The organism is Vibrio sp. SS-MA-C1-2 (assembly GCF_021513135.1).
In the GTDB taxonomy this organism is placed as follows: Bacteria; Pseudomonadota; Gammaproteobacteria; order Enterobacterales; family Vibrionaceae.
The window spans coordinates 346,030-403,700 of record NZ_CP090980.1 but is presented as its reverse complement, the minus strand read 5'-3'; the positions used below and the strand labels follow the sequence as shown (position 1 = coordinate 403,700).

General features: G+C 38.0%; 49 protein-coding genes (2 of these 49 only partly in view). 34 read left to right on the top strand and 15 right to left on the bottom strand.

Going from position 1 to position 57,671, the window contains the following annotated elements; all coding sequences use genetic code 11:
- Positions 1–21, bottom strand: the 5' portion of a protein-coding gene (locus L0B53_RS01815) for a TSUP family transporter (RefSeq protein ID WP_235059604.1). 774 nt of this gene lie to the left of the window's left edge; only the first 21 of its 795 coding nucleotides appear in the window; it begins with the start codon at positions 19–21; its stop codon lies beyond the left edge, outside the window.
- A gap of 483 nt (positions 22–504) precedes the next feature.
- Between L0B53_RS01815 and L0B53_RS01810 the strand changes: the two genes are divergently transcribed.
- Together L0B53_RS01810 and L0B53_RS01805 are read left to right on the top strand one after the other, a co-directional pair.
- Positions 505–789 carry a hypothetical protein gene (locus L0B53_RS01810; RefSeq protein ID WP_235059603.1) on the top strand — a complete coding sequence of 95 codons (285 nt, stop codon included), beginning with the start codon at positions 505–507 and terminating at the stop codon, positions 787–789.
- Between the two features lie 477 nt (positions 790–1,266).
- Positions 1,267–2,256 (top strand): substrate-binding domain-containing protein, encoded by a 990-nt coding sequence (locus L0B53_RS01805; RefSeq protein WP_235059602.1) that lies wholly within the window; start codon positions 1,267–1,269, stop codon positions 2,254–2,256.
- A 151-nt stretch (positions 2,257–2,407) separates the two neighbouring features.
- Here L0B53_RS01805 and galM read toward each other — a convergent pair whose 3' ends face one another.
- The 6 genes from galM to L0B53_RS01775 all read right to left on the bottom strand — a co-directional run bounded on the left by galM (position 2,408) and on the right by L0B53_RS01775 (position 13,422).
- Positions 2,408–3,466: a galactose-1-epimerase gene (gene galM, locus L0B53_RS01800; RefSeq protein WP_235059601.1), complete on the bottom strand. Its 1,059-nt coding sequence runs from the start codon at positions 3,464–3,466 to the stop codon at positions 2,408–2,410.
- A gap of 10 nt (positions 3,467–3,476) precedes the next feature.
- Positions 3,477–4,637 carry a galactokinase gene (gene galK, locus L0B53_RS01795; protein ID WP_235059600.1) on the bottom strand — a complete coding sequence of 387 codons (1,161 nt, stop codon included), beginning with the start codon at positions 4,635–4,637 and terminating at the stop codon, positions 3,477–3,479.
- A gap of 111 nt (positions 4,638–4,748) precedes the next feature.
- Positions 4,749–5,801, bottom strand: coding sequence for a UDP-glucose--hexose-1-phosphate uridylyltransferase (locus L0B53_RS01790; protein WP_235059599.1), 1,053 nt, complete (start codon positions 5,799–5,801; stop codon positions 4,749–4,751).
- A gap of 164 nt (positions 5,802–5,965) precedes the next feature.
- Positions 5,966–6,976: a UDP-glucose 4-epimerase GalE gene (gene galE, locus L0B53_RS01785; RefSeq protein ID WP_235059598.1), complete on the bottom strand. Its 1,011-nt coding sequence runs from the start codon at positions 6,974–6,976 to the stop codon at positions 5,966–5,968.
- 624 nt (positions 6,977–7,600) lie between these two features.
- Positions 7,601–9,124 (bottom strand): phosphomannomutase, encoded by a 1,524-nt coding sequence (locus L0B53_RS01780; RefSeq protein ID WP_235059597.1) that lies wholly within the window; start codon positions 9,122–9,124, stop codon positions 7,601–7,603.
- Between the two features lie 1,208 nt (positions 9,125–10,332).
- Positions 10,333–13,422 carry a beta-galactosidase gene (locus tag L0B53_RS01775; protein WP_235059596.1) on the bottom strand — a complete coding sequence of 1,030 codons (3,090 nt, stop codon included), beginning with the start codon at positions 13,420–13,422 and terminating at the stop codon, positions 10,333–10,335.
- A 740-nt stretch (positions 13,423–14,162) separates the two neighbouring features.
- On the opposite strand from L0B53_RS01775, the gene L0B53_RS01770 reads away from it, so the two are divergent.
- On the top strand, positions 14,163–15,878 hold the full coding sequence (locus L0B53_RS01770; RefSeq protein WP_235059595.1) for an NAD-dependent malic enzyme: 1,716 nt from the start codon (positions 14,163–14,165) through the stop codon (positions 15,876–15,878).
- A 78-nt stretch (positions 15,879–15,956) separates the two neighbouring features.
- On the opposite strand, the gene L0B53_RS01765 is transcribed toward L0B53_RS01770, so the two are convergent.
- Complete coding sequence (locus L0B53_RS01765; RefSeq protein WP_235059594.1) at positions 15,957–17,375, bottom strand: O-antigen ligase; 1,419 nt, start codon at positions 17,373–17,375, stop codon at positions 15,957–15,959.
- Positions 17,376–17,709: 334 nt separating this feature from the next.
- On the opposite strand from L0B53_RS01765, the gene L0B53_RS01760 reads away from it, so the two are divergent.
- The 15 genes from L0B53_RS01760 to L0B53_RS01690 all read left to right on the top strand — a co-directional run bounded on the left by L0B53_RS01760 (position 17,710) and on the right by L0B53_RS01690 (position 31,040).
- On the top strand, positions 17,710–17,913 hold the full coding sequence (locus L0B53_RS01760; protein WP_235059593.1) for a Flp family type IVb pilin: 204 nt from the start codon (positions 17,710–17,712) through the stop codon (positions 17,911–17,913).
- The gene (locus L0B53_RS01755) at positions 17,913–18,341 is read left to right on the top strand and encodes a prepilin peptidase (protein WP_260115533.1); all 429 of its coding nucleotides are present in this window, start codon (positions 17,913–17,915) and stop codon (positions 18,339–18,341) included. The genes L0B53_RS01760 and L0B53_RS01755 overlap by 1 nt, the downstream gene beginning before the upstream one ends.
- A 105-nt stretch (positions 18,342–18,446) precedes the next feature.
- On the top strand, positions 18,447–19,328 hold the full coding sequence (locus L0B53_RS01750; protein WP_235059592.1) for an RcpC/CpaB family pilus assembly protein: 882 nt from the start codon (positions 18,447–18,449) through the stop codon (positions 19,326–19,328).
- On the top strand, positions 19,328–20,674 hold the full coding sequence (locus L0B53_RS01745; protein WP_235059591.1) for a type II and III secretion system protein family protein: 1,347 nt from the start codon (positions 19,328–19,330) through the stop codon (positions 20,672–20,674). The genes L0B53_RS01750 and L0B53_RS01745 overlap by 1 nt, the downstream gene beginning before the upstream one ends.
- The gene (locus L0B53_RS01740) at positions 20,667–21,140 is read left to right on the top strand and encodes a hypothetical protein (protein ID WP_235059590.1); all 474 of its coding nucleotides are present in this window, start codon (positions 20,667–20,669) and stop codon (positions 21,138–21,140) included. The genes L0B53_RS01745 and L0B53_RS01740 overlap by 8 nt, the downstream gene beginning before the upstream one ends.
- 12 nt (positions 21,141–21,152) lie before the next feature.
- Positions 21,153–22,403 (top strand): hypothetical protein, encoded by a 1,251-nt coding sequence (locus tag L0B53_RS01735; RefSeq protein ID WP_235059589.1) that lies wholly within the window; start codon positions 21,153–21,155, stop codon positions 22,401–22,403.
- Positions 22,400–23,680 carry a CpaF family protein gene (locus L0B53_RS01730; RefSeq protein WP_235059588.1) on the top strand — a complete coding sequence of 427 codons (1,281 nt, stop codon included), beginning with the start codon at positions 22,400–22,402 and terminating at the stop codon, positions 23,678–23,680. Before L0B53_RS01735 ends, L0B53_RS01730 begins: the two co-directional genes overlap by 4 nt.
- Positions 23,677–24,588 carry a type II secretion system F family protein gene (locus L0B53_RS01725; RefSeq protein WP_235059587.1) on the top strand — a complete coding sequence of 304 codons (912 nt, stop codon included), beginning with the start codon at positions 23,677–23,679 and terminating at the stop codon, positions 24,586–24,588. The genes L0B53_RS01730 and L0B53_RS01725 overlap by 4 nt, the downstream gene beginning before the upstream one ends.
- 9 nt (positions 24,589–24,597) lie before the next feature.
- Entirely contained in the window at positions 24,598–25,428 is an 831-nt protein-coding gene (locus L0B53_RS01720) for a type II secretion system F family protein (protein WP_409202804.1), read from the top strand.
- Positions 25,429–25,433: 5 nt separating this feature from the next.
- Positions 25,434–26,642, top strand: a complete 1,209-nt coding sequence (locus tag L0B53_RS01715; RefSeq protein WP_235059585.1) for an SPOR domain-containing protein — start codon at positions 25,434–25,436, stop codon at positions 26,640–26,642.
- Positions 26,639–27,160, top strand: coding sequence for a TadE/TadG family type IV pilus assembly protein (locus L0B53_RS01710; RefSeq protein ID WP_235059584.1), 522 nt, complete (start codon positions 26,639–26,641; stop codon positions 27,158–27,160). The genes L0B53_RS01715 and L0B53_RS01710 overlap by 4 nt, the downstream gene beginning before the upstream one ends.
- Entirely contained in the window at positions 27,144–27,680 is a 537-nt protein-coding gene (gene tadF, locus L0B53_RS01705; RefSeq protein ID WP_235059583.1) for a tight adherence pilus pseudopilin TadF, read from the top strand. Before L0B53_RS01710 ends, tadF begins: the two co-directional genes overlap by 17 nt.
- Position 27,681: 1 nt before the next feature.
- Positions 27,682–29,250 (top strand): TadE/TadG family type IV pilus assembly protein, encoded by a 1,569-nt coding sequence (locus tag L0B53_RS01700; RefSeq protein WP_235059582.1) that lies wholly within the window; start codon positions 27,682–27,684, stop codon positions 29,248–29,250.
- A gap of 21 nt (positions 29,251–29,271) precedes the next feature.
- The gene (locus L0B53_RS01695) at positions 29,272–29,904 is read left to right on the top strand and encodes an OmpA family protein (RefSeq protein ID WP_235059581.1); all 633 of its coding nucleotides are present in this window, start codon (positions 29,272–29,274) and stop codon (positions 29,902–29,904) included.
- Positions 29,905–30,116: 212 nt separating this feature from the next.
- A complete protein-coding gene (locus L0B53_RS01690; protein WP_235059580.1) occupies positions 30,117–31,040 on the top strand; it encodes a LysR family transcriptional regulator in 924 nt (307 codons plus the stop codon).
- Positions 31,041–31,069: 29 nt separating this feature from the next.
- Here L0B53_RS01690 and L0B53_RS01685 read toward each other — a convergent pair whose 3' ends face one another.
- Positions 31,070–31,753 carry an HAD-IA family hydrolase gene (locus L0B53_RS01685; protein ID WP_235059579.1) on the bottom strand — a complete coding sequence of 228 codons (684 nt, stop codon included), beginning with the start codon at positions 31,751–31,753 and terminating at the stop codon, positions 31,070–31,072.
- A 259-nt stretch (positions 31,754–32,012) separates the two neighbouring features.
- On the opposite strand from L0B53_RS01685, the gene L0B53_RS01680 reads away from it, so the two are divergent.
- The 5 genes from L0B53_RS01680 (at position 32,013) to modC (ending at position 35,850) form a co-directional block, all read left to right on the top strand.
- Positions 32,013–32,735: a DUF3581 family protein gene (locus tag L0B53_RS01680; RefSeq protein ID WP_235059578.1), complete on the top strand. Its 723-nt coding sequence runs from the start codon at positions 32,013–32,015 to the stop codon at positions 32,733–32,735.
- Between the two features lie 111 nt (positions 32,736–32,846).
- Complete coding sequence (locus L0B53_RS01675) at positions 32,847–33,038, top strand: restriction endonuclease subunit S (RefSeq protein WP_235059577.1); 192 nt, start codon at positions 32,847–32,849, stop codon at positions 33,036–33,038.
- 225 nt (positions 33,039–33,263) lie between these two features.
- The gene (gene modA / locus L0B53_RS01670) at positions 33,264–34,040 is read left to right on the top strand and encodes a molybdate ABC transporter substrate-binding protein (RefSeq protein ID WP_235059576.1); all 777 of its coding nucleotides are present in this window, start codon (positions 33,264–33,266) and stop codon (positions 34,038–34,040) included.
- On the top strand, positions 34,037–34,726 hold the full coding sequence (gene modB, locus L0B53_RS01665; RefSeq protein WP_235059575.1) for a molybdate ABC transporter permease subunit: 690 nt from the start codon (positions 34,037–34,039) through the stop codon (positions 34,724–34,726). Before modA ends, modB begins: the two co-directional genes overlap by 4 nt.
- Before the next feature lie 50 nt (positions 34,727–34,776).
- A complete protein-coding gene (gene modC / locus L0B53_RS01660; protein WP_235059574.1) occupies positions 34,777–35,850 on the top strand; it encodes a molybdenum ABC transporter ATP-binding protein ModC in 1,074 nt (357 codons plus the stop codon).
- Between the two features lie 109 nt (positions 35,851–35,959).
- On the opposite strand, the gene malT is transcribed toward modC, so the two are convergent.
- Positions 35,960–38,671: an HTH-type transcriptional regulator MalT gene (malT, locus tag L0B53_RS01655; protein WP_235059573.1), complete on the bottom strand. Its 2,712-nt coding sequence runs from the start codon at positions 38,669–38,671 to the stop codon at positions 35,960–35,962.
- A gap of 743 nt (positions 38,672–39,414) precedes the next feature.
- On the opposite strand from malT, the gene L0B53_RS01650 reads away from it, so the two are divergent.
- The 4 genes from L0B53_RS01650 (at position 39,415) to glgB (ending at position 47,193) form a co-directional block, all read left to right on the top strand.
- Positions 39,415–39,744: a hypothetical protein gene (locus tag L0B53_RS01650; protein ID WP_235059572.1), complete on the top strand. Its 330-nt coding sequence runs from the start codon at positions 39,415–39,417 to the stop codon at positions 39,742–39,744.
- Between the two features lie 425 nt (positions 39,745–40,169).
- On the top strand, positions 40,170–42,632 hold the full coding sequence (locus L0B53_RS01645; protein ID WP_235059571.1) for a glycogen/starch/alpha-glucan phosphorylase: 2,463 nt from the start codon (positions 40,170–40,172) through the stop codon (positions 42,630–42,632).
- Positions 42,633–42,761: 129 nt separating this feature from the next.
- Positions 42,762–44,942 carry a 4-alpha-glucanotransferase gene (malQ, locus tag L0B53_RS01640; RefSeq protein WP_235059570.1) on the top strand — a complete coding sequence of 727 codons (2,181 nt, stop codon included), beginning with the start codon at positions 42,762–42,764 and terminating at the stop codon, positions 44,940–44,942.
- Positions 44,943–44,988: 46 nt separating this feature from the next.
- Positions 44,989–47,193 carry a 1,4-alpha-glucan branching protein GlgB gene (gene glgB / locus L0B53_RS01635; protein ID WP_235059569.1) on the top strand — a complete coding sequence of 735 codons (2,205 nt, stop codon included), beginning with the start codon at positions 44,989–44,991 and terminating at the stop codon, positions 47,191–47,193.
- 73 nt (positions 47,194–47,266) lie between these two features.
- Here the strand turns inward: glgB and L0B53_RS01630 are convergent, their stop codons facing one another.
- The gene (locus tag L0B53_RS01630) at positions 47,267–47,689 is read right to left on the bottom strand and encodes an AAA family ATPase (protein ID WP_235059568.1); all 423 of its coding nucleotides are present in this window, start codon (positions 47,687–47,689) and stop codon (positions 47,267–47,269) included.
- A 263-nt stretch (positions 47,690–47,952) separates the two neighbouring features.
- On the opposite strand from L0B53_RS01630, the gene L0B53_RS01625 reads away from it, so the two are divergent.
- The 3 genes from L0B53_RS01625 to L0B53_RS01615 all read left to right on the top strand — a co-directional run bounded on the left by L0B53_RS01625 (position 47,953) and on the right by L0B53_RS01615 (position 51,503).
- Positions 47,953–48,774, top strand: coding sequence for a carboxylesterase (locus L0B53_RS01625; protein ID WP_235059567.1), 822 nt, complete (start codon positions 47,953–47,955; stop codon positions 48,772–48,774).
- A gap of 363 nt (positions 48,775–49,137) precedes the next feature.
- Positions 49,138–50,742, top strand: a complete 1,605-nt coding sequence (locus L0B53_RS01620; RefSeq protein ID WP_235059566.1) for a cation:proton antiporter family protein — start codon at positions 49,138–49,140, stop codon at positions 50,740–50,742.
- Positions 50,742–51,503 carry a Sir2 family NAD-dependent protein deacetylase gene (locus L0B53_RS01615; protein WP_235059565.1) on the top strand — a complete coding sequence of 254 codons (762 nt, stop codon included), beginning with the start codon at positions 50,742–50,744 and terminating at the stop codon, positions 51,501–51,503. Before L0B53_RS01620 ends, L0B53_RS01615 begins: the two co-directional genes overlap by 1 nt.
- Positions 51,504–51,800: 297 nt before the next feature.
- Here L0B53_RS01615 and L0B53_RS01610 read toward each other — a convergent pair whose 3' ends face one another.
- Positions 51,801–52,202 carry a phosphate-starvation-inducible protein PsiE gene (locus L0B53_RS01610; protein WP_235059564.1) on the bottom strand — a complete coding sequence of 134 codons (402 nt, stop codon included), beginning with the start codon at positions 52,200–52,202 and terminating at the stop codon, positions 51,801–51,803.
- 333 nt (positions 52,203–52,535) lie between these two features.
- On the opposite strand from L0B53_RS01610, the gene L0B53_RS01605 reads away from it, so the two are divergent.
- On the top strand, positions 52,536–53,033 hold the full coding sequence (locus tag L0B53_RS01605) for a protein disulfide oxidoreductase (RefSeq protein WP_235059563.1): 498 nt from the start codon (positions 52,536–52,538) through the stop codon (positions 53,031–53,033).
- A 255-nt stretch (positions 53,034–53,288) separates the two neighbouring features.
- Here the strand turns inward: L0B53_RS01605 and L0B53_RS01600 are convergent, their stop codons facing one another.
- Together L0B53_RS01600 and L0B53_RS01595 are read right to left on the bottom strand one after the other, a co-directional pair.
- The gene (locus L0B53_RS01600) at positions 53,289–53,474 is read right to left on the bottom strand and encodes a hypothetical protein (RefSeq protein ID WP_235059562.1); all 186 of its coding nucleotides are present in this window, start codon (positions 53,472–53,474) and stop codon (positions 53,289–53,291) included.
- A gap of 344 nt (positions 53,475–53,818) precedes the next feature.
- Positions 53,819–54,001: a hypothetical protein gene (locus tag L0B53_RS01595; protein WP_235059561.1), complete on the bottom strand. Its 183-nt coding sequence runs from the start codon at positions 53,999–54,001 to the stop codon at positions 53,819–53,821.
- Positions 54,002–54,249: 248 nt separating this feature from the next.
- Here L0B53_RS01595 and L0B53_RS01590 point away from each other — a divergent pair, with 248 nt between their 5' ends.
- A complete protein-coding gene (locus L0B53_RS01590) occupies positions 54,250–54,843 on the top strand; it encodes a DUF1131 family protein (protein WP_235059560.1) in 594 nt (197 codons plus the stop codon).
- A 117-nt stretch (positions 54,844–54,960) separates the two neighbouring features.
- Here L0B53_RS01590 and L0B53_RS01585 read toward each other — a convergent pair whose 3' ends face one another.
- Positions 54,961–56,328 carry an L-serine ammonia-lyase gene (locus tag L0B53_RS01585; RefSeq protein WP_235059559.1) on the bottom strand — a complete coding sequence of 456 codons (1,368 nt, stop codon included), beginning with the start codon at positions 56,326–56,328 and terminating at the stop codon, positions 54,961–54,963.
- Positions 56,329–56,544: 216 nt separating this feature from the next.
- On the opposite strand from L0B53_RS01585, the gene L0B53_RS01580 reads away from it, so the two are divergent.
- Entirely contained in the window at positions 56,545–56,814 is a 270-nt protein-coding gene (locus L0B53_RS01580) for a DUF2960 domain-containing protein (protein ID WP_235059558.1), read from the top strand.
- Between the two features lie 374 nt (positions 56,815–57,188).
- Positions 57,189–57,671, top strand: the start of a protein-coding gene (locus L0B53_RS01575; protein ID WP_235059557.1) for a porin. It continues 576 nt past the right edge of the window; the window shows 483 of its 1,059 coding nt (coding positions 1–483); its start codon is at positions 57,189–57,191; its stop codon lies beyond the right edge, outside the window.

The window sequence follows — 57,671 nt, the reverse complement described above, 5'->3', positions numbered from 1 at the left end:
AGTAGAAAGTTCGAGTTCCATTGCGAATTATAGTTATTTGAATTTGGGTTTAATGTAACAAATTCCTAGCTAGAACAATAGTCAATTTATCTGATTCTATCCCCTTCATACTTGAAGTTGCTCGGTTATTGGCTACGTTCATTCGTCCAATAATATAGTACACCTATACTCATGAGGCCTCATTCACTTGCCGCCTACTAGTCACTCTAATTATTTTAGGTATATTTATTACCTCGCTGTTTCTGTTGTTTTCAGCTATCATTGGCATAGATCAAATAATTTACAAAAAACTGATTTATTATTTGGCAATCACCGAATATAATAGTATAAGTATCATTAATATTTTCAATACCGTCTATTTGAGTTACATGACCTCTATCTCTTCTTATGTAGTATCTCTTATTTCTCGGTAAAAAGCCCTTTATTAACATTTAAACTAAAATCATATTTTCCGATATTTATCACTATTTAAATAGATTTTATTACCTTGTGGATTACAAAACTATGAATGATTTCGCTAAAGCAGAAAAAGCTTTTGCTGCCGCTCTAAACCAAGTCGAGTCAGGAACAAAAGCGGCTCAACGTACAGATTATCGTGAATTATTAATTGAATTTGCTGATGAAGTACCAGGGCGTCAAAAAGCCGTAATTAAAAGAATGCCGTTAGAAAAAGTAAATAATCTAATTGCTGTTCTTAATGAATTTAAAGAAGAAGCTCGTCAACAACGTATTATTGAAATTGCAAATATGATGTCTGAAGATGGGATTGACCCGGCTGAACTAGTATAAAGAAGTATTGATTCAGTTGATTAATTATAAGATAAATCTTACTGAGTGATTCATACTTACAATTGTTATTATTGGGCTTTATTGTCAGAAGGCTATTATTTTATATTAGCCTTCTTCAATTCTTTATGGTTCAACTAATAATACGTACTATGAAATATACGTAATATGAATTCTATATTCAATAATATAGATGTATTATAAAACAGATGATGCAATAATTTTTTACAGTGTTGATTAACAACATTATCTAAACCTCCTTGTTACCCTCTCCATTTTATGGATTAAATGAGACGGTTCATCTCATGTTAACGCTTTGTATTTTAAATTCTTTTCTGATTTTATCTTAACGTGTTTTATGATTAAAATAAAAGCCGTATCTTGGTCACAATTATAAATAATCCCCCTTATATATTGCCTAAATCACAGGTAAGATAGATCTATTCTATGTGAAACTGATTTGATTATAAGGGAGATGAAATGGCAACAATTAAAGATGTAGCAAGAGAGGCTGAAGTTTCCGTCGCTACCGTATCACGTGTCATTAATAACTCTCCAAAAGCGAGTGAAAACTCTGTTCAAGTCGTTAAAGAAGCAATGCAAAAGCTAGGATATCGCCCAAATGCGAATGCTCGTGCTTTAGTTAATAAAAGCACCAATACGGTTGGTATTCTAGTTGGTGATGTTTCAGATCCTTTCTTTGGCACTTTAATTAAAGGTGTAGATAATATTGCTCGTCAATATGGAAAACATATTTTAATTGGTAACGGTGATCATAATAGTGAAGATGAAAGAAAAGCGATTGAAGAACTTATTAATAATCGTTGTGATTCTTTAATTATTCACTCTAAAGGTCTTTCTGATTTAGAGCTGATTAACTATGCCAAAGAGGTCAAAGGTCTGGTTGTCATTAACCGTTATATTCCAGAAATTGCGGCTCGTTGTATTTCATTAGATAATTATCGCGGCGCGTATTTGGCGACTGAATTTTTAATTCGTAATGGTCATCAACATATCGGTTGTATCTCTTCGTCTCAAAAAATTGAAGATGCTAGCCAACGAGTAGATGGTTATCGCCAAGCATTAATTGATAATAATATTGAGATAAATGAAGACTATTTAGAATTTGTTGAGCCAAATAGTGAAGGTGGGGAATTAGCGGTTACTCATCTTCTAGCAAAAAATTTACCTGTAACTGCGATTGTTGCTTATAACGATTATATGGCAGCTGGTGCGATGTCAGTACTTGATGATAATGGAATTAATGTCCCCGCTGATATTGCGATTGTCGGTTTTGATGATGGATTAATCGCGCGTTATGTTCGACCAAAGCTCACAACGATTCGTTATCCTATCCAACAAATGGCAGAACAAGCGACTAAACTCTCTATTGCTTTGGCAAAAGATGAAATCATGCCTGAAAGTGTGGTCAAGTTTTCTCCAACGCTGGTTAAGAGAATGTCTGTTTAATCCTCTTTTATTTTAAATAAACTAATGATTCAGAAACAATGCCAGACTTAATATCTTCACAATCATCAGATTTTTGGAACATATAAAAAAAGCCTTAACGTCATTGTTAAGGCTTTTTTATTTTAACGCAGAATATGAGTGAAACTAAACTTTATTCATAAATAAACTGATAACAAGTGCTGTGTTTATAATGAACATTAGGCTCAATGATTGGATTTTGTTTTGGCCATTCAGGGTGATTAGGTGAGTCAGGTAGGAACTGAGTCTCTAAGGCAAAACCTGAGTAGTCGTTGTATTCACCACCGTGACGATTCGGTGTTCCTGCTAACCAATTTCCGGTATACAGTTGGATTGCAGGTTTCGTGGTAAAGAGTGATAACACCACTTTTTTATCCGGACTAACCATGGTTGCAGCACGTTCACCAACTTGGCATTGATCGTTAAGGAGGAATGAGTGATCATATCCTTTTGCCATGGTTTGTTGTTCATCAGCTAAGAAATCTTGGTTAAGCTTCTTTTCTTGACGGAAGTCGAAACTGGTTCCCTCTACAGACGCTAACTCTCCTAATGGAATCCCAACTTCATTGGTTGGCAGGTATTGATCGGCTTCAATTTTCAAAATACTATCTAAGCAATCAACGTTAGATTCTGCACCCATTAAATTAAAATAACCGTGGTTAGTTAAATTAACGACGGTGGTTTTATCTGTGATCGCGCGATAGTTGATGACAACTTGATTATCATCACTCAGTTGATAAGTGACTTCGACATTCAAATTACCTGGGAAACCTTGCTCGCCATCTTTAGAATCTAAGCTAAATGTGACTGAGTGATCATCTTGTTTTGCGACTAACCAACGTTTTTTATCAAATCCGATAACGCCACCATGAAGCGTGTTACCTGCTTGATTGGTTTCAAGTTGGTAATCTTGACCTTCAATAGTAACTTTACCCTTTGCGATACGGTTAGCGTAACGACCGACAGTTGCACCTAAATAGACGCTCTGTTTGTTGAAGTCAGCCATTGAGTTGACACCAAGTAGCACTTCTCTTGGTGCATCTTCGAGAGGGAGTAGACAGCTAAGCCATGTTGCGCCAATATCCATGACAGTCATCGACATGCCATGGATATTGGTTAATGTAATAACATTGGCAGGCTGACCATCGAAGGCCAGCTCGGCTGTCATCGACTCGATTAACGAGTTAGACATACATGTTACCTTATAATGCTTCGATTAAACTTGCGCCATCTTTTGCTTGGCACACATAGATAGTCTCTTTTAGCCCGGTCTTTTCTTGGTACTGAGCTTCAATTGCCGCTTTAACTTGCTCAACCAGTGCTGGTGGCATGATAGCAACAACACAGCCACCGAAACCACCGCCAGTCATGCGTACGCCGCCTTGCTCACCGATCTCAGCTTTAACGATATCAACGATAGTATCGATTTCAGGAACAGTAATTTCGAAGTCATCGCGCATCGAGGCATGAGATTCAGCCATTAGCTTACCCATTAATGCTAAATCACTGTTACGAAGTGCTTGAGCAGCAGCAACAGTACGGTCATTTTCTGTAATAACGTGGCGAGCTCGCATTGCAACAACAGGATCTAAATCCGCAACTTTTGCATTGAACTGTTCAATAGTGACATCACGTAGCGCTTTAACACCAAAGATAGAGGCAGCTTCTTCACATTGTGCGCGACGTGTATTGTATTCACTATCAACAAGACCGCGTTTTTTGTTTGAGTTGATGATAACAACCGACATATCTTCAGGCATTGAAACCGCTTGAGTTTCAAGGCTACGACAATCGATCAGTAGTGCGTGGCCTTTTTGACCTTCAGCAGAGATAAGCTGATCCATGATGCCACAGTTGCAACCGACAAATTCATTTTCTGCTTGTTGACCGTTGAGTGCGATTTCTGCTTGAGAGATCTCTAAGTTATATAGCTCTTTGAATGTTTGACCGATAACTACTTCTAATGCTGCTGAAGATGATAGACCTGCACCTTGAGGTACGTTACCGCTAACAGAAATATCAACACCACCAAATTTAAAACCACGGCCTAGTAGACACTTAACCACACCACGGATGTAGTTTGCCCACATGCAGTTCTCTTCAAAGGTGATCTCTTCCGTTAAGTCAAACTGGTTAATTTCATTATCATAATCAACTGAGATGATACGCACGATATTGTCGTCACGTTTAGCAGCAGCAACAACGGCTTGATAATCAATAGCACAAGGAAGAACAAAACCATCATTGTAGTCTGTATGCTCACCAATTAGGTTCACACGACCTGGAGCTTGAATAATATGGCTTGGTTGGTAATCAAATAGCTCTGTAAATGAAGTTTTTACTGCTTGAATAAGTGTTGTCATCTGGATAATTCTCTATAAATTTAATCTATGTCATCATCTAACTGGAAATCGCATCAGCATTATTCAAATCATTTCTGCAAGCTTGCTTTTTCCAGTTAACCTTATTAGTACTTACTGCTCTTTGTAGTGAATGTCACTTACATCGCGTAATTTTTGAGCCGCTTGCTCTGCGGTTAAGTCACGCTGACTTTCTGCTAACATTTCATAGCCGACCATAAATTTACGAACAGAAGCTGAACGAAGTAGTGGTGGATAGAAGAGTGCGTGTAATTGCCAATGGTCGATATCTGTACCTTCTTCAAAGAAAGGTGCAAAGTGCCAACCCATAGAGTAAGGGAAAGAGCACTGGAACAGATTGTCATAACGACTAGTTAGCTTCTTAATCGCCACGGCAAGATCGTCTCGTTGCTCTTCAGTTAATTCACTCATACGACGAATATGCGTTTTTGGTAGTAACATGGTTTCAAAAGGCCATGCAGCCCAATAAGGAACAACGGCAATCCAATGCTCTGTTTCTACGACGATACGTTCACGATCTTGCAGTTCAGACTGGACGTAATCAACCAATAAGTTGCTGCCGTGCTCTTCATAATGTGCTTTTAGCAGTTTTTCTTTACGCTCAATTTCATTAGGTAAGAAGCTATTTGCCCAAACTTGTCCATGAGGATGAGGCTGAGAACAACCCATAGTCTCACCTTTATTTTCAAAAGCTTGAACCCATAGGTAATCTTTACCTAATTCTTCAATTTGCTCGTTCCAAGTATCAATAACACCACGGATTTTATTAACGGGTAATTCTGGTAATGTTTTGCTGTGGTCGGGAGAGAAACAGATCACTCGGCTTAAACCACGTGCACTCATACTTTTGAATAGTGGATTATCTGAAACTGGGGCGTCAGGTGTATCTGGTGTTAATGCAGCAAAGTCATTTCCGAAGACATAAGTCCCTTGGTAATCTGGGTTCTCATCGCCTGAGATTCGGGTGTTAGTTGGGCATAAGAAACAGCCTTTATCGTAGCTTGGAAGCTCTTCAACACTTGGCTTCTCATCTTGACCACTCCAAGGGCGCTTTGCACGATGAGGAGAAACTAAAATCCACTGACCGGTTAAAGGGTTATAACGGCGGTGCGGATGATCGGTTGGGTTAAATGTTTCGCTAGACATAAATGCTCTCATTAACGTCCATTAATCTTCTATAACTGCAATTTTTGAGTATCAAAGTATCAATGGATGATGATTAATTATTGTAATTAAGTTTATCGACGATCAATGTCAGTCGAATGAGATCGCTCACCATCAACAAATAGATAATGAGCGATAAATTTAGATTAGTAACCTTGAGGATTTTTTGACTGCCAGTTCCACGTATCACGCGTCATATCGACAACATTACGGGTTGCTTTCCAGCCTAAATCTTTTTCTGCTTTAGCGGTACTTGCCCAACATTCTGCAATATCACCAGCACGGCGAGGACAGATTTTGTAAGGAACCGGTTTGCCAGATGTCTCAGCAAATGCATTGACCATTTCAAGTACACTGCTACCTTGACCTGTGCCTAAGTTATAGATATGCAAGCCAGCTTTAATGCCAACACGTTGAAGTGCAGCCACATGGCCATCAGCTAAATCCATGACATGGATATAATCACGAACACCTGTACCATCTACCGTTGGATAGTCATCACCAAATACAGATAAGAATTCACGACGACCAACAGCAACTTGTGAAATAAATGGCATTAGGTTATTTGGAATACCTTGTGGATCTTCACCTAAATCACCTGATGGATGAGCACCTACCGGGTTGAAATAGCGAAGTAGGGTAACACTCCACGATTCATCAGAAACAAACAGATCAGATAGACAACCTTCAATCATATACTTACTTCTGCCATATGGATTAGTGGTTGCTCCTGTTGGTGATTCTTCAGTAATTGGCACAATCTCAGGATCGCCATAAACCGTTGCTGATGAACTAAAGATAATGCTTTTTACGCCGGCTTTTTTCATTGATTCAGCGAGTACAATAGAACCTGAAACGTTGTTATCGTAGTATTCTAATGGTTTTTCTACTGATTCACCGACGGCTTTTAGGCCTGCAAAATGAATAACAGCATCGATTTGTTGTTCAGCAAAAACTGAATCTAGAAAAGCCGCATCACGAATATCACCCTGATAGAAAAGAGGACGAGCACCTGCAAGGTTTTCAATTCGGTCTAAAACTGCCACTTTACTATTACAAAGGTTATCAACAATCACAGGCTCAATACCTGCAGCAATCATCTGGATACATGTATGACTACCGATATAGCCCATACCACCTGTAACAAGAACTTTCATATTACCTCTCTTATGAATAATAACCTGGCATCACATTAAATGAGTCAATACTCTTCATACTTGAAGATGTTAGGTTGTTGACTGCGTTCGTTCACCTTAATCATATAGTCTGTCTATACTCATGAAGCTCATTCACTAGCCGATGGCTAACAACTCCAATTATTTTGAGTCAATAAATTGGCAATGCTTTTGCTCTTTTCTTAATATGCGAAAGATTATAACAACTTTTGACTAAGAAAAACTGTGATCCAGATTAAATAATGTAAACGTTTACACTTAAATTTGAGTCTGTTTTTATACGATATGAAGATAAAGATTTAGTTAATGAAAATAACGAAACATTTTTATCCTCACTATTCCCTTCATACTTGAAGATACTAGGTTGTTGGCTGCACTCGTTCGCCTACTAGCAACGCCAATTAATTTAGGTATATATCATTAAAGTCTATCGTATTGGTTCAATACCCACATTCATGGAGTGACTCATTAACTTTAACTCATCACGTTAAGTTTAGATGGGTATAAAAAACCGCCCCCATAAATGAGGGCGGCGCGAGCAAATTAGCTCATTTAAATCTTATTTTAATTTTGTATTATTGATTGAATTAATAAATCAACTTTTGGTTAACTAGCCAATGCGGTTAGTGTCTGTTCTTGCCAGAGCATCGCTGAATTACTTGCCGCCATATTATTTGAAATCAGTGTTGTTAATGAAGATGCAAACTGATGCTCATCACTTTCGACATAACAGTTTAAACCTGCACCGATCTCTGATTTTCTGAAATGAACAATATCTTTATTGCCTAATACCAATCTCAAACCATCATTTTTATTGATCGAGATAATATCATGATGACCTAGCCCCAACTCATTTAAGAATAACTTTGGACTCTGTTTCGCTTTAGCAATAATGTGGCAATGTTCTTCTGCAGCGATATTGTTAACTTTATGACTTTCGACAAAACGTTTTGGCAAATTGCCGACTAACTTAGAAATAGTGGTCTCTTTCTCAACAGCAGATAACATCAACATGATGGCAGGTAAAACAGCATCATTGGTTGGAAGTGCGCTAAGTCGATTACCATGAATCATAATATCGCTACCTAATAAGAAGCCACCAGTGCTTGTGAATCCTGCAATAGTTTCAGGCCCTGCAATGTAGCGAGAGTGTCTAGATAGATCATGAAAAGCCGCGAGGATATTAGATGATCCATTTTTAGTGCGTTTTACATACTCAATACGGCAAGAGGCTTCAATATTTGTGTTACTACAATGAGGAACTGCAAGCGCTTTTATATTCATCGCTGATGCTGAAAGTAATCCTAATGTATCACCACGTAGCCAATTTCCTTGCTCATCGGCAACTAAAGGTTGATCACCTGCGGCATTGGTCGAAAATAGAAGGTCCAAGTTGTGTTCTTTTACCCACTTTAGTGCTTTTTGTTGATTAGATTTTGAGATGATTTCTGTATCAATAGCCGTGAATTCGTCAGCACGATCAAGCAAAACCACTTCTGCACCAAGTGCTTTAAAAAGCTGAGGATAAAGATCTCTTCCTGCACTACTGTGTTGATAGATGCCTATTTTTTTATTTTTTAATAGTTGCTCAGAAAAGAGATCCGTATATCGTGAAATATACTGCTGTTTTGCTCGATGATTACTGTTTAGTTTAGGTAACTCGATAACAGGCTTAAAAGACATTTCTGAAAATATTATCTCTTTTTGTTCTGTTGTGGTGATTTCACCATCAGGACGGAAAAATTGTAAATTATTTCCGCCAAGTATCACATTACTACCTGTTACCATGATCGATGGGATTTGGTCTTTCATCGCACTATAAACTAATGCTGGTGTTGGGATCGTGCCATAAAAAATAGGAGTTAAACCCAATTCTGTAATAGCATGAATCAGAGCTTTCGCCATTTTAGGACTAGTTGGGTGGTTATCGATACCGACAGCAACAGAGTTAAAGCTAAATTTGGTCGCGGTATTGGATAAAAATGCGTGGGCAAATGCCGCACAAGTGTTAGCGTCAAATTGATCGACTGTGCCGCTAGCTGCAGTATTAGTAAATTTGATCCCAGATTGTTTAATTATATCAGCACTTAATAGCAAGTTATTTCTCCAAAAAGGATTGATACCCTTCATTCTTGAAAATGCTAGTTTGTTGGCATCACTCGTTCGCTCCAATCATATAGTGCACCTATACTCATGAGGCCTTTCTCACTTGCCGTCTACTAGTAACTCCAATTATCTTAGGTATATTAAAAGTTAGTCAATGTCTAAAAGTCATTTACAATATTCATTATCTATACAATGAATAAAGTAGGATGATCGTTATATATACCCTTCTTACTTGAAGTCGCTAGGTTGTTGGCTATATTCATTCGCCCCAATCATATAGAAAACCTATACTGATGGGGTTTCATTCACTTGCCGCCTATTAGCAACTACAATTACTTTGGGTATAGGTGGGTACTAAAAATGGAGACCCTAAATAAGTTTTTAACGTGATTTTTCACTTTCAAGTAAAAAATTCATAAATTAAAAAGTTACTATTTACATCCTTAGAAATAAGTAACTCACAATAATATGTTCTTCTTGTTCTTCTTGTTCTTCTTGTTCTTCTTGTTCTTCTTGTTCTTCTTGTTCTTCTTGTTCTTCTTATTTTTATAGCTATATTATTTGTCTTATGACTATTTTATCTAGATGTGAAATATCCTTCGATATAACACGAAAAATGTTTATTTTTAAATAATATAAATCTATTACACGTCGATGTACTACTTACTTAAAGCGGTTATCCCCTTCACACTTGAAGTCGCTAGGTTGTTGGCTGGACTCGCTCGCCCCAATCATATAGTACACCTATACTCATGGGGCCTCACTCGCTTGCCGCCTACTAGCAACTCCAATTATTTTAGGTATATACCCTTCACACTTGAAGTCGCTAGGTTGTTGGCTATATTCATTCGCCCCAATCATATAGAAACCTATATTGATGGGGTTTCATTCATTTGCCGCCTATTAGCAACTCTGAATACTTTGGGTATATATCCATGAAGCCTTACTCGTTTGCTGCTTATTCACAATTGATAGCGATTCCAATTTGTGGAATATCTCGACGAGAATAAATATTATAGCCAAGGTTAAATATTTTACTGTTTTTTGTTTTAATTTTAGGATTTTATTTTTAAGGTTGGAACTAACTGGTTGATTGTAAAGTAGATAACTAGACGGGATTAGATCTTTATTTGAGAATTAAAAAGAAAAAGCCAATAATCGCTGGATTATCTCCTGATTATTGGCTTTTTAATTGTATTTTTAACTTTTATTAAAAGCTAAAGTTCTTAATACTATTTAGTAGCAGAAAGTGTCACTTGATATTGATATTGACCTTGCTCTAATAAGAACTCTTCGTGAACACTAGGGCTCCAAGAATCATCACCACCAATTCCCATATGGAAACCGTCAATGTTTAGATTTAGGTGCTGCTCAGCCACTAATTCATTGGTGTGGCGTGCCTCAGCTAAGTTCTCAATACTGTACTCGCTGACGGAGAAATGGAACTGACCTTTCACCGATAATGAACCTACAGCCAGGGATTTAACTCCACAACGTAAACCATTTTCTGATGGGAAGATGTAATCAGTATGCATCTGCTTATACGGCAGGCTATATTGATTAACTCGTGCAGCCATCATACGATCAGGGTAGTTCTCATGAGGACCAAAACCATACCATTCAACATCCGTTGTCGGCAATGGAAGGGCTAACTTCATGCCAACACGTGGAAGAGAAGGTAAACCTTTCGCTGCATTAACATTAACGGTGATGGTAATTTCACCTGCATTGTTTATTGCATAATTCCATGTTGTTGCAATGATCAATTGGTCATTAGCAAAATGATGGTGTTGTACCGTTACAATCACTGTGTCATTGTTTGTCGCTGTTGTTATTTGCTGACAACGAGAGTCAATATTGCTCAGGCCTGCAACATTCCAACGCGCTAACCAAGTATTTGGATCAACACGGTCAATTTCACTAGTACCGATATCATTATCTAATGGTGCACGGAAGAAACTGTCTTTTGGTGCATGAATCAGTTGCTCTTTACCGTCACTTAACCACTGGGTGATTAAACCACTCTCTTTATTGAATACTACGGTAAAGTCTTTCCCTGTTACGGTCATTTCAGTGTCGGTTTCAACCATCATTGGTGCTGATTCGGTAACTGTTAATGGTTCAATGACTAACGTTGTCGCTGCTGGGAGCATAAATTGTTCTTCAGCGACAACATGTCCAGCTTTTGCCCATGCTAAGTCACTATTGAGTACGACATCAATATTCAATAAGTACTCTTTGTTTGGCTTAGCTTGTGGCAAGTTAGCCATTAGCTCTAGTGTTTCTGTTGCTTCTGGGGCGATATTTAATTCGATAGCACCGCTGTGAATCACTTGACCATCTTCTAATACAGACCAGTTTAATGTTTCTGCTTGGCTATGAACGAACAAGTTTTCACTGGTTACATTAATTGCCAGGCTATCACCTTTAACGCGTTTGAATTGATAGAACTGTTGAGCCTTCTTCGCTTCAAGAACACTTGGATGTGGTGTGCGATCTGGGAACATCAGGCCGTTAATACAGAATTGACGGTCATTGATTTCATCACCAAAGTCACCACCGTATGCCCAGTATTCAGTTCCATTCTCATCAATCTTAGTTAAACCTTGATCAACCCAATCCCAAATGAAACCACCTTGTAGGCGAGGGTATTGGCGGAATGCTTGCCAGTACTTATCAAAACTGCCCAGACTATTACCCATGGCGTGAGCATATTCACACAGAATTAGTGGGCGCTCTTCGTTTGGCTGACTGATGTGATTTTTAATCGCCCAACGAGGGATATCTTGATTTTCTGGGTCATCATTGACACGCGCATACATCGGACAAATAATATCCGTTGCTGCTGTATTAGAACCACCACCTTCATATTGAATTGGACGGCTTGGATCGCACAGCTTCGTCCATTGGTACATGGCATGGTGATTTAGACCAATTCCAGATTCGTTACCTAAAGACCAGATAATGATTGATGGATGGTTCTTATCACGTTCAACCATGCCGATCATACGACGCATATAAGCATTTAACCAATTCGGATCATCAGAGAGACGACACATTGGGAATTGACCGTGTGTTTCGATGTTTGCTTCATCAACCACATATAAACCATATTCATCACACAGTTGATACCATGTTGGATGGTTTGGATAATGCGCGGTACGAACTGCGTTGAAGTTGTACTGTTTCATCAATAGGACATCTTCTAACATGCTTTCGTAAGAGACAGCATGACCGGTTTCTGGATGATGTTCATGACGGTTTGCACCACGAATCAATACCGCTTTACCGTTAACTTTTAGTAAACCATCAGTAATCTCAACCGTTCTGAAACCAATACGGTAAGACTCAGCATCAACCACATTACCTTCAGTATCGATTAGGCTAACGACACAAGTGTAAAGGTATGGTGATTCTGCACTCCATTTGTTTGGATTCTCAATCGCGATTGAGTGGTAAGCGGCATCATCCCACGCACCTTTTTCATCAATCGGTTTGATACCACAGAATGAAGATGTTGGTTCAATCACTGCATTACCATCTGCATCATAAAGAGAAACAGAGATCGCATGATCTGCATTGGCTTTTGATAGCTTGGTTTCAACGCGTAATGTCGCATTACGGTAACTTGCATCGAGATCTGTATTGACTTTGACATCTGCGATAGATAACGGTGCTTTGCTTAGTAGTGATACGTCACGGAATAGTCCGCTTAACCACCACATATCTTGATCTTCTAGGTAAGAACCATCAGACCAACGAATAACCATCACAGCAAGGGTGTTAGTGCCTTGCTGTAGATAAGGCGTTAGATCAAATTCAGCAGGAAGACGGCTGTCTTGAGAGTAACCGACCCAAACGCCATTACACCAGATATGGAAAGCAGAGTTAACGCCATCGAAGATAATATGATTTTGGCGATCAGCCCAATTTTCGTCTAGTTCAAACGTGGTGCGGTAACAACCTGTTGGGTTTTCTGCTGGAACATAAGGCGCATTATCAGCAAATGGGTACTTTACGTTGGTGTAAATTGGCTTATCATGACCTTGAAGTTGCCAGTTACTTGGCACTGTAATGTTATCCCAAGCTTGGTCATCAAACTTCGACTCAATAAATTCAGGTGTTACATTTTCAGGACGATCAAATAAAGAGAACTTCCACTCTCCATTTAATGAGATCTTATAAGGAGACGTCGCACGAGTTAACGCTTCAGCCTCAGAACTGTAGGCATGTAATGGTGCGTGAGGTTTAACTACATTTGCATGTGTCACATGTTGGTTTTCCCAATCACGTGCGTTAATGATTTCATTAAATGCTTTCATTTATCCTATCCTAAATGATTTTATGGTCTAAAAGTTCACGATAACGGTTATCGAAGAACAATATGCACTGTTTGTTATATTTTATAAAAGAGAATAATATACCAAAATGGAGAATAAACTGTGATCTAGATCGATAATGGAAACGTTTACATGAATTTGTGTCACATTATTGAGAATTGACATTCTTTTAACTAAGTTGGATTTTAATTCAATAAAATGTGAGCATAAATATATTTAAAACTAATTATATTCATGATGTTACATTTAAGTCGATAATTTCTACTTATACTCTTCATACTTGAAGCTGGTAGGTTGTTGGCTGCACTCACTCACTTTCCGCCTACTAGCAACGCCAATTATTTTAGGTATATGATCTAATGATGAGATTACTCTCTTTCAATGAATTCAAGCTATTAATCATATTTAATGACGTGGATGGGTGGAAAGTAGCCATTAGTGATTGATAAGTTAAACTAAATAAAATGATTTAAAGTTGAATTTAATTTTAAATCAATGGGTTAACAATGATTATTGTTGTTTGGTGAAATGAGTGAAATAGCAATATAAAAGAAAATCTTATCGTGTGTTAATCATTACTTATCAATGAGTTATTTGGCTTTTAATGCTGGTTTGTCCATTGCTTAAGTAATAGGAATCACCTTATTTCAGTGATATATTATTGAATAATAAAATCAAAAATCAGAAGAACAAAGTAACTAAATCAGCTCTCGAGGAATATTATGACAATTGGAAAGTTTTTAACGTGGAAAGATGAGAGTGGCGAAGCATTTCGTCCTGTCGCATTAACAGGCACCGAGCTACTTAATGATAGAAACCTAAATAAAAGTACCGCATTCAGCTATGAAGAGCGCGAAGCTTTTCAGCTAACAGGTCTATTGCCACCGAAAGTACAAACGTTTGGTGACCAGTTAAATCGCGTTTATGACGGCTTTAAAAAGATTGACTCAGATATTCAGAAATATATCTATTTACGTTCACTTCAAGATCGTAATGAAACTCTTTTTTATGCGTTGCTTTCTCGTCATGTAGAAGAGATGACACCAATCATTTATACCCCAACAGTGGGTAAAGCTTGTCAAGAGTTTAGCCATCGTTATCAAAAAGCACGTGGTTTATATATTACTGCGGATAGTGTTGATCAGATGGGCGATATGGCACGTCAATTTAACGGTGATGATGTTAAAATTATCGTGGTCACGGATAGCCAAGGTATTTTAGGTCTAGGTGATCAGGGCGTTGGTGGAATGGGGATCCCAATCGGTAAACTTTCTTTATATACATTGGGTGCTGGTATTCATCCTGCACATTGTTTACCTATCGCATTAGATATAGGGACAGACAATCAAGAGTTACTTAATGACCCTATGTATTTAGGCATGCCGCATAAACGTATCCGCGGTGAAGAGTATAAAAAATTCATTAAGAAATTTGTTAAGCAAGTTAAATTACATTTCCCGAATGCAGTTTTGCAATGGGAAGATTTTAGTAAATCAAATGCGTTTGATAATTTAAGCGATTATGAAGATCAATTACCCTCATTTAATGATGATATTCAAGGGACAGGCTCGGTTGTACTCGCGGGTATTCTTGGTGCCGTTAAGATCAAAAAAGAGAAACTTGCCGATCAGCAATATGTTGTTTATGGCGCTGGCGCTGGTGGCGTAGGTGTTGCCGATCAAATTTATGCGGGTTTATTAAAAGAAGGCTGTTCTAAAGATTCTGCTCGCGATAAAATTTTTGTTCTTGATTCTCAAGGATTGGTTTTTGAAGATCGTGAAGGGTTAGATGAGTATAAACGTCGTTATGCCAAACCTCGTTCTTTAGCTGAAGGCTGGGATGTTGAGCAGCAAGGTAAAGTGTCTCTGACGGAGTTAATCAACAATCATAAAGTGACGGTACTATTGGGTACATCTGGTATTGGTGGTGCGTTTGAACAGCAGCACATTGAGAAAATGTTAGATTACACTAGCCGTCCAATGGTTTTCCCACTATCAAACCCAACCGCGAACTGTGAAGCGTTACCAGAAGATATCTATAAGTGGAGTCAAGGCCAAGCGATTGTTGCCACAGGTAGCCCATTTGATGACGTTGAGTATGATGGAAAAACTTTCCGTATTGGTCAAGGTAATAATGTGTTTATCTTCCCAGGTGTTGGTTTAGCTTCGATAGTGTCTAAAGTCGATAAGATCACGTTGGATATGTTTACATTAGCTTCTTATGCGTTAGCTGAGTCTGTGTCAGAGGACGATCTGGCAGCAGGTTGTGTTTTCCCTCGTATTAGCGACTTGAAAGACGTGTCTTTGAAAGTGGCAATGACGATTTTGGATAACTTGCAAAAAACCGATCCAAACAGTTATCTGCGCAGTAAAGATATTCAAGAAGAGTTAGTCAAACATATGTGGGAACCGGTATATCTACCGTACCGTCGTGTTTAAAGTCACTCATTAAGAAAGATCGTATCTCACCTTATTATTTTGCATTTCAACGTTGCAAAGATTAATAAGGTGGGATTTTTATTTTATATTCACACTACCATCTCGTAAGTAACGCACTTCTCCTAAGCAGTTCTGCCCAAGCCAAAACTCCGGCACACCCATATTTCCACTCTGGTGGAAATTATTTTCTATGCGTTTGTAACTCTCATTTCCTATATTTAATATTGTTATAGTTGAACTTAAAATTAATAACAGGGACATCCATTTTTTTATTACAGGTTTTAATTCTCTTGGTTGTAGAGAGTAATAGTGGAAATAGGTTGCAATATAAATAGCTAGGCTGAGAGCAAACATTAATTGACTCAATGGCATCACTAAAACTCCTGAAAATAGGCTATAGGTTAATCCGGCAATTAATGAGAGTCCTGTTACTCTAACCTGTCTAAATTTAGTCACAATCACGGTTTTTAATAATAATAAAGCTAATGACATATAACACAATGTTGCAATTAATCCATAATTAAATAACATATTAAGAATTGAATTATGAGGGTGTCCAGCTAATTTATAATTACATATGTATGCTTTTCCTCCATGTCCGATTAAACTACTTATATTTATAGCGTCCTGCCAAAGAGAGATTCTATCTGATGTATTGGTTCTAATCGCATGAATCACATCAGCGACTTCACCACCAAAAATATAATTAGGCATAGGTGAAAGGAGGAGGGTTTTAATGATAAACCCTAAAGCAAATAAAAGCGTTAAATTAAATAATATTTTCTTTCGATAAACTCGATCAAGCAGTGTCCATAAAAATAAAGTTGAAACTGTCGATAAACTGACACCTCTAGCATCTAAGCCAAAATAGAGGCTAATGTTGAGTATTAATGGAACAAATGCGAAAAAGAACCATTTCTTACGTCCTTTAATTGTCAATAATAGATAAAATAGCGGAATTACTAACCAGATTTGTATTTGATTAAGAAAACGAGGGTTAACAAAACTGATGATGTGATGAATCGATGGAATTTTCTGATTGAATACCGCAGATAAAAAACCAATCAGTACAGAAGCGAAAAGCAGATAGCTTAGTATCGGAAAAAAAGGATAGATGATAATTTTTAGTGTTTTATCTAGTGTTGATAATGCAAACGCCATCATAATTAAACCTAACCAAAAAAACATGATAGTTTGGCTTTGTTCGAAATAATGACTATTATAATTAGCATGTAGAATAGATAAAATAAAAATAGTCGAAAATAAAATCACCTGTTTTGGCAGACTTAATAACCTATTCACTATTTCTGTTCTAGTTATTGTCTGAATACCGATGACCAGCATAAAAACGCTAATTGTACAGAGAACAAACACTCTCTTATAGTCATAAAGCAATTTAATATCAGTTTTAAACACCCAGATATTAAAACTAAATAAACATAAAATGGAAAGAGTAATAAATAGAGAAATCGAGATAAAGTTGACTTTTTTATTCATATTATTGTCAATCAGTTAATAATTAAGTTTTAATTTTATAAGGTTAAAATTGAAAAATCCACAACAATAAATAGATGAAAAAACAGATAAAATTTACAGTGGTCATACCATCTAATTGGTTTGTCAAAGTATGAAGCTAAGCACGTAATTTCAGATTTATGTGTTGATAATGACAGCGCAGTGTAAGATCTTTGTTAACTCTATCGTAATTGTCGATAATATCGATTTTTTCTATTTCCTTCGCTTTAAGTATGTTCAACTTTTAGATTATGTATTCTTAATCTCAATTTTCTAATTTCATTTTTATATCTCATTTTAATACAAAGGAATTGACATGAACAAGTTAAAGACATTTTTAAACAGCCTAAAGTCAGATCAGCGCGGTGTAACCGCAATTGAGTATGGTTTGATTGCGGTAGCGTTAGCTGCCGCTTTAGTTATTATTGCACCAAGATTAACAGAATCGATTAATTCTACATTTGAAAGTATTGAAACTGACTTAGGAAGTGCAGGTACAGCACCTACGTCAATTAGTTAGTGTTTTTACTTCTTGCTATTTTTTCTGATATTAAATATAGAAAAATATACAACTGGCAGGTGATAGCCGTGTTTGCTATCGCCTGTTGGCAAGTTATTTGGTATCAATCCATATCAGTCGCATTAATCAGTTTTACTATTATAACCGTGATGAGTTTAGTGTTATTTTCCATCGGTTTTTGGGCAGGCGGTGATGCTAAATTAGTGATGGCAATTTCGCCGTTGTTGTTACCGTCACAATTGATGGATTGGTTAGTGATGATTGCACTATTTGGCGGCGTACTCTCACTGTTTTATTTGATCAAATATCGAGTGATCTATAAGCAAAAAGAGAATCCGCATCTGCCTTACGGGGTTGCTATTGTCGCAGGAACAACCGTGATGCTTTATTCGCAATCACCTCAGTTATTAATGTGGCCATTCATTTAATCTGAATTTTTCACCAAATAATCTAATTAATATCGGTTTATATCTCAGTGTCATTTTTATATTAGTACGATTCAGTTTGAGCTACGTTATCAGGGAGGATAAGCGATGAATTCCAGAATCATTTTTATCGTATCATTTTCAATTATTGCTTTTGCTCTCTACTCAGTTGTCGATACGATTAATAGTCGTGCTGATGCTAAAGCAAATGCAGCCATTCAAAAAGCCACACAAAAAGTGAAAGTAGAACAGTTAACCTTTTGGCAAGCAAAATCAGACTTATCCAAAGGGACAGTGGTGAGCAATAGCGACTTTCAGAAAGTGATACTACCAAAACCTGAAGCGGTTAAAATTGGTTTTAATCAAAGCGTTAAATTGCCATTAACCGCAGATTCAATTCTTAAAGAGTCGATTACGGAATACCAATGGATAACGGCAGATTTTATTGCTAATCCTAAAGATCGTGGCTATTTAGACCTCTTGACCACCGAAGGAATGGTGCTTTATCCGCTGACTATTTCTACTTCTAATCTTATTAATAACTATATTCAATCTGGTGATCTGGTCGATATTATGGCGATTAGCTCTCCGACAACTAATTTATCTGGAGCCACCTTAAGAATTGGTAATTATGATGGCATCCAAGCGCGTATTTTATTTAATAAAGTTCGAGTGGTCGCTTTTGAACAGAAGCCAAAAGTCACTGATGACAAAAAGAATAAAGATAAAACGCCTGTTAGCCATTTAACGATCAGTCCACGTGTTTCAGCGGCTGGAGAATTTCAAACCACCATGGTTGTTGAAGTCGATCCTGAGAATATATCAAAATTAGCGTTAGCTCAAAGAACCATGTATTTCGAAATTTATCGCAGCCACCCAACTAAAACAATACCAGAAGCCAATGTCGGTGACGTGATTAATAACTACCAAGGCATAAGAGAACTACGTGGCAATGCAGTAACTGAAGCTGCAGCACCAGAGGCAATGTAATGAAAATAATAAAAAAAATAACCTTATTACTACTTTTAGTCCTGCCATCGTTAGTGTGTGCCAGAGCGATAGATGTCTCTGTTGATGATGCAATGCCATTAAAGTACAGCAAAAAAATTGGCACGGTTTTTATCAGTCAGCCAACGATTGCAGATTATCAAATTATTGGTGGCAAACAGTTAGTGTTATTTGGTCGTCAAATTGGCCAAACTCGCTTAATGATCTACGATGTTGATGGAAATATTATTGGTTCATCTATCGTCAGAGTCACTCAACCATTAGCGGAAGTTAGACAAGAATTAAAGGTAATTTATCCTGAATTGGATATTAGTTTAAAGTCCGTGGGAAAAAAAGTGGCGATTCGCGGGCAAGTTTATACCGAAGAGCAACGAGATGATATCTATGCATTAGTGGCTGGAATGCTTGGCAAAGAGAAGACCGAACGTTGGGCGACGACTTCTGAATTAACTTTATCTGACCCCATCCAACCCGATCCGAGTGCTAATTTTTATCGTAATTACACCTATGATGGCATTATTGAAGGATTAGAATTACGTCACCCTTATCAGCTTAATGTCAAAGTGACGATTGCTGAAATAAGCAGTGCTTTTTCTGAAACGTTAGGTGTGCAATGGAATGGTGGCAGTGGCACCTTTAATTTTAGTGTGACTCCTGACTTCTCTGCTCCAGACCTTTCAGCGATGCTTACTGCAACGGCTGATGATTCAATGGGACAGATTTTAGCGGAACCCAATTTAACGGTACTTTCTGGTGAAGAAGCGTCATTTTTAGTTGGTGGGGAAGTGCCGATTATTGCTCGTGATCAAGATGCGATTAGTGTGACTTATAAAGAGTTCGGTATTCAATTGGATCTTTCTGCCAAAGTGTTAAGCGAAGACCAAATCCGTTTACGTTTACAACCTGAAGTGAGTCAAATTACTGGGACAGTGACAGGTGCAGGATTGAGTGCACCGCAAATGGGAAGCAGAAAAACCACCACGACGATTGAGTTAGCCGATGGTCAAAGCTTTATGGTTGGCGGCTTGATGAATAGCGCTGATATTGAAAGTTTGAGTAAAATTCCATTGTTAGGTGATATCCCATTCTTTGGTGCATTGTTTAGTCAATCCTCAACCAGTCGAGATCGCAGTGAAGTGGTGATTATCGCAACAGTTAATTTGGTTAAGCCGACCACCATGAACAAAATTCAACTGCCTTATTTAGAGAAAACCAATACTTATGAGCGTTTATTAGGTATTCCCGGTTCAAAGTTAATCAGTGGTAACAGTGTGCAAGAAGCAATGACGATTGATTTGATTAATCAAGGAGGCTTCTCCAATGAGTAAATTCAAACGTTTTATCCTTTGTTTGGTTGCGATGTTAATGGTGGGGTGTGCTGATCGCGCGAATGATAATTTAGGATCTGAAAGTGTGGTCTATCGCGAGAATCATCAATTTACCATTACCTTTAAAACATCTAGACATCAGTTTGAGCAGAAAAAAATTATCGCTATAGGCCAACAATTTGAAGAGACCATTGTTGATCTATCTATTACATATCATCCAAAAGATAAAATGTTAGCAAAGCAGCTTAAAGCCTTACTTGCTGATCAAGGAATTGAACCGAAACGAATTATCTTAAAAAGAGATGACAGGTTGACAGATAAAATGGCCATTGATGTGGTGCAATGGCGTGTCAAAGTTGAAGTGTGTAAACCTTATGTTTTAGGCAACGACATGCCAAATATTGGTTGCAGTGTTGATGCAAACCGTACCATTAGTGTACGTAATCCAGCGAATTTGGTTCGATAGAGGGAGTGAAGAATGTTTGATTTAGCGGATGAACTCTCGTTTACTATCGACAGCAAAAGCAAGCCGAAACAACAACAGCAGCAAATTGTCAGTGGCATCACCCTCTTTTATCAATCGAATGAAAGTAAAAGTCTCGTTGAGGAGGTTTGCCGCTTTGAAGCATGGGATGATTTACATTGCTTAAGTTGCGATCCAGATAAAGCGAAACCTGAGCAGCTGGGACAGACCATTATTCTTGATTTAATCGGCAATGAAAACCTATTGCAAGATGTTGAATTGCTGAATAATAAAATCGCCAATAACCGGTCAATTATTGTTCTTGGTAGTGATGACTCGATTTCGGTGTTACGCCAATTAGAAAAAATGGGTTTCTATTACCTACCATGGCCAGCTACTCGTGATGAGTTGATTAGAAGTATTAAACAAGTTGCCAATAATCAAGCGGCACTATTGGCAAATGGTTACTTTCGTAAAGCCAAACAAGTCGCCGTGTTAGGTTGTCGAGGTGGTGTTGGAACGACGGTGATCAGCGCTGAAATTGCCAGTGGGTTGGCTAAAAAAGGCAGCCGAAGTGTGTTAGTTGATCACCATTTTCATAATAGTAATGTTGATATTATTTTAAATCGTAAAGATCTTGAAAAGGTTGAACTTAGCAAGATTTCGGTTGAGATTGATAAGTTGGATGAAGAGTCTGCGGCGGGTTATTTGTCTGAAATTTCACATAATTTTCAATATTTCGCTTTAGATGGCGATGCAAAAAATGAATTGTTAGAGAGTCACACCAATACGATTTGTCATAAATTAGAGCGTCAAGTTAACTTTATCGTCAATGACTACTCGGCGTCAGTTGATTTTAAACTCGATATTGAACGGGTGGTACGTCAACATAATGTGATTGTTATTGTGGTCGATCCGTCGATCTCTTGTGTTCGTAGTGGGCAAAAAATCTTAGAAAAAGTCAGTGAAGCCGCATTAATCAAAGACGATAAATTACGTGTGATTGTGGTGTTGAATCATCACCGCCCAACAGGCAGCTTTAACCTTAACCGTGAAGAGGTTGAGCGCTTTTTGAAATGCAAAGTAGATATTGAGATTAGCTTTATTAAAAATGCGGCGGCACTGTTAATTGACGGCAAACGACTCCATACGACGGATAATAAAAAGTCCTCGCCATTTAGTGATTTGGCTAAGATAGTCAATGGTGAAGATCCAAATCAAAAAAGCTCTTTTGTACAAAAATTAAAGTCGAGGCTAGGTAAATGAGTCTAGCAAGAGAGTTATATGAAGAGTTTCGCGGTAAGATTTTTGAAGTTCTCGATGCCAGTATCGTCAATGATATGACGCCGGCAGAGTTAACAAAACAGATTGAAAATGCGGTTCACACCCTTAGCCGTAGCTACCCAACACCGATCCCATCGATTACTCGGATTGAATTAGCAAAATCTTTAGTCGATGAGTTGATTGGCTTAGGCCCACTTGAAGAATTGATGAAAGATGAATCTATCGCCGACATCATGGTTAACAGTGTCGATGATATTTTTGTTGAGCGTAATGGTAAAGTTCAAAAAACCGATTTGAGCTTTATGAGTGAACAGCAGTTACTCGATATCGCGAAACGAATTGCCAATAATGTGGGGCGACGTGTTGATGAATCTTCGCCTCTTGTTGACGCCCGTTTAGCCGATGGTAGTCGTGTTAATATTGTGATTCCACCTATCGCTCTTGATGGCGTATCGATCTCGATCCGTAAATTTAAAGAGCAAAAATTAGGACTTCGAGAGCTGGTGGGCTTTGGTGCCATGTCACCTGCGATGGCGCGAGTGTTAATGATTGCTGCTCGTTGTCGTATCAATATTATTATCTCTGGTGGTACAGGCTCAGGAAAAACAACCCTACTTAATGCACTCTCTCAATATATCGGTGAAGATGAGCGAATCCTAACGATTGAGGATGCGGCAGAGCTTCGAATCCAGCAACCCCACGTTGTTCGTTTAGAAACACGTCCCGCCGGTGTTGAGGGGACAGGCGCAGTGACTCAGCGTGACTTAGTGATTAATGCACTGCGTATGCGTCCTGAACGAATTATTTTGGGCGAGTGTCGTGGCTCAGAAGCTTTTGAGATGTTACAGGCCATGAATACAGGGCATGATGGCTCGATGTCAACGCTCCATGCTAATACCCCTCGTGATGCAATCTCTCGAATTGAATCGATGGTGATGATGGCGAACTTGAGCCTTCCACTTTCTGCGATCCGTCGTACTATCGTTTCAGCTGTAACGTTAGTGGTACAAGCGAGTCGCCTTCGTGATGGTAGCCGTAAAGTCACCAGTATCTCTGAAATCTATGGTTTAGAAGGTGATGCTGTGGTGATGGAAGAATTATTTAAGTTTGAGCAAGATAATAACCAAGGGGCAGATAAAATCACGGGACGATTTACAACCAGTGGGATCAGTGGACGCTCTAAAGTCACTGAACAAGCCGGTTTTTATGGTCTAAGTCGAGAATTAGAACAAGCTTATGAGATGAGTGATGGCTCATGAATTCAACTATCGCGTTTATTATCTTAGTGGGAGTTGTTGGACTTTATTTGTACCTGCGTAAGAAAAAGAATAATAAATATGCTTTTTTACTCCCAGAGGGGCAAGAGGCGTCATTAGCACCTGATGCCATTAACCTTAAAGGCTTAACCGATGCGCCACTGTTAATTCGAGCTCAACAATTCTTAATTTTAGTTAATGAATTATTGGGTAAAAGAGCACGGCTTAAACTTACCGCTTTTTTAATTGTAGTGATCTCTTTTTCGTTATATGCCAATAATGCATGGCTACATTTTAATCCAGTTTGGTTTGTACCTGTTAGCTCATTGACGGTGAGTTGGATATCGTTATCTTGGTTATTAGGTCGTCGTCGTAAAGAGTTTGATGAAACTTTCCCTGATGCATTGAATATATTGATGAGTGCGGTTACTGCGGGAGAGAGTATTAACCAAGGGTTTAGTTATGTGGGTAAAACGTTAGATAACACCATTGGGTATGAGTTTAAAGATATCTCAGATCGTATGATGCTAGGTGAGTCTGTCGATGATATTTTTGAGCGTTCTTGTAAGAAATTCCCTTATCCTGCGTTTTTATTTTTTGTCATTACCATTCGAGCCAATATGGCACGTGGTGGGCAATTAAAGTCTGTAATGGGACGATTGATTCGTGTACTAGTTGAAGCTAGAAATCTTGAAAAAAAGAAAATGGCAATGACTTCTGAAGCACGAATTTCAGCCAAAATCGTCGGGGCAATTCCACTGATATTTATGATCGGTTTGAAATATATGTCGCCAGAGGATTTTAACTTTGTTCTTTTTGCACCAGAAGGACGAGGAATACTTTATTACGTGGTCGGAAGTGAAACGTTAGGGTTATTTATTGTTTGGATGTTAGTGAGAGGAGCGAAATAGATGTTAACTATTTTACTCCCTCTGCTGCTGGTGGCGTTATTAATCTCTTTAGCAGTAACTCACTATTTAACCATAAAAACTCGAAAACTAAATGCGAGTCGATTTTTAGATCATAAAGTAAAAATTAACTTGAATTGGTTCCATGAGTTTTTAGGTGGCTTAGGGAAAAATCAGCAACGAGAATTAAAAAGTAAATTTGAAGATGCTGGGATCTATAATGCGGCGTTATCTCGGTATTTTGCTCCGGTTAAATATACGATTCTCTTTGCCTTTTTATTGTTGTGTTATTTAAGTGGTTTGCCGATTAATGATCTGCTGATTTATATTCTATTAATTTTCATTTTTATTCTTGTTGCACCTGATATGTATTTAGTGGCGAGAAAGAAACGGATTATTGAGAGTAACAGCCGTCAATTGCCATATATGCTCGATATGATGTCTGTTTGTGTTCAAACTGGGATGACTTTGGAGGCTTCATTTCGTTATTTAAGTGATGAATTACAGTCTTTTGATAAGGATCTTTGCTATCAAATTAGAAAAACGTCTGACGCTGCTGCCATTAAAGGGTTAGAGCTGGCGTTAAAGGATTTAGCCGAGCGAATACCGACCACATCGGTACGCAGTTTTACGTTAACTTTGACTCAAAATATTCAATATGGCACTTCTATTTCTAACGTGTTATCTGATCTTGCAGAAGATATGCGTAAAGAACAAATTTTATCGATGGAAGAGAAAATTGGTAAGTTATCAGCCAAGATGAGTGGCCCGCTAATTCTACTAATTATGTTTCCAATCATTATATTAATTTTAGCGCCGCCAATTATGCGTTCAATGGGATAGTCTGAATGATGAAAAAAATAATTACTTTAATGCTCTGTTTAACCCTTTTTGGTTGTGCCAGTTCAATAACAAAAGAGCAGCAAGCCTTACTCGATCAATATAAACGCAGTCATAATTACCCTGCGCTGATTAATTACTATAAAGGTCAGCTTGCTCTTGATCCTGAAAATAGCGGACTACAGTTAACGATTGCGGAGCTGTATTTAAATAATAAAGATTTAGAGTCTGCTAACTTTTATCTTCATCGTGCATTAGAGCAGAATAAAGAAAATGGTCATCTCTACCGTCTTCTTGGTGATGTTTATAATAAGCAACAAAAATACAGTGATGCGTTAGATTCCTATTATTTGGCAAAACAATATGGAGATGATTCAAAAGAGCTGTATATGGGGATGGGCATCGCCAATGCACAGTTAGGATTGTACCAATATGCGATTAATAACTTGAATGAAGCCCGCTTGCGTGGAGGTAATGAGTTAGATATCAAAAATAACTTAGGGTTAGTTTATGTCTATCAAGGTGAGTATCAAAAAGCCGTCGATATACTATTTCCACTTTATCAAACTCAACCAGATAATAGCAAAGTCGGGGCCAACTTAGCGGTAGCACTTTTAAAAATGGGCAGAACTAACGATCTTAATCGTGTGTTATTGCAATTAGGTTATGAAAATAGCCAACAAGTTAGCCAATTCAGCACCGTCGTTGAGAAGCGTGGTTTTTTTGTTGATAAAAGAGATGTGCTCGATATTCCTGAATCGAAACAAGCCAAAAGTATAGACGTCGCTCTTCATAATGTGGTTAAAACAAAAAAAGCAGAAGTGCTAAATAATACGTCAGCAAAAAAAGTAAAAATGAACAATGACGAAGAAAGTAAGACAATAGTCACGAAACAGTATCAGCGTATTTACTACCTACAACTTGGATCATTCCGTTATCAAAAAGAAGCCGAGCAGCAGAAAAAGTTGTTTGCCAAAAAAGGACTTAAGGTTGCGATACGACCAGCAATGGTGAATGGGAAAAAATGGTATCGCTTAGCGTTAGGTCAAGAAGCTACGCTACACGGTGTAAAAGTGTTCGCTAAACAGCAAGCAAAGCAATTAAAAAATCATCAGTATGTTATTCAGTTAGAAAAAACAGTTATACAGCCAAAACAACAAGAAGCTGTTGCCAATGATCGAGCATTAAAAGATGTGATGTCAGGTGAAGCTGTATGAAAATATTGAGTTTAAAAACTGTACGTCAACGACAACGGCAGAGAAAAAATAAGAGTGACCAACAAGGTGTCGTCGCGATTGAATTTGCGCTTGGATTTCCCCTATTGATTTTAGCGATTATGGGGATTTTTGAGCTGTGTCGTTTTGTTTTTATTGTTAACTTAACTGAGACTGCGCTTTCAGAGTCCTCTCGTTTAACTAAAGTTTATGAAGGGCAATACGGCTCTACGTATGATGAGCGATTACAAGATGTATTTACTCGTGATAATGAGCTGTGGAATATGATGGTACAGCCAGAAAACTTTGTTATATCAATGAAACAGTACCCCGATATTGATGCATTAACTAACACTGATTTTGATGCTACATCATGTGATCGATGTCCATTGGTCATGTATGAAGTGAGTTATGACTATTCACCACTTTATATCAGTACAGGATTTACCGATAGCAAAATAGTACGCAAAGTGTTGTCTGTGCAAGAGCATGAGGGGTGGTCTGATGAAGATGAGAGCTAAGCAAAAAGGCGCCTTTGCTGTTGAATTGGCTTTTATTATGGGGATTTTAACGACGGTTATTTTGTTTGTTTCAGACCTTTCAACGCAAGTATTAACCAAAACCCAAGTAGAACGTGTTAGCTATTCGTTAGCATCGACTTTAAAAGAACGTGCTCGTTTTTATGAAGGACGTCAGGTTGTGAGTCAGGAAGATTTTGAGCAACTCAATGAGATAGCTGCAGAGATGTTAAATCTACAAGCGCCAGTGAAACGTGATGGTTATGGCTTGTATGTTGAAGCGTTAATTCCATTAGGAGAGGGGGAGGAATCATCCCAACACTTTGCTCAGAATTTTGATAGTGAGAGTCAATGCCGCGGTAATAAAAATATAGAGTCGTTATCAGGGTTGATGCCAGAGCGAGATGATGGGTTACAGTTTCCTATTTATCAAGTAACCGTTTGTTTGAAGGTGGACGGTTACTTTAGTGATCATACATCTTATCGTCATTTACAAGCCAGCTCAGTGGTACCAGGGAGGTAATATGAGTGATAAAAAATTGGTTCAAGAAAGCAGACATTTTCCTGTAATGAAGCGTAATTTATCGCAATCGTTTGGAACCAAGCAGAAAGGGGTTGCGGCCATTATTACCGCACTATTAATGCTGCCCATGATGGGAGCGGTTCACCTTTCACTTGAAAGTACTCGCCTTATTCAAAAACAGAATCGAATGGCCGATGCTGCTGAATCTGCAACCCTAGCGGTTTCAATGGCAAACAGAGAAGAGATTGATTCTCGTAGTGAAGATTACTCCCATCATTTAGCCCGTTTATATATTGAGCAATATATCGACAATATGGAAGAGCTAAAAAATCTTGATGTCACGCGTACTGAAGGTAAAGAGCAGATTGAAGATGATGATGCATATTTTGTCAAATATCAAGTTGATGCGACAGCGCATTTTGAGAGCTGGATGGGCGACAAGACGGCAGAATCATCAGGGAGTGATGTCGCTAACAGTGCGATGGCAAAAACCTATCAGCTACCGTCAGACTTAGATTTAGTCTTTATCACCGATTTTTCTGGATCGATGGATTATAGATGGAGCGGTTCAGAACGTACGAAACTTTCAGTATTAAAAGAGCAGGTAAATATTATATCCACCAATTTACTCTCTAGTCATAGTGATGAGAAAGGATATGCTCATCGAATTGGTGTCGTGCCTTATAATATGCGTACTCAAGATAAGGTGAATAATGTTGATTATTGTGTGACTCAGTTGAAGTACTTACCGGAAAAAGTCGGTGATAACTATTATGATTATGATGATTTAAATTGGTATGAATGGTCAGGATATTCTGAAGATAAATTAAATGATTGCGCAGATAATAAAGATCATTGTCCTGATATTAGTGGACAAAATGATCAACGTACTCGTCGTGAAGCAAAAGCGATCGAAGATATTATCTATAGATCTAGTGATACAAATAGTCGTTATCCTGATATGTATGAGCAGATTGATTTTGCTAAAACCGTTAATCAGTGGAATGATATTAATCCAGTTAATTCAAAAAATATCCAAATTGAAAAGAATTATAATGGCATATTTAATTCTGGAATGTGTAAAACCAACTTTAATACGTTACCTTTAGAGCGAAAAATTCCAGATATAGATGATATGGATGCTAACGGTGGAACTGCTGTATATCAAGGTGTGATTCGAGGCGCTCAAATACTACTTGCGGGTAAGCCACAAAATAATAATGACGGCATGTATGAAGATCAATTAGAAGCTTATCATGAGCGTTCACAAATGTTATTGATTTTAAGTGATGGGCAAGAAGACCCTTTAAAGCGAACCTTTCAAGAGTTGGTTGATAAAGGACTCTGTGACAAGATCCGCGAAGAGTTTCAAGATCATAAAAACCCGCTTTATATTGGAGTGTTAGGGATTGATTTTAATGCAGAAGGACAAACATCATTTAAAGATTGTGCCGACGATGTTATCGATGTAGAAAATAGTGAAGATCTAATTTATAAAATAGAAGAACAGATCCGTAAAGGTTCTGCAACTAATGGAATTAGTCGCCTTTATGATCAAACATTAGGCTAATTGAGCCGATTAGGAATATAAATGAAAAGTAAATCGTTAGCTCTAATGTTAATCTTGGCGAATTATTCAAATATCGCATTGGCAAATTCGACAGATATTAATGAGAAAATAGATCAACTTTGTGCGACCAATAATATGGTTATCGAACAAGTGAGCTATGTCGATGAAGTTTATGCAACGGCACTGCATCGAAATGGGAAATTACAAATTGTTGAACAAGTAACTGATCCAAATTATCTTAATTCATTACAGAAAACTTCAATAAGCTTGGGTGATGACTGTTTTGAGTTTTTAAAAGAAGAGAAAGTGATTGAAGTCGTTAATACGGGGCCGATTGCTCGGGTCTATTTTAATTTTGATCAAGCAACATTAACCTCTGCTTCAAAACAAATTTTGGCAGAGGTTGCACAACGAATTAAAGATAAAAATGGTACCGTTATTTTAGAAGGACATACTGATAGTATCGGCAGTGAGAAATATAACTTAGAGTTAGGTTTGGATCGTGCCACTAAAACGGCAGATAATTTGAACCAAAATGGAATTGCAGTGGATAAATTGGCGATTCAAACTCAAGGAGAAGCGACTCCTGTTGAAAGTAATGAAACGGAAGTGGGTAGAGAAAAAAATCGACGAGTCGAGATCACTATTGAGTAATATGCTTTTGTTACTATTTAATGAATACTTAACGACGATTTGATTTGCTTATATTAAATTAGTGCCGAAATTTTGTTAAATTGGTGCAATAACACGCTTAATAACCCTATTTGTCATATGAATGTATAAAAATATGATTTTATAGGGTTTTTTTTCATGTTGGAATTATGGTATAAACTATTTTCATATGTTTTTTGCTAAGGATTAGCACAATGAAAATTCAAATTGATGCTATTGATGCGTTTATTTCTGTAGCAGATAACGGCTCTTTTAGTTTGGCAGCAAAAAAATTAAAGCGCAGTCAAAGTAATGTCAGTCAAACGATTCAAAATTTAGAGATAGATTTAGGATTTACTCTTTTTCTTCGTCAAGGTCGTAGTATTAAATTGACAGCTAATGGTAATTTATTACTAAAAAAAGCTCGGCTACTACAAAATCAAGCGGTTCAATTTAAAGAACAAGTACAAGTTCTAGCTGAAAATAAAAAACCGATTTTATCTATTGGTGTCGATCCTATTGCCTTTGGTGATGAGTTATTATCCGTCTTTTTAGATTTTGAAAATTTATTTTCATCAATTGAATTAAATGTTGTGTGTCGTGAAAGTCAAGAATTAGAACAACTGTTGAGTGACGGAACACTGGATATTATTATCAGTTTCAATGACCAATTTGAAACATTAGATTGTCAATCATATACTTTAGAGTTATCTAAATATGTTTGGATTGCCGCAAAAGAGTTAACGCCACATATTGAACAAGCAAGGTCTATTTTTGATTTGAGCTATTTTCGACTGTTGTTAAATCCTCAACAGCGTCAACATATTTTATCTAATTTAATGAATGTAATGCCTGTTTGGCAGTTAGAAGATAATAAGTTAATTGTTGAATTATGTAGTAAAAGTAAAGGGATTGCTTGTATCCACTCTTCATTAGTTGATTCTCTGATAGATCATCAAAAAGTGGACATTATTGACTCTAATTTATTACCGACAGTAACAGAACTCTTAACCTTAAGACTAAGTAATAGAGAAGATATCTCTTATTTGACTGACTGGTTTGTAGCAAGGTTACAAAATGAGTCTATTTTGAATAAAAGTAGTTTGCCGTTAAGTTCTTCACTATTAACCAGCCATTAATTAATTCTAAAATAGTTAAACTTTTAAGCTTAAATAAGTAACTGGCTTAAATGTTCAATTTCCTCTATCTCAATAACCTCTGGATTATCGAATTTTTTAAATGCGGGGTTAGAATGGAAATGAACGGTTGTAACCTGTGCATTTACTCCGGTTTGAACCCCTAATAGTGAATCATCAATAAAGATACATTCATCTAATGAATACCCCATATTAAGGGCGGCATAATGAATAATGTCAGGTTCAGGTTTATAACTATTAAAATCATCACCAGAAAATAGGCTATTTTTAAAAAAAGAGGATAAGCCTAAGAGTGTTAAATTTTCTAGCATATTCTTACTGTCACACTTGGCGATAACACACATCTCAATCCCTTGCTCTTTTAATCGAGTAAGCAGAGAGATGATTCCTTTGGTGGGTTTTAGGTGTTGTTGAAATTGAATTTCTCGCTCTTGTCGATATAAGGCTTCTACATATTCTAATGGGGCTGAAACGCCAGTAAAATGCATAAGCTCGAAAATGACATCAACAACGTTACCACCATTGTATTGTTCCATGCACTCTTCGATAGTCAGATTGCAATTAAAGTGACGATTAAATACATTGATAAGTGACTGATTGCAAAGAAACTCGCTGTTGTTAAGTGTCCCGTTGCAGTCAAATATGACACATTTTTTTGCTAATGGACTTTTTATATTTCCTATTAACGGCTGCATTTTTTGTCTTCTTTTTTGCTGATGTTTATTCTATTTTCAAGTTATCAAATAATAATTGAGAATAAAAACCATAATATTAGTAAGTGTTAAATAGATCGTTAAATTAAAGTTAATGGAATGAAAATTCATGAAGGGGATCACACCTTTTATCGCGATGATTTCAGTTTTCTCTACTGGTTGTTTTATCTGGCTAGACCATTGAAATCACTGTTTTAGTGTAGACTGGCAGTAATTATTAAAACTGTGTGAATCAATCCTTATGTTTATCTCTGAATATGTTAACGAAAAAGACGGGCAATGGTCGATTACTCGTCCACAAGCTAGCCACTTTGCAAAAGCGATCGCTAATGATTTTAATCCCATTCACGATGAAGATGCGACCCGCTTTTGTGTTCCGGGTGATCTTCTTTTTGGGTTAACGTTGAGCCAAATTGGTGTCAGTCAATCGATGACGTTTCGATTTGCGGCTGTGGTCAATGATACGACTGAATTATCACCTCATCACTTAGATGATGAAAACTTCCAATTTATCGATCAGCAAGAAAAAGCCTACTTAAAGGTTGAGCGTCAGGGCGAATGCTCGACAGATCAAGGTATGGTGGCTCATTTAATTAAAAATTATGTACGCTTTTCAGGTGAAAATTTTCCGCATATTTTAATGCCACTGATGAAAGACAAAGGAATGATGATTAATCCGTCTCGTCCGTTAGTGATGTATGAAGATATGTCTATTCATTTTACGACACTTGATTTCTCAGAACCGACGATTGAATTAGCAGAGACTCGCTTAGATATTGAAGGTAAGCGTGGCAATGTTACTTTAGGGTTTGTCTTTAAATCTGAAGGCGAAGTTATTGGTACGGGGTGTAAGCATATGATCTTAGGTGGACTGCGTCCATTTGTCCAAGAAGATATTGATGTGTTAGTCAATGCTTATAATGGTAGAAAAGAACATTATCAAATTCATAAAACAGTTTGCTAAATTTTCATCTATTGATCTCGATGATTTCTCTTTGACTATGGATCAGTTATAATTTAATTATTAATACGGTTTAATATTTATTAGATCCAATAGAAAATGTAGGAAAACATTATGCAAAATGATCTTGAACAGCTAATCCAAGATGCTGGTGATGAGCCTGAGATTCCATTGCCATCCCTAGAAGAGCAGAAAAAAATTGCTGCTGAGTTAAAAGCATTGGAAGAGCAAGGTAAATTGACTCCAGAAATATTAGAACAGTATTTTGCTCACTTTTATGCGACAAAACAGCAAAATCAACAGTAGATCGCTGAAATCGAATAAGTTAACTTAATCTGATTTGTTCTCGTTCCTTTCAATATGGGAAATTTGAATAGATTGAGTGATGATGAAAAAGGATTCTCATTTGTATGAGAATCCTTTTTTTTGTCTCTTTTTTCAAATTCTTTACCATGGTCACTGTTATCGAGTAACACCTCATTCTATTTTTAGAGTAGAATCCATTAAAGCGTAATAATAAGCAGGTTATATATGTCATTAATAGGCAAATTAAAGGTCGTCGGAGTTGCACTTATTTCACTGACATTAAGTCATCAAATATTCGCTCAAGAAAGAGTGACGGTTTTTGCAGCCTCTTCAATGACTGATGCCGTGAATAAAGTCGTTGAACAATATAAAGCGATTTCTAGTGATGATGTGATTGTTTCGTATGCGGGTTCGTCGTCTCTGGCTCGTCAAGTTAGCCAAGGCGCACCTGCAGACATTTTTATTTCAGCTAATGATCGTTGGATGGATTACGTTATTGATCAAAAAGCCGTTGATGCAAATAGTCGAAAAGTTTTGGTTAAAAATAGTTTAGCCGTGATTTCAGGTATTCATCATTCTGTTTCCCCATTTAAATTATCTGAAAGTGAACAATGGCTAGCAGGGTTAAATGGTAGCCGATTAGTGGTTGCTGACCCTAACTATGTTCCAGCGGGGATCTATGCAAAACAATCGTTACAGAGTGAAGGGGTTTGGCAAACGCTATCAACCCGTTTAGCCAGTGCAAATAATGTCCGTGCAGCGCTGGCTTTGGTTGAACGCGGTGAGTCTCCGCTTGGTATTGTGTATACAACCGACGCATTAATCTCGAAAAAAGTGAATATTGTTGCTACTTTTCCTGAAAGTAGCCACTCCGCGATAGAGTATCCAATGGCGCTAGTCTCTCATTCACCTTCTAAAGCTGCGACTAACTTTTATCGCTTCTTATTATCTAAACAAGCCAAAGCAACGTATAAAACATTTGGTTTTAAGGTTGTTCAGTGACCTTAACACCCTATGAAATTGATGCTTTATTATTAAGCTTAAAAGTGGCTTCTACCGCGGTAATTTGGAGTCTTCCATTTGCCATACTTTTCGCTTGGTTACTGGCGAGATATCAGTTTATAGGTAAGTCTCTTTTAGATGGTATTATTCACCTTCCATTAGTACTTCCTCCTGTTGTTATTGGTTATCTGCTTTTAGTCGCAATGGGACGACAGGGGTTTATTGGACAATGGCTCTACCAATGGTTTGGTTTTAGTTTCAGTTTTAGCTGGCGAGGCGCGGTTTTAGCCTCTGCGGTGGTCTCTTTCCCTTTGATGGTACGTTCGATACGTTTAGCGCTAGAAGGGGTCGACATTAAATTAGAACAAGCAGCAAGAACGTTAGGTGCGAATCGTTTACGAGTCTTTTTTACCATTACACTGCCTTTAGTGGTTCCAGGCATCATTAGTGGCGTGGTATTGGCATTTGCTCGTAGCTTAGGGGAGTTTGGGGCGACGATTACCTTTGTCTCTAATATTCCCGGTCAAACTCAGACAATCCCGTTAGCGATGTATACATTTATTGAAACACCGGGTGCAGAAGCGCAAGCAAGTCGGCTTTGTATTGTGGCGATTATTATCTCTCTGCTTTCACTGCTATTCTCTGAGTGGATGGCAAAAAGAATGAAACGTCGTCTTGCTGGGTAACGACTGTTCAATCGTGAATATGTGTTGATTAATAGATTAAGGAAGAATAGATGCTTCAAGTTGCCATTCAAAAGCAATTAGGACAACTGTTATTAGATATTGATTGCCAATTTCCTTCTAGCGGAATTACTGCGATCTTTGGTCGTTCAGGGGCAGGGAAAACCTCGTTTGTTAATCAATTAAGTGGCTTATCGCGTCCAGATAAGGGCTTGTTAGCGATTGATGATAAAATCTATTTTGATAGTGAAAAACGAATTTTTCTCCCTCCTGAACAGCGTCAAATTGGTTATGTTTTCCAAGATGCTCGTCTCTTTCCGCATTATACGGTTAAGGGGAATCTTAAGTATGGCAGTAAAAAGCATCAGCCTGAGCTTTTTCAACAAGTGGTTGCATTATTAGGACTTTCTGATCTACTTAATCGTTATCCTAGTTCGCTCTCTGGTGGGGAGAAACAGCGTGTGGCGATTGGTCGAGCGCTGCTGAGTCAACCACGACTTTTGTTAATGGATGAGCCTTTAGCATCGTTAGATCTTCCTCGTAAACGGGAACTTTTACCTTATTTAGAACAACTGGCGAATGAGTTTTCTATTCCCATTGTTTATGTCACCCATAGTTTACAAGAAATTTTGCGCCTTGCTGACCATTTAGTGGTTCTTGATGCAGGAAGGGTTGTAGCTAGTGGTGAACTTGCAACAGTATGGAGTAGCGCGGAGATGAGACCTTGGCTGGAGGGGTATGAGCAGAGCTCGATGATTACTGCACAGCTCATTGGTCATCATCCAAAATATGCAATGAGTCAATTAGCAATTTCAAACCACTCTTCTCTTTGGGTTTCAGCATTAGAAAAAGTCGTGGGTGAGTCAGTAAGAGTTCGAATTAGGGCCAGTGATGTCTCCATTGTGCTCCACCGACCTGAAGGTACCAGTATTCGTAATATTCTTTCTGCAACCATCACTCAGCTTATTGATGCTAAAGAGAATAGCCAGTTACAATTAAAAATTGGTGATAACTTTATTTGGGCAACCTTAACGAATTGGGCTGTTGATGAGTTAGGATTAAAAGTTGGGGATGAGGTATTTGCACAAATCAAAGGGGTGAGTGTTAGCCAAGAAGATATGGGATAAACACAATCGCAATCACATAAGCCCTCCATCCTGATATTATCCTTCCTATTTGAGGTATATCAGGATGGAGAGTCAGCGTGTAAACTTTCATTTCCTCAGGCATCAAAAATTAAACAATGTGCACCAAGGAAAGTAGCTCTTCTGCTGTCATAATCGCTTCCTTACGATTACTGATACTTAGCTTTTGATAGAGATTTCGGATATGGGTCTTAATTGTGGTAATCGCAACATTGAGCTCATTTGAAATCTGATCATTGGTAAAGCCCGCATAAATCAATCCTAAAACCTGCCACTCTCGTTGAGTTAACGGACTGACGCGAATTAACTCTGGAATATTGGGATGACTAAGCAGTTGTTCAACAAAGGCTTCATCAAAGTGAGTTGAATTCGAACGTTCAATATGACACATTTCTGATAACAATAAATTGATTCGGTGTTGTTCTAACTCATTGGTCTCTTTGTCTTTTAATAGAGCCTGTAGTAAAGGTTGAAGTTTGTCACTATCTAATAAGTAATCGCCTAAGACGCCGGTTTTACTGGTTAATTGCAGTGCATCCTTCAGACTTTGATAAGCATCATCCGCTAAATTTTGCTCCTGTCTGAGCAAGACTTTTAAGATTAAATTGCGGTTTTTATCCGTGATGAGTTCTAATCGGTCACACTCTTCAATCATATATTTGAGAGTTTCTTCTGCTGCCGTCAACTCACCCAGTAATATTTGAGCACGGACGATATTACGGTATTGCAGCTGCTGAAAGTGGTTATTTGCCCCATCTGGACGCTCTGCAACCGCTAACCAATTTTTAATTGCTGCTTGATTGCCAGTCAGTTGCCAATAGTTAATTTGCACGAAGTAGGTGTTAGCTAACCAATCAATGTGGTAAATATTGTTGTTAATTAGAGTTTGGCAGGTATCAAGGTAGCGTGACGCTTTATCAATTTCGCCACGACTTAACGCGATACGGGCCAGCATCGCATAGCAATGAAGCGAATTGGCATCAGTGCTGTTTGCAAGTACCGCCAATCCTTCATGGATACAATCTTCCGCTTCATCAAGTCGATACCAAGACCATAAAATGTTAGCTCTAATTCTTAACAAAAATTCATAAAGAGGAACTTGCTGGAGATGTTGATCTTTAATTAACTTAAACGCATTTTCTTGTAGCTCATAAGCCGCTTGTAATTGTCCTTGAGCAATAAGGATTTCACTCTGTTGTAAGATCGCCCAAAGTGCCTGTTGATGTGTTTTATGTTGACGTGCAATTTTCTCTGTCTGCTGCATCATTGGCAAAGCACGGCTTAAATGACCTAAAACATGATGAACTTCACCGACAATTGAAGTTGCAACAATTCGGCTACGATAGTCGTTGCTGTCTAGTTGCCCGAGTGCTTCTTGAGACAGATTTAAAGCCGTGACCGGATCATTACAATTGATAGCGGCTTGCGCTTTTAATGCATTGATTTCACCGAGCAGGGAATCATCGAGCTTGTTTCCTCTTTCTGCTAACTCAACCATTGCATCCTCAAGGATATGCCCAACTTGCTGATAACGATGCTGTCCTTGTGCTAACCATGCTCGAAGTACAAGTAACCTTGGATAGGTATAAAAAGATTCAGAATCAATTTTTTCCAGCGCTTTATCTAATAGAGAAAACTCGCCTTTTTGGAACATACCCCAGCTATTTTCTAATAGAATTTCAATAATTAAAGCACTGTTTTTAGCTAGCATTGCATGTTCTAAAGCTTGATGGAGCGAACCTTGTTTCAACCATGCGTGAGCGGCAGTTGTGTGGATTTGTATCTCTTGATTAGGCAGTTGCAATTGACGCTGATGGATTAGAAATTCTCGAAATAGATTGTGGAATTTGAACCATTCATATTCACCCTCTAGAGCAGATAAAAATACACCTTGTTTATGAAGCTGTTCTAACATACTTGGGGCGTCAATTTGTCCCGTTACTTCAATAATTAACTGAGCATTAAACGTTGAGAAAACTGAACATTGTAGTAAAAAGTTTTGTTGATTTTCGGGTAATAAATCAAAGATCTCTTCTGCTAAGTACTCCCATAAATGCCCTTTATTATAATTAACCATGGATAGGGCTGATTGGGCAAGGTCGGCATTAACTTGCTTAGTGTGTAAAGCAATTAATTGTAACGCAGAAGGCCAGCCTTCAATTTGAGTGACAATTTCATTGATCGTAGAGTCAGTGACTTTATCTGTGACGCGCTGCTCAAAGAAATAGGAGGTCTCATCATGATCAAACGCAAGCTGATCGACTCCAACTTCAATTAATTGATTTCTGACCCGCAAATTGGCGATACCTAGTGTAGGTTGTGAGCGACTAGTGATAACAACCGTAATGTTTTCTGGCATCTGTTTAATAAAAAATCGAATACTACGGTTAATTTCATCATTATTAATTAAATGATAATCATCTAACGCAACATATAACTGTTTATTAAATTGGCTTAACTCAATAAATAGTTCATTAAACAGAGCGGATAATGTTGAAAATTGTCGACGTTCGGCAATGATTTGGCTCTGTTTACATTGATTATTGGTCGCTTTATTAATCGCTCTGATAAAATAATTAACAAATCGAAATGGGTCATTATCATTTTCATCTAAATTGAACCAAGCAACATGATTAAGCTGAGAAAGCCATTGAGAAGCAATCGTTGTTTTGCCATAACCTGCTGGGGAGCGGAAAAGTACTAATCGATAGCGGGCAGCATTAGTTAATAAGGATAACAGCCTTGGTCTTTCTATGGCGCGATGTAAATCAGCGGGTTTGGTAATTTTAGAGGGAATCCACATAATATTTATTTTCAATTTGTCAGATAAACAGCAGATATCAATCAGTGCTGAGAAAAAATAGCTGCCGTTAATGTATCAAAATTTAAACAAGATTGATTAACTTAAAAGAAGCTAATTGCTTAGTATCTCGATAAATCTACTAAAAGTGCGATATACATCACATTGAGAGGAGGGCTTGCTGAGGCGTGATTTTATCAGGGTGGTTCCATAACTGAACATTTATATAATTGAAAAATTTAATAAAAAGTAAATTTAATATTTTTTATTAAATGAGTCATTCTATTTACAAAACACGATGAAATGATATTTTTAAATATACCGCAGGAATAGAGTAAATAATAAGTTAAACGTTATTGATTATTATTTTCTGTTTTTAATAATAATTATTTTAAATAATCTTTGAATGTAATAGAGATAGACCTCCTGTATTTTTAGTGGTTAGTTGGCGACAAATAACAGAGATCTCATGAGTATAGTTGTTCTATATGATTGGGGCGAACGAGTGCAGCCAATAACCTAACAACGTTAAGTAAAAAAGGGATAAAGTTATTTAGATATAACTTGTGCCTTTTATACCCAAAGTATTGCTAGTAGGTGGCAAGGAATGAAACCCCATGAGTCTAGGTTTCTATATGATTGGGGCGAATGAACGAGGCCAACAACCTAGCAACTTCAAGTAAGAAGGGTATAGAACTCATGATCGAATAACAAAGGTATCTCTAACTATTAGTTAGGTAGTTTAAGTGGCAAATATAATACGGAATCGAATTGATCTTACCTTTCAACGTTTTGGGCTATTGATCGCAGTTAGTACCGACACCTATAAAGATCAGAAAGGATGGCTCTGTCATTGCGACTGCGGCAATTTGGCCTTTGCCCGTGCAGATGCTTTAATACGTGGTCGAAGAAAATCTTGCGGTTGTCTTCGTCGATTCAAACGAACAGATAAAAATAATCAAATCGAGTACTACCATCGAGATATTTTTGCTTCAAAAAATATTAAACAAGTTGAATCATTGCAAGATCTTGTCAAACTCTCTAGAAAAAATAAGCTGGCTCGTGAAACGAAATAACGTATTTATACCTTTCATACTGGAAGCTGCTCTATACCCAAAGTAATTGGAGCTGCTAGGTTGTTTATATTGATTCGCCAACTAACAACGCCAATAATTTTAGGTATAGATTGTTGATTATTGCGCGTTGGTTATATTTTTATCGTGTATTGATGATATTTGACTAACTTTTGACCTTTAGTTCTATTTTTTGAGCTTTTTTTGTTCATTGTTGATTGTTTTTTGGACGAGTTTAATTCTCATTCAGTTGGATTTATGTCGACTGTAATCCTCTCTACTTCAATGAAAACTCAATATAAATAAGCTCCTCCTCCCTACTCCTCCCTAAATTAATTTACCCTAGGATGAGGTATTTCTCGCAATTTAGGCCATTATATGACAAATACAACACATCATAATTAGTTATATAAGAAAGCGAGATAATCATGACGACTTCAATAAAAACACAAGCGTTTAATCGCAATGAATTTAAAGCAGCAGTAACTAGACACTTAGTCACTACGTTTGCTAAAACCGTTGAAACTGCGACTGAACAAGATTGGTATCTGGCTTTAGGTCGTGCTTTAGCAGAGTCTACAACCGCAAACCTATTAGCTACCGAACAAAATTTATCGGCAAGCAATAGCCGCAGTGTTAATTACCTTTCTCTTGAGTTTTTAATTGGTCGTTTAACAGGTAACAACTTGATTAACATGGATCTTTATGATGATGTTGCCGTGGCAATGTCTGAGCTAGGCCTGAATCTTTCTGACCTGCTTGAAGAAGAGAGAGATCCTGCTTTAGGTAATGGTGGGTTAGGGCGTCTCGCTGCATGTTTTATGGAATCATTAGCCGCACAAGAGTTTCCTGCGGTAGGTTATGGCCTGCATTATGAATATGGTTTATTCCGTCAGTCTTTTGACGATGGTGAGCAACAAGAGGCGCCTGATGCATGGCGTGGTGAACAAGGTTACCCTTGGGAAGTTCAGCGTCCTGAACTCACTAAAAATATCGGTTTATATGGTTCGATTGAAACTTATATTAAAGAGAATGGTAACCAAGGGCGTCGTTGGGTCCCTGCATTATTTGTTGAAGGGATTGCATGGGATTTGCCAATTGTTGGTTATAAAAATGACTCTGTTTATCCTTTACGTTTATGGGAATGTAAGACGTCTGCGCCATTCAACCTGCAACGTTTTGACCAAGGTGATTATTTAGGTGCTCAATTCTCTGCGATTGAAGCGGGTAACGTAACGAAAGTTCTTTATCCAAATGATAACCACGATTCAGGTAAAACACTGCGTTTAATGCAGCAGTACTTCCATTGTGCTTGTTCTATTGCTGATATCCTTGAGCGTCATCTTGCTGCGGGTCATGCTTTAGAAGACCTTGCTAAGCTAGAAGCTATTCAATTAAATGATACACACCCAACCATTGCGATCCCAGAATTAATGCGCATCTTAATTGATGAGTATGAGCTAAGTTGGGACAGTGCATGGGCAATCTGTTCTAAGACATTTGCATATACTAACCATACTTTACTTCCAGAAGCGTTAGAGAAGTGGAGCGAAGCTCTGATTGGTCAGCTACTCCCTCGTCACCTAGAGATTATTTTTGAAATTAATGCACGTTTCATGACATTAGTTGAAAAGCAGTGGCCGGGCGATAATGAGAAGAAAGCGAAACTTTCGATTATCGAAGAAGGGCATCAACGTATGGTACGCATGGCAAACCTTTGTGTTGTCAGTACTTATGCGGTAAATGGTGTCGCTGCGCTTCACTCTGAATTAGTTAAACGTGACCTTTTCCCTGAATTTGATCAACTATTCCCGGGTAAACTACAAAACGTAACCAATGGCGTAACACCACGTCGCTGGTTAAAGTATTGTAACCCTGATCTGGCTGAGCTATTCAGTAATAAAATTGGTGACGAGTGGGTTGGTGATCTTGATAAGCTAAAAGAGCTAGAAAAGTATGCTGATGACCCGCAATTCCAACAGCAGTTTATGGCCGCGAAGAAGGTGAATAAACAACGTTTAGCGGATTGGATCAAAGAGAATATGGACATTGAGATCGATACTAATGCGATTTTTGATGTACAGATCAAACGTCTACACGAATATAAGCGTCAACACTTAAACTTGCTAAATATTTTAGCCTTGTATCATCGTCTGCTTAACGATGCAGATTTCGATATGCATCCGCGCGTATTTATCTTTGGTGCGAAAGCTGCTCCGGGTTATGCTCTCGCAAAAGAGATCATTCATGCAATCAATAAAGTGGCTGATACCGTTAATAACGACAAACGTATTAATGGCAAGCTTAAAGTTGTCTTTATGCCTGATTACCGTGTTAGCCTTGCAGAGATGATCATTCCAGCCGCGGATGTTTCAGAGCAGATTTCTACTGCCGGTAAAGAAGCGTCTGGAACAGGTAACATGAAGCTGGCATTAAACGGCGCATTAACCATCGGTACAATGGATGGTGCTAACGTTGAGATTCGTGAAGAAGTTGGCGATGAGAATATTTTCATCTTTGGTCTATTAGTGGATGAAGTCTTAGCCCTTAAAGCTTCTGGTTATAAGCCTTATGATTATTACAATTCAGATAGCATATTAAGAGCTTCGCTTGATATGTTAGGCTCAGATCGATTCACGCCGGGTAATCCAAATGCATTCGCGGGTATTCGTCATAATCTTCTTGATGGCGGTGACCCATATTTAGTGCTGGCTGACTTTGCAAGTTATGTTAATGCTCATGAGCGTATTGATCGTGCCTATAGAGACCAGAGCAACTGGGCTAAAATGGCCATTATTAATAGTGTTTCAGTTGGCAAATTTAGCTCTGACCGAAGCATTCGTGATTATGCCAATAACATTTGGAAATTGAAATCAGTTAAAAGCCAATAATCATTAACTAAATTATGGATAATACCAGAGGATGAAAGATTTAATCATGCTTTCATCCTCTGAGTGAGATGATTTCAATCATTAAGAGATAGAGATAAATAGTGAAGATACTGTTTATAAGGAATTCAAATGACAAAAGAAACTGAATTACAACAGGTTGCAAAGTTAGCCGGCTTAGCGGAGAGCTATATCAGTGCTTGGGGCGATGAAGCTCATGTATCAGAAGAGCAGCAACGTAAGATCCTTGCTGGTTTAGGTTATGATACAAGCAGTGACAGCAAATTACTTGCTTCAGCTCAAAAAATGCATCAACAACCCGTTCTTGATCCTGTATTGGTTATTCAACAAGATAAGCCACTAGAAATCTCATTGCATGTCGCTACAAGTGCGCGTGTTAATGAGTTTAGTTGGCAGCTAGAAACTGAGCAAGGTGACGTCACCAACGGTCAGTTAAGTGATCTTGACGTGCGTGATGAGCGTACAGAAAATGGCGCGATCGTTTTCTTACTCCCTGTAACCTTATCCGAGGGTTATCATACGCTAAACGTTAATCGAAAACGTCGTAAAACCCCTTATGAAATGACCCTTATTGTGACGCCAGCGAGTTGCTATAAACAACCAACATTAGCAGAAGGTAAGAAGTCCTGGGGTACCAGTATACAGCTTTATACGCTACGTACTGAGCAAAACTGGGGTATCGGTGATTTTGGTGATCTAAAACAGTTAGTGGGTGAAATTGCTCAACGTGGTGGTGATTTTGTTGGCTTAAACCCAATTCACTCTCTATTTCCAGCAATGCCTGAGTCGGCAAGTCCGTATAGCCCATCATCTCGTACTTGGCTAAATACGATCTATTTAGATGTGGGTGCGATTGCTGAATTTGCTCAAAGTGAAGAAGCTCAAAATTTAGTAGGCAGTGTTGATTTCCAACAACGAATTTCTGTAGCGCGCTCAAATGAATGGGTACAATATCGTGAAGTTTCTGCCCTTAAGATGGCGATTCTGCCTCTATTATTTAAGGTGTTTCAACAGCAACATTTAGCAAAGAACAGTGTTCGAGCAAAAGCGTTTCAAGCATTTGTTAAAGAAGGCGGAGATAGCTTAGTTCATCAAGCGGCATTTGATGCACTGCACGCTGAGTTAATCCAACAAGATTCAAACTGTTGGGGCTGGCCCGTTTTTCCAGAGAAATATCGCCAGTTTGATCGTAAGGATGTACAGAATTACATTATTGAAAATCAAGATACGATTCAGCTTTATATGTATAGCCAATGGCAGGCAGCGGAACAACTGAGTGAAGTGCAACATTTTGCTAAAGAGCAGGGCATGACCCTTGGTCTTTATCGTGACCTTGCCGTAGGTGTGAGCGAGTGCGGTTCTGAAACTTGGGCAAACGACGGTACATTATGTATGGATCTTTCGGTTGGCGCGCCGCCAGATATCCTAGGTCCACTCGGTCAAAATTGGGGACTGCCGCCACTTAATCCATTAACGCTAAAAAATAGTGGCTACAAAGCTTATATCAATATGTTACGTGCCAATATGCGATCTTGTGGTGCTTTACGTATCGATCATGTTCTGGGGTTGCTTCGTTTATGGCTTATTCCTCGTGGCGAATCTGCGAATAATGGTGCATATATCTATTACCCAGTACAAGATATGCTTTCCATTCTCGCTTTAGAGAGCCATCGTCATCAGTGTGCGGTTATCGGTGAAGATCTAGGTACCGTGCCTGATGAAATTATCTCTTTACTGGCCGATGCAGGTGTTCACTCTTATAAAGTTTTCTTCTTTGAAGTTGCTGAAGATGGTGGTTACTACTCTCCAAGTCACTATCCAGAGCAATCGATGTCTGCACTTTGTACGCATGATATGCCAACCTTAAAAGGATTTTGGCACTGTGAAGATCTTAAGATGGGCAGCGAATTAGGGCTTTATCCAGATAAAGAACAGCTTCAAGGTCTTTTTGATGATCGAGCTGAATCTAAACAGCGCCTAGTTGATAGCTTAAACTGGCATGGTTATTTACCTGATGGTATTGGTCATAATGCAAATGCAATGCCAATGGAGCAAGCACTTAACTTTAGTATGCAGAAGCATCTTGCTGCTGGTGCTAGTGCGCTATTAAGTTTACAATTGGAAGATTGGTTAGAAATGGATAAGCCAGTCAACATTCCGGGTACTGTTGATGAGTACCCCAACTGGCGCCGTAAGCTATCTGCGAATCTAGGTGATATCTTTTCTCGAGATGATATTGCTCAATTAACCAATGACTTGACAAGAATAAGAGCAGAAGCGAGTCAAAAATAAATTTATATAGAGGCCCATTACGGGCCTTTTTTTAAGGAGAAATATTTTGTCTGGGACGAACCACCTATTAAGTAAAACCCGATATCATCAATTAGAATGCGCTGAGCTATCAGACCCTTTTTCGATTCTTGGTCCTCAGTTTGATAATGATGACCTTCTTAATGTCTGGATGCCTGGAGCAATAAATGTCTCTCTTGTGCTAGATGATGGTCAAACTATTGCACTTTCTCAACCGCACCATGGTGCATTTGTGCTGTCATCTTCTCATGCACTTAAAGATCTTGATTTAACGGCTCGCTATTATGAGCTGGCAATTGAATGGCAAAGTGGCGTTCAACAAATTGCTGACCCTTACCAATTCCATAATATTTATCCGTCGAAAGCCGCACTGTTAGAGCCCAGTTCTCAATATAAAGAGATGGGCGCACAGTTACTGACGGTTTCTCGTGACGGAAAAGAGGTTACGGGGGTCCGTTTTGTGGTTTATGCGCCGAATGCGTCAACTGTCAGCGTGATTGGTGATTTTAATAGCTGGGATGGTCGACGCCACCCACTGCAACGTATGGATGATGGTCTTTGGGGGCTATTTGTTCCTTCTCTTTCAGAAGGTGAGCGTTACAAGTTTGAGCTTAAAGATTCAACGGGCAATTTACTGCCAAACAAAGCTGATCCTTGGGGGTATGACAGTGAGCAATATCCTTCATTTGCATCAAAGGTTTACAATCAACAAGGCTACCAATGGAAAGATAGTGCATGGTGCCAACGTGAAGTCACAGAGAAGCACACTGAAGCACTCTCATTTTATGAGTTGCATGCCGGTAGTTGGCGTCGCGATCACAATGGTGATTTTTTAAATTATCGTCAATTAGCTGATCAACTGGTGCCGTATTTAGTTGAGATGGGTTACACGCATGTTGAATTGATGCCGATCAGTGAACATCCTTTTTATGGTTCGTGGGGCTATCAAACTATTGGTATGTTTTCGCCAACCAGCCGTTATGGCTCACCTGACGACTTTAAATACTTTGTCGATCAATGTCACCAAGCGGGTGTGGGCGTAGTATTGGATTGGGTTCCTGCTCATTTTCCTTCTGATGAACATGGTTTAGCTAATTTCGATGGGACGGCGCTATTTAATGATCCTGACCCTCGTCGTGGCTGGCATCAAGATTGGAAGAGCTATATTTATGACTATGGCCGTGAACATGTTCGTCGTTTCTTAGTGGCCAATGCGCTTTATTGGTTGGATAATTTCCATATTGACGGTTTACGTGTCGATGCGGTGGCGTCGATGCTCTACCTTGACTATTCACGTGAACATGATCAATGGATCCCGAATCGTGATGGTGGTAATCACAATTACGATGCTATCGATCTGTTGAAATGGGTGAATTTAGAAGCGTATCGTCACTATCCAAATGTGATGACGATTGCAGAAGAGTCAACGGCTTTTGATGGGGTCTCTCGTCCTGTTGATCTCAATGGTTTAGGGTTTGGTTTTAAGTGGAATATGGGGTGGATGCATGACTCTCTCGCTTATTTCCAAGAGGAGAGCGTTCACCGTAAATGGCACCATGATACCATCACTTTCCCGCTAGTTTATGCCTTTAGTGAAAACTATGTGCTATCACTTTCTCATGACGAAGTGGTTTACGGTAAAGGGGCGATTGCCAATAAGATGCCGGGCGATGAGTGGCAGCAGATGGCCAACGCGCGTGCTTATTACGGTTATATGTATGGTATGCCGGGCAAAAAGCTTAACTTTATGGGCGCGGAGTTTGGTCAAAAAACCGAATGGAACCATGATGCCGAGCTTGATTGGTCACTGCTAGAGCAGCCTCAATACCAAGGGATGCAGAATCTAACCCGTGATCTGAACCAAGTTTATCGTCAATATCCGGCTTTGCATCAATTGGATTGCAGTGATCGTGGTTTCGAATGGCGTGTGGAATTAGATCGTGAGAACAGCATCTTAGCGTGGGAGCGTCTTTCTGAACAAGGAGAGCAGCGTGTATTGGTGGCAGCGAATTTAACCCCAGATCCAAAAGTGGCTTACCGTATCGGTGTTCCATTGGCTGGACGTTATGAATTGATCTTAAATAGTGATGCTGAATATTATAATGGTAGTCAATATCCTGTTACATCAGACGCTGTAGCGGAAGCGATTGCTGTTGGTGAGTCACCGTTCTCGATTGTGGTTAATTTGCCGCCGCTTTCAACGCAATATTGGTTGTTTCACGCTGATAAATAATCTATTTAGTTAAAAGTATAAAATTTAAAAAGCCCTTATTGTTTTTATTTTTAATAATGACATAAGGGCTTTTTTATTTGTGCCTGATTGTAGCTGTCGCGTTGTAAGAGTAAGGTTGGAATTGTGATTTCATCTTTTGAATTACCCTGTTAGGGATCTGATGAATATTTTGGAATCGGCCTTCTAGTTCGATAACTTCGACTTCTATCGGCAAATTGAGTTGGTGGGGTAACTCTAAATAAAATTGCATTTCCCAAAGTTTAATAAAGGTATTCGCAACAATAACATCTTCCCCTCGTAATAGGGCGTTTTTAGTTTCATTTTGACACCACTGATGGGCTTGCTTTATTTTATTACCGTTGAAACGATAATTGCCTTTTTTATCAATAAAATACATATCTGCTTCGAGTAATGTACCATTTAATGTCGCACCTAAAGTTGATTTACCACTGCCGGGAACGCCTCTAATTAGTGTGAGTTTCTGTTTTACTGTCATTAAAGAGGTCTCTGCATTTATTAGTGGATAAGAATAATATGATGGTATGATACGGACTTATCAATAAATTAAATATCTCAATCTTCATTTATATACCTAAAATAATTGGAGTCGCTAGTAGGCGGCAAGTGAGTGAGGCCCCATGAGTATAGGTATACTCTATGATTGGGGCGAACGAGTGCAGCCAACAACCTAGCGACTTCAAGTATGAAGGGTATAGTAGTAAAAGAACTGATTGGGTCAAGCAATGGAAATTAGAAAGTATGAAAAATAGATTTATAAAAGGATTTGCCACTTTTGCTATAAGCTCTTTATTTATGGGAACAGCAATGGCCGACGAGACAATCGTTAATATTGATGGCGCAGTGGGCACTTATGTTGTTGCTGATACACCAGCGACTAAAACCGTTTTAATGCTGCATGGTTATGGTTCTTCTCGTCATGAAGTGGGTGATCTTTATACTTCATTGGCGAATAGTTTAGAGAAAGAAGGGGTTAACTCTCTACGTATTGATTTTAGAGGTTTTGGTGATTCTCCTGTGACTTCAGATAAAGCATCAATCACGACTATGGTCGAAGATGCACAAAATGCGTATCAGTTTTTAGTTGATAAAGGCGCAACAAATATTGAAGTCCAAGGCTTTAGTTTAGGGGGAGAGATCTCTATTTTAGCTTTTAGTGATTATAAAGAGATCAATAAACTTTCTTTATGGTCAACGCCAATGCAGTTGGATGAGTTATATCAAGGGATTTCTCAACAAGATAAAGCGACAGCGAAAGAGCAAGGTAAAGTTACCTTGGATTTAGGTTTTAGAAAATTAACAGTTTCAGATCAGTTTATCGAGTCGTTGCTACAATATGATGTGATTAATAGCTTTAAACACTATAAAGGCGATGTACAATTTATTACCGGTGAAACGGATGATAAAGTGGTGACGGATGCACCAAAAGTCTTAACTGAAAATAACCGTGAAGCTTTGGCAAAGCATATCGAAATTTCAAAAGTGGGTCATATTTTTGGGGTATTCTCAGATAATGATCAGCAGCAACAAGTGATTTTGAAAACTGTGAATTTCTTAAAATAAAGTTGTTATACCCAAAGTAATTGGCGTTGCTAGTAGGCGGCAAGTGAGTGAAGCCCCATGAGTATAAATGTATTATATGATTGGGGCAAATGAGCTCAGCCAACAACCTAGCAACTTCAAGTAAGAAGGGTATATATCTGAAATAAAAAAGAGACATTTTTTCTTAAGTATTATCAATTCGTCTCTTTTTATTGTTCTTTTAAATTTTCATTTTGAATGTTATAAATAAGCGCTCGATAGACACTATTTATTTTCTCCGTTACTAAACTATATTTACTTTCTTGCTAACTACTGTTGATTTGGCATACAATTGTAACATACTAAATAAAATAGATTTTTTAGAAAAAGGTGCTTATTGTCGATATGGAAGTTATTATCATTACCGCTGCGTTCCTCTCAGGTTTTTTAGCGCTGAAATGTCATCTTCCTCCAATGGTTGGCTTCCTTTTTACTGGTTTTGGTTTACACTTTTTTGGTTATCAAACCCAGCCAACAATTACTGCACTTGCCGATCTTGGTGTCCTTCTACTTCTGTTTACTATTGGTTTAAAGCTTGATATCAAAACCTTATTAGGTAAAGAGATTTGGCTGGGCTCGACACTTCATAATGTGGCCACCACGTTGCTTTTTACCTTTATTCTCTATGCATTGAAGTTAACAGGAATGACGTCTCTGGCTGAGATGGCCAACCGTGAACTGATTGTTTTGGGTTTTGCGCTCTCCTTTTCTAGTACCGTGTTTGCAGTCAAAACGTTACAAGAGAAAGGAGAGATGAACGCAACCTTTGGCACTATCGCTATCGGTATCCTAGTAATGCAAGACATCTTTGCGGTATTATTTTTAACCGCCTCAACAGGTAAAGTTCCTGAGTGGTATGCGATTGCTCTCTTTGCTCTTCCACTGCTACGTCCTCTTTTTTATCGCTTGCTTGATAAAGTCGGCCACGGTGAAATGTTGGTACTATTCGGTATTTTCATGGCGCTGGTGGTGGGTGCAGGCCTGTTTGAGTTGGTAGGCATGAAGCCGGATCTAGGTGCATTGATTCTTGGAATGTTGCTTGCTGGTCACAAAAAAGCTTCTGAACTTTCAAAGTCCCTGTTTAATATGAAAGAACTTTTTTTAGTTTGTTTCTTCTTAAATATTGGTTTATCAGTTTCGCTTACTGTAAGCGGCGCCGTATTGGCTGTATTGTTATTACTGATGTTACCTATTAAAGGGGTTTTATATTTCTTTATTCTCAACCAATTTAATTTTAGAGTTCGAACCTCGTTTTTAGCGTCATTAACGCTCTTTAATTACAGTGAGTTTGGTTTGATTGTTGGCGGATTAGCGTATCAATTAGGTTGGATGCCTGCGGATATTCTGACTGCGATTGCACTTGCTGTCTCTCTTTCCTTTATGATTTCTGCTCCATTGAATCGTTTAGGGCATCAATTTTATCAATATTCTAGTCAGTGGTTGAAAGAGACCACGATGGAGCGGCTGAATCAAAAAGACCGTTTAATAAACCCAGGTGATGCGAAAGTGTTGATATTAGGCATGGGAAGAATAGGGACAGGCGCGTATAAAGAGTTACATCGGCAGTTTGGTGATACTTTATTGGGTGTTGAAGTGCGAGAGGAGATGACCGATAAACATAAAGAAGAGGGGCGTAACGTGATTACTGCGGATGCAACCGATTCTGATTTTTGGGCAAGGATCTTAAACACTCAAAATGTTAAATTAGTCTTACTCGCGATGCCACACCATCAAGCGAATCAAATTGCCTTAGAGCAATTAAAGCAAAAAGGTTTTGAAGGCAAAGTTGCCGCAATTGCTGAATATTCGGATCAAATTGATGGTCTACTTGAGAGTGGGGCGGATGCTGCATTTAATCTTTATAACGAAGCGGGTACCGGTTTTGCTCAACATGTGTGTGACCGTTTAAAATTGGATTTAACTCCGAGATCGCAAAAGGAGGAGTCTTAATGTTTACTGGAAAACCTAGGGTTATTATCTTTTCTGGCGCAGGTTTAGATGCCGAGTCAGGCGTTCCAACTTTTCGTGATGCAGATGGGTTATGGGAAGGTCATGATATTAATGATGTTTGTAATATTGATACTTGGCAAAAGAATTACGCCAAAGTGCATCAATTTTATAATCAAAGGCGTATTGCATTAGCTCAGTGTAAACCTAATCGTGCACATTTATTAATAAAAGAGCTGCAAACCCAATTTGGTCCGGATCGCGTTTTCTCTATTACGGCAAATATTTCTGACCTTCAAGAGCAGGCTAAAATTAAGAATGTTTTGCATATTCATGGCTTACTTACCCATATCATTCCTGATTATATCAATCGCCCTGATCATCAAATAAATATTGGTTTTAGTGAGTACAATTACCAACAAGATTATGTAAAGGGTTTCGGCTATAAACCGGCTTGTAAGCCATCTGTGATATTTTTTGGTGAAAGTGTTGAACAGACTTACCCACCTATGTATCAATTATTAGATTCTATGCGTCCTGAGGATATCTTTATTGTTATAGGGACAACACTAGAAGTTAATCCTTTACAGCATTATTTTGGACACGGATTTAATCCATATGGCATACTCATTGATCCTAACGCTAATCCGAATGAATATTCTAATTTAGGCGAAGCAGCAAGAAGAGCAGACTTAGTGATTAAACAAAAAGCGTCAATTGGACTGGATTTAGCGAAAGAAAAAATAAATGAGTTAATGTCATAGCGTTTGGATACTTTATGAATGATATAAGAGTCGATCTTACTCAGTTACTCTATTATTAGGCATATCTTACTTGAGTTGCTTCTATACCCTTCATACTTGAAGTCGCTAGGTTGTTGGCTGTATTCGTTCGCCCCAATCATAGAGTACACCTATACTCAGGGGGCCTCACTCACTTGCCGCCTACTAGCAACGCCAATTATTTTAGGTATATTAACCCCAATCATATAGAAAACCTATACTCATGAGGTCTTTTTCATTTACCGCCTATTAGCAACTTCGATTACTCTCGGCATATCATTAACTCTTATAAGGCCAATGATGGCTACCAAAACGAATTAATACCGTAGATAGCGCTAAAATAAAAGCGGCTAACGCTAGCCAAGCGACTTCTGATGGTGGAAGCTCCTTCATACCTAATGTGACATAACGAGCAATCGCCATAATTGCAATATAAATCGGATACCGGACAGGAATTTTACCATGTGAAACAAATTGCTCGATCATCGCTAATACTTCTAAATAGATGAACATTAAGAGGATATCTGTCAATGTGACGGTTTTTGTATGAAAAATATGGATAAATTCATCGCTAATAGCCACTAATATAGCTAAAGAGATCCCAATTAATAGAATAGCTTCACCAATATGAAATATTTTTAGAAAGTGGCGGGTAAAACTTGGCGGTAAATGTGATGGCATCTCGAATCCTTTTTAATATCTAACCCTTATCCTTTACTATAGATGAAATTATAATTATCAGATAAAAAAGTGATCAATTAAGTTGACGACAGCACTAGATATTTTAAGTATGAAATGGGTTTTAAGGTATCATTGCTGTACTTATGGGAAATTACTTACATGCTGATGACTAGCCCCCCAATTAATTTACATATATATCCTTCTTACTTGAAGCTGCTAGGTTGTTGACGGGATTCATTCGTCCCAATCATATAGTACATTTATACTCATGGGGCCTCACTTGTCGCCTACTAGCAACGCCAATTATTTTAGGTATAAACAAAAAGGTATAACTTGAAAACGAGAGCACTTAATTTACTAAAATGGATGGTTATTTTTGCAATTATTTCTTTAATGATAGATTTTTGGCGCAGTAAAGATATCTCTTTCGATGAGATCCCTACCGTCGTTACTCTAAATTTAGAGGGAGACAGAATTGATGTTAATGCATTAAGCGCTGAACAACCGGTTATTATTTATTTTTGGGCAACGTGGTGTCCGATTTGTAAAGTTGTGACTCCGACAGTTGATATTTTATCTGAATATTACCCTACTCAGACAGTTGCATTAACGTCAGGAAGTGATGAGAAAATGAAGCAGTACCTAGATTATAAAGGGTATCATTTTGATGTGATTAATGATCAGAAAGGGAATTACAGTCGAGAATGGGGTGTTTCTGTTACACCGACGATTTATATTGTATATCAAGGGAAAATAAGTTCGATGACAACAGGGGCAACAACACCGTTTGGAATTATTGCTCGGGTCTGGTATGCCAAACTGTTTGGATAAGAGTAGGTATACCCTTCCTACTTGGTAGTCGCTAGGTTGTTGGCTGCATTCGTTCGCCCCAATTATAGAGTACACCTATAACTAATGGGGCCGCATTCACTTGCCGCCTACTAGCAACGCCAATGATTTAAGGTATATATCGTATTTAATTTAGGGGTGTGATAATACGATAAAAAGAAAAATGAGTTATTGTTAATTCAGAACAGACTGAATATCAATAACTCACTTTTTGGCTAGGGTGTTGCTCTAACGAGATTAATAATGAGAATTGCGGTGATGATGAACATGAAGGTTATTATGCTCTTTCTCTTTTACACCTAGCTTATTATTTAAGCATGAAGTGAGCAACGTTTGCATTGCTTGAGATTCACGGCCATTTTCTGGTTGCCATTTTGTGATCATTGCTAGTCTTTGAGAAAACATTACGTCATTATTTGTCATAGTTGCGCTCCCTGCACTTGAAATTTGAAAATTATATTGACTGAAGTTTACCATGACTTTTTTGAAAAGATATAGCTTTGTTATGAAAATGAGGCTTTTTTTGCATTGATAAATTAGTTGAGGTTTTAATGTGATTGTTCTGTGTTAAGCGGGGCGATACTGATACATTAATGAGATCTGAATGGGAAATAATAAGAGGATGACGACTTATAAATAATGGTTATTATAGGTATATAAATAGTGAGCCTTTCATATCAAACCCAGCCCTTGAACAGATTATTCAAGTATTATTCATGTTAATTCTCAAATAATCGGTAAAAGAGCAAATAATTTTACGTTACCCATTAGAAGGTCTCTTCAAGCAAGGTAATTAATTCATCTTCAGTGAAAGGTTCGCGGCGTAGGTGAATCGTATTTGAATCTCCGCCTTTTAACATATAAGCCGTGGTTCCACAGTGGTCATAATGAAACCACTTTCCATTAACACAGACATCGGTGTAACATTTAGGATCTTGTTTCAATTCCATTTTAAATCTCCTTTTTTGACGTTTTTTTAACAACCTCTTTGAGTATAGTCGAGCAAATTTAGATAAAATTGACTCAAATCAAAACACCGGTTGTAAGTTTTTTATTAATTTTTATATCTCCTTGTAAATGAGGGAATATAAATGAGGGACAGGCATGGAATGAATAAGGGACAGGCGCAAGTTTAGTTGGGTATAATCTATTGTTATTTAATGTTTTTTATCGTTTATGAATGAGGATGTTTACTTGTATGTTTTATCAGCATAAAGTTTTATTATCAGTTACTGCACTTTCATTAATATTATTGGGTTGTAGTAAACGTGACCAGGTTAAGAAAGATGAGATTGAACGAATTCAGGTTGAGCTAAAACCCTCTGGCTTATATATTTCAGGTGATAAAATTGACCGTCGAGCAGATTTAAATATCTCTTTAGTTAAACAAGGGTTTATTTTTCGTGATAGCAAAACATCGAGCGAAGGGAGTACCGTCTACCAAAGTCAATTATGGCAAGGGGATAAGTTGTTACTTACGTTTTATGGACAACAAGCTGGATCTCAACAAAGTCTGCAATCTAGATTTACTTTGATTAATGTTGAAAATAAGGAAGTTTTTGTTAGCGAAGGGGGAGAAATAGGCGATGGATTTTCACAAGTTATTGATAATTTAGAGCTTTGTAAGGCGGGAGTTGAAGAGGCTTCGGGTTTGGTTATTTGTCAAAAGAGTCAATCATCGCCGTTTTATTATATTTTTGATCCTCAATGGAATGGTCCTGATTCTGTTATTCCACCAAAGGGTGTTTTACACAGTAGTTCTGTGGTTAAAATACAATGGCGAGAAAATTAGATTGAGAGAATGTGCTTCTAAGTTATAACAACGATGATGAATAGAATCCATCACCGTCTGTTATTTAGCGCTTTTTACTTCAATTTTAAAGCTTGGCTTGCTGAGTCTAAAGTAAATTTATTCACACGGTGGTGCTAAATGAATAACCGCTAATCCACCTTGTGATGTTTCACGATACTTTTTATTCATATCTTTACCCGTCTGATACATTGTCGCGATAACTTTATCTAGGGATATTAAGGATTTACTGGTTCTTTTTAATGCCATTCTAGATGCATTAATCGCTTTCATTGCGCCCATGGCATTACGCTCGATGCATGGAATTTGTACTAATCCACCGATCGGATCACAAGTCATGCCTAATGAGTGTTCCATGGCAATTTCTGCTGCAATACAGATCTGCTCATTACTGCCACCACGTAAAGAGGTTAAGCCAGCCGCCGCCATTGAAGATGAAACACCAATCTCACCCTGACAGCCTACTTCAGCACCAGAGATTGACGCATTAACTTTATACAACATTCCGATTGCGGCAGAAACGGCAAGAAAATCTTTAATCTGATTGGCATCTAATTCTCGGACAAATTTATGGTAATACATTAATACTGCAGGAATGACACCAGCCGCACCATTTGTCGGAGAAGTGACAATTTGTCCACCGGCTGCATTTTCTTCACTAACCGCAAACGCAAACAGATTGATCCAGTCAAGTGTCGCCATCGGATCAAGGGAGTCGTCATTTGCTTCTAGGTGTTTTAGTAGAGCAGGTGCGCGACGGGTGACATTTAATCCGCCATCTAAAATGCCTTCAGTTGCAAAACCACGTTCCATACAATCGGACATGACTTGCCAAATTTGATTGGCTTTAGCTGTTAGTTCGTCATCACTACGGTAAGCCAACTCATTTTGTTGAATTAGTGTTGCTAAACTTAAACCATGCTTCTCTGTCAGTTTAATCAAATCATCGGCAGATTTGAAAGGATAAGAAAAGGTGACTGTCCCATTTTTCTTGCCAAACTGAAGTTCATCCGCGGTTGCAATAAATCCACCACCGATAGAGTAAAATGTTTCAGAAACGATCTTCTGACCCGATTTATCAAATGCATGGATCTTCATACCATTCTCATGCAGTGGAAGATTTTCTTTGTGGAATAGAATATCGGTTTGATAATTAAAGTCGATAATGACCTGATCACTTAATGGTAACTTTTGATCGGAAATTGCCGTTTGCATCTTTTTATTAGCTACAACAATGTCGATATTATCTGGTGTATAGCCCATCAAACCAAGAATTGAGGCACGATCAGTATGGTGACCAATACCCGTTAACGAAAGAGAACCATAGAGATCAACTTGAATACGAGAAACATTAGAAAGCTGATCTTGTATAAGTTGATAGAATTTAAAGCTAGCGAGCATTGGACCATTGGTATGTGAGCTCGAAGGACCAACGCCTATTTTATAAATATCGAAAATTGAAAGCATAAAGAAGACCTAATAAAGTGAATAAGTGATACATTTTCACAACAATTTTTTATTCTGAGCATAATAACCAATTCATTAACAAATAGATATACCGAGATTATTTATACCGATAGTGATTATAAAGGTATATCACTGATACTGTGTAAATTAAAATTAGCTATACCCTGTAATCAAGAAGGGTATAATAGTGGAAAGATTAATAGAGAGGATTTCCTTATGGCGCGTACTGTGCGTTATGTATTTAAAAAGAAGCAAAAAGATATTCCATTTTCTTACGGTCAATATAGAACGATTCATGAAGCTGTCGCGGCTGCCGAAGGAATTGACCTGACTGAGTTTTTAAAAATGGAACTCCAAGTTGGTATGGTATCAACCGATTCTAAAGCAGTAAAAGAGTATCGAGACAGCTATTTTAAACAGTTAGGTTTTGGCAAAATCGCGTTCTTGCGTGAAGAGAGCCAATCGATAAAAGATAACCGCAGTTAAATCGTGACTGAGCAATGATGAATCGAAACAATGGTTGAATCAGAATAATGCTTGAATCGTAGTTAAATAAATACTTCGGCAATTGAGACTTAATTTAATGTTAGTTAGAGAGTTTCAATTGCTTTTTTTTATCATTTTTTTATTTTTTTATTTCACTTACTCCTCATATGATTTTTTCTACAGTTTAAAAAAAACCCTATCAATCAATGGTTAATATTTAATCTTTTTTCTATCGATTAAAATTAATAATTGATGACACGCTCAACGCTTGGTTGTTATGAATAAGTTATTAGAATTTTAAATTTTCTCGCCTATATTTAGGGTAGTGATAACAATAATCACACTAATGGAATTTACAATAAATAGGTGAAGATATGAAGCGTAATTTATTAGCGAAATCAGTATTGGTTGGCCTTCTACTTCCAGCCGGTGCAATGGCAAGTCAAGTTGATATTTATGGTCTGATTCAAATGGACTACGGGTATCATGAACAAGAGACTCATGCTGGTGTTAATACTCATGACTGGGAACTTGAAAGTAGAGCTTCTCGTTTTGGTATTAAAGGTGATGTAGATGTGCCAGACACGAGTTTGAAAGCTATCTATAAATATGAGTTTGGTTTAAATGTCGATGGAAGTAATACGAGTAGTCAGGTTGATCTTGTTCAACGTGATACCTTCTTTGGCTTAGCGGGACAGAATTGGGGTTCGGTAAAATTTGGTCGTTACAGCTCTGCAACCAAGCAAGTGATGCATACTAAAGCGGGTGGAATTGATCTTTTTGATAACCAGACAAATGCTGATTATGATTATGTTTTCGTTGGTGATGACCGTGTTAGTAACCTAATAAGCTACCAA

Bases quoted from the DNA above. Each gene is read 5' to 3' on its own strand.
- L0B53_RS01810 (WP_235059603.1), top strand. From the start codon at position 505: ATGAATGATTTCGCTAAAGCAGAAAAAGCTTTTGCTGCCGCTCTAAAC.
- L0B53_RS01805 (WP_235059602.1), top strand. From the start codon at position 1,267: ATGGCAACAATTAAAGATGTAGCAAGAGAGGCTGAAGTTTCCGTCGCT.
- galM (WP_235059601.1), bottom strand. From the start codon at position 3,466: ATGTCTAACTCGTTAATCGAGTCGATGACAGCCGAGCTGGCCTTCGAT.
- galK (WP_235059600.1), bottom strand. From the start codon at position 4,637: ATGACAACACTTATTCAAGCAGTAAAAACTTCATTTACAGAGCTATTT.
- L0B53_RS01790 (WP_235059599.1), bottom strand. From the start codon at position 5,801: ATGTCTAGCGAAACATTTAACCCAACCGATCATCCGCACCGCCGTTAT.
- galE (WP_235059598.1), bottom strand. From the start codon at position 6,976: ATGAAAGTTCTTGTTACAGGTGGTATGGGCTATATCGGTAGTCATACA.
- L0B53_RS01780 (WP_235059597.1), bottom strand. From the start codon at position 9,124: ATGAAGGGTATCAATCCTTTTTGGAGAAATAACTTGCTATTAAGTGCT.
- L0B53_RS01775 (WP_235059596.1), bottom strand. From the start codon at position 13,422: ATGAAAGCATTTAATGAAATCATTAACGCACGTGATTGGGAAAACCAA.
- L0B53_RS01770 (WP_235059595.1), top strand. From the start codon at position 14,163: ATGACAATTGGAAAGTTTTTAACGTGGAAAGATGAGAGTGGCGAAGCA.
- L0B53_RS01765 (WP_235059594.1), bottom strand. From the start codon at position 17,375: ATGAATAAAAAAGTCAACTTTATCTCGATTTCTCTATTTATTACTCTT.
- L0B53_RS01760 (WP_235059593.1), top strand. From the start codon at position 17,710: ATGAACAAGTTAAAGACATTTTTAAACAGCCTAAAGTCAGATCAGCGC.
- L0B53_RS01750 (WP_235059592.1), top strand. From the start codon at position 18,447: ATGAATTCCAGAATCATTTTTATCGTATCATTTTCAATTATTGCTTTT.
- L0B53_RS01745 (WP_235059591.1), top strand. From the start codon at position 19,328: ATGAAAATAATAAAAAAAATAACCTTATTACTACTTTTAGTCCTGCCA.
- L0B53_RS01740 (WP_235059590.1), top strand. From the start codon at position 20,667: ATGAGTAAATTCAAACGTTTTATCCTTTGTTTGGTTGCGATGTTAATG.
- L0B53_RS01735 (WP_235059589.1), top strand. From the start codon at position 21,153: ATGTTTGATTTAGCGGATGAACTCTCGTTTACTATCGACAGCAAAAGC.
- L0B53_RS01730 (WP_235059588.1), top strand. From the start codon at position 22,400: ATGAGTCTAGCAAGAGAGTTATATGAAGAGTTTCGCGGTAAGATTTTT.
- L0B53_RS01725 (WP_235059587.1), top strand. From the start codon at position 23,677: ATGAATTCAACTATCGCGTTTATTATCTTAGTGGGAGTTGTTGGACTT.
- L0B53_RS01715 (WP_235059585.1), top strand. From the start codon at position 25,434: ATGATGAAAAAAATAATTACTTTAATGCTCTGTTTAACCCTTTTTGGT.
- L0B53_RS01710 (WP_235059584.1), top strand. From the start codon at position 26,639: ATGAAAATATTGAGTTTAAAAACTGTACGTCAACGACAACGGCAGAGA.
- tadF (WP_235059583.1), top strand. From the start codon at position 27,144: ATGAAGATGAGAGCTAAGCAAAAAGGCGCCTTTGCTGTTGAATTGGCT.
- L0B53_RS01700 (WP_235059582.1), top strand. From the start codon at position 27,682: ATGAGTGATAAAAAATTGGTTCAAGAAAGCAGACATTTTCCTGTAATG.
- L0B53_RS01695 (WP_235059581.1), top strand. From the start codon at position 29,272: ATGAAAAGTAAATCGTTAGCTCTAATGTTAATCTTGGCGAATTATTCA.
- L0B53_RS01690 (WP_235059580.1), top strand. From the start codon at position 30,117: ATGAAAATTCAAATTGATGCTATTGATGCGTTTATTTCTGTAGCAGAT.
- L0B53_RS01685 (WP_235059579.1), bottom strand. From the start codon at position 31,753: ATGCAGCCGTTAATAGGAAATATAAAAAGTCCATTAGCAAAAAAATGT.
- L0B53_RS01680 (WP_235059578.1), top strand. From the start codon at position 32,013: ATGTTTATCTCTGAATATGTTAACGAAAAAGACGGGCAATGGTCGATT.
- L0B53_RS01675 (WP_235059577.1), top strand. From the start codon at position 32,847: ATGCAAAATGATCTTGAACAGCTAATCCAAGATGCTGGTGATGAGCCT.
- modA (WP_235059576.1), top strand. From the start codon at position 33,264: ATGTCATTAATAGGCAAATTAAAGGTCGTCGGAGTTGCACTTATTTCA.
- modC (WP_235059574.1), top strand. From the start codon at position 34,777: ATGCTTCAAGTTGCCATTCAAAAGCAATTAGGACAACTGTTATTAGAT.
- malT (WP_235059573.1), bottom strand. From the start codon at position 38,671: ATGTGGATTCCCTCTAAAATTACCAAACCCGCTGATTTACATCGCGCC.
- L0B53_RS01645 (WP_235059571.1), top strand. From the start codon at position 40,170: ATGACGACTTCAATAAAAACACAAGCGTTTAATCGCAATGAATTTAAA.
- malQ (WP_235059570.1), top strand. From the start codon at position 42,762: ATGACAAAAGAAACTGAATTACAACAGGTTGCAAAGTTAGCCGGCTTA.
- L0B53_RS01630 (WP_235059568.1), bottom strand. From the start codon at position 47,689: ATGACAGTAAAACAGAAACTCACACTAATTAGAGGCGTTCCCGGCAGT.
- L0B53_RS01625 (WP_235059567.1), top strand. From the start codon at position 47,953: ATGAAAAATAGATTTATAAAAGGATTTGCCACTTTTGCTATAAGCTCT.
- L0B53_RS01620 (WP_235059566.1), top strand. From the start codon at position 49,138: ATGGAAGTTATTATCATTACCGCTGCGTTCCTCTCAGGTTTTTTAGCG.
- L0B53_RS01615 (WP_235059565.1), top strand. From the start codon at position 50,742: ATGTTTACTGGAAAACCTAGGGTTATTATCTTTTCTGGCGCAGGTTTA.
- L0B53_RS01610 (WP_235059564.1), bottom strand. From the start codon at position 52,202: ATGCCATCACATTTACCGCCAAGTTTTACCCGCCACTTTCTAAAAATA.
- L0B53_RS01600 (WP_235059562.1), bottom strand. From the start codon at position 53,474: ATGACAAATAATGACGTAATGTTTTCTCAAAGACTAGCAATGATCACA.
- L0B53_RS01595 (WP_235059561.1), bottom strand. From the start codon at position 54,001: ATGGAATTGAAACAAGATCCTAAATGTTACACCGATGTCTGTGTTAAT.
- L0B53_RS01590 (WP_235059560.1), top strand. From the start codon at position 54,250: ATGTTTTATCAGCATAAAGTTTTATTATCAGTTACTGCACTTTCATTA.
- L0B53_RS01585 (WP_235059559.1), bottom strand. From the start codon at position 56,328: ATGCTTTCAATTTTCGATATTTATAAAATAGGCGTTGGTCCTTCGAGC.
- L0B53_RS01580 (WP_235059558.1), top strand. From the start codon at position 56,545: ATGGCGCGTACTGTGCGTTATGTATTTAAAAAGAAGCAAAAAGATATT.